Origin of the sequence: Streptomyces sp. NPDC056160, assembly GCF_042268205.1 — a bacterium.
In the GTDB taxonomy this organism is placed as follows: Bacteria; Actinomycetota; Actinomycetes; order Streptomycetales; family Streptomycetaceae; genus Streptomyces.
In genome coordinates, this window is the sequence record NZ_JBHJUW010000058.1 from 1 (window position 1) to 49,245 (window position 49,245).

Annotated in this window: 38 protein-coding genes and 2 pseudogenes; 14 read left to right on the forward strand and 26 right to left on the reverse strand. The window is 72.4% G+C overall.

The features are described 5' to 3' along the window. Nucleotides 1-295: 295 nt before the first annotated feature. The 7 genes from ACFC02_RS22050 to ACFC02_RS22080 all read right to left on the reverse strand — a co-directional run bounded on the left by ACFC02_RS22050 (nt 296) and on the right by ACFC02_RS22080 (nt 8,541). Entirely contained in the window at nt 296-1,267 is a 972-nt protein-coding gene (locus tag ACFC02_RS22050; protein WP_376359808.1) for an N-acetylglucosamine kinase, read from the reverse strand. Continuing rightward, the gene (locus ACFC02_RS22055; protein WP_376359811.1) at nt 1,258-2,574 is read right to left on the reverse strand and encodes a 6-phospho-beta-glucosidase; all 1,317 of its coding nucleotides are present in this window, start codon (nt 2,572-2,574) and stop codon (nt 1,258-1,260) included. Before ACFC02_RS22055 ends, ACFC02_RS22050 begins: the two co-directional genes overlap by 10 nt. Nucleotides 2,575-2,579: 5 nt before the next feature. After that, a complete protein-coding gene (locus ACFC02_RS22060) occupies nt 2,580-3,476 on the reverse strand; it encodes a carbohydrate ABC transporter permease (protein WP_376359813.1) in 897 nt (298 codons plus the stop codon). Between the two features lie 2 nt (nt 3,477-3,478). Next, nucleotides 3,479-4,420: a sugar ABC transporter permease gene (locus tag ACFC02_RS22065; RefSeq protein WP_360975369.1), complete on the reverse strand. Its 942-nt coding sequence runs from the start codon at nt 4,418-4,420 to the stop codon at nt 3,479-3,481. A gap of 7 nt (nt 4,421-4,427) precedes the next feature. Then, nucleotides 4,428-5,765 carry an ABC transporter substrate-binding protein gene (locus tag ACFC02_RS22070; protein ID WP_376359817.1) on the reverse strand — a complete coding sequence of 446 codons (1,338 nt, stop codon included), beginning with the start codon at nt 5,763-5,765 and terminating at the stop codon, nt 4,428-4,430. Nucleotides 5,766-5,918: 153 nt separating this feature from the next. After that, complete coding sequence (locus ACFC02_RS22075; RefSeq protein ID WP_376359820.1) at nt 5,919-7,148, reverse strand: ROK family transcriptional regulator; 1,230 nt, start codon at nt 7,146-7,148, stop codon at nt 5,919-5,921. Between the two features lie 286 nt (nt 7,149-7,434). Further along, entirely contained in the window at nt 7,435-8,541 is a 1,107-nt protein-coding gene (locus ACFC02_RS22080) for a mechanosensitive ion channel family protein (RefSeq protein WP_376359823.1), read from the reverse strand. 361 nt (nt 8,542-8,902) lie between these two features. Between ACFC02_RS22080 and ACFC02_RS22085 the strand changes: the two genes are divergently transcribed. The 4 genes from ACFC02_RS22085 to ACFC02_RS22100 all read left to right on the forward strand — a co-directional run bounded on the left by ACFC02_RS22085 (nt 8,903) and on the right by ACFC02_RS22100 (nt 12,754). Next, nucleotides 8,903-9,439 (forward strand): HNH endonuclease, encoded by a 537-nt coding sequence (locus tag ACFC02_RS22085; protein ID WP_360975357.1) that lies wholly within the window; start codon nt 8,903-8,905, stop codon nt 9,437-9,439. Nucleotides 9,440-9,893: 454 nt separating this feature from the next. Further along, nucleotides 9,894-10,106, forward strand: a complete 213-nt coding sequence (locus tag ACFC02_RS22090) for a hypothetical protein (RefSeq protein ID WP_376359908.1) — start codon at nt 9,894-9,896, stop codon at nt 10,104-10,106. Then, a complete protein-coding gene (malQ, locus tag ACFC02_RS22095; protein ID WP_376359827.1) occupies nt 10,107-12,410 on the forward strand; it encodes a 4-alpha-glucanotransferase in 2,304 nt (767 codons plus the stop codon). Nucleotides 12,411-12,493: 83 nt separating this feature from the next. Further along, the gene (locus ACFC02_RS22100; protein WP_376359830.1) at nt 12,494-12,754 is read left to right on the forward strand and encodes a hypothetical protein; all 261 of its coding nucleotides are present in this window, start codon (nt 12,494-12,496) and stop codon (nt 12,752-12,754) included. Nucleotides 12,755-12,988: 234 nt separating this feature from the next. Here the strand turns inward: ACFC02_RS22100 and ACFC02_RS22105 are convergent, their stop codons facing one another. Continuing rightward, nucleotides 12,989-13,633, reverse strand: coding sequence for a TetR family transcriptional regulator (locus ACFC02_RS22105; RefSeq protein WP_376359832.1), 645 nt, complete (start codon nt 13,631-13,633; stop codon nt 12,989-12,991). A 169-nt stretch (nt 13,634-13,802) separates the two neighbouring features. On the opposite strand from ACFC02_RS22105, the gene ACFC02_RS22110 reads away from it, so the two are divergent. The 3 genes from ACFC02_RS22110 to ACFC02_RS22120 all read left to right on the forward strand — a co-directional run bounded on the left by ACFC02_RS22110 (nt 13,803) and on the right by ACFC02_RS22120 (nt 17,368). Next, nucleotides 13,803-15,239: an FAD-dependent monooxygenase gene (locus tag ACFC02_RS22110; protein WP_376359835.1), complete on the forward strand. Its 1,437-nt coding sequence runs from the start codon at nt 13,803-13,805 to the stop codon at nt 15,237-15,239. A gap of 185 nt (nt 15,240-15,424) precedes the next feature. Then, complete coding sequence (locus tag ACFC02_RS22115; protein ID WP_376359837.1) at nt 15,425-16,354, forward strand: DMT family transporter; 930 nt, start codon at nt 15,425-15,427, stop codon at nt 16,352-16,354. 30 nt (nt 16,355-16,384) lie between these two features. Next, nucleotides 16,385-17,368, forward strand: a complete 984-nt coding sequence (locus ACFC02_RS22120) for a LysR family transcriptional regulator (RefSeq protein ID WP_376359840.1) — start codon at nt 16,385-16,387, stop codon at nt 17,366-17,368. A gap of 88 nt (nt 17,369-17,456) precedes the next feature. Here the strand turns inward: ACFC02_RS22120 and pepN (ACFC02_RS22125) are convergent, their stop codons facing one another. Beyond that, entirely contained in the window at nt 17,457-20,072 is a 2,616-nt protein-coding gene (pepN, locus tag ACFC02_RS22125) for an aminopeptidase N (RefSeq protein WP_376359843.1), read from the reverse strand. Nucleotides 20,073-20,184: 112 nt separating this feature from the next. Between pepN (ACFC02_RS22125) and ACFC02_RS22130 the strand changes: the two genes are divergently transcribed. Next, nucleotides 20,185-20,721, forward strand: a complete 537-nt coding sequence (locus ACFC02_RS22130) for a DUF1203 domain-containing protein (protein ID WP_376359846.1) — start codon at nt 20,185-20,187, stop codon at nt 20,719-20,721. 54 nt (nt 20,722-20,775) lie between these two features. On the opposite strand, the gene ACFC02_RS22135 is transcribed toward ACFC02_RS22130, so the two are convergent. Both ACFC02_RS22135 and ACFC02_RS22140 read right to left on the reverse strand, forming a co-directional pair. Beyond that, nucleotides 20,776-21,792 (reverse strand): aspartate-semialdehyde dehydrogenase, encoded by a 1,017-nt coding sequence (locus tag ACFC02_RS22135; RefSeq protein WP_376359849.1) that lies wholly within the window; start codon nt 21,790-21,792, stop codon nt 20,776-20,778. Nucleotides 21,793-22,273: 481 nt separating this feature from the next. Further along, nucleotides 22,274-25,582 carry a S8 family serine peptidase gene (locus ACFC02_RS22140; protein WP_376359852.1) on the reverse strand — a complete coding sequence of 1,103 codons (3,309 nt, stop codon included), beginning with the start codon at nt 25,580-25,582 and terminating at the stop codon, nt 22,274-22,276. A 378-nt stretch (nt 25,583-25,960) separates the two neighbouring features. Here ACFC02_RS22140 and ACFC02_RS22145 point away from each other — a divergent pair, with 378 nt between their 5' ends. Next, a complete protein-coding gene (locus ACFC02_RS22145) occupies nt 25,961-26,428 on the forward strand; it encodes an NUDIX hydrolase (protein WP_376359855.1) in 468 nt (155 codons plus the stop codon). 134 nt (nt 26,429-26,562) lie between these two features. Here ACFC02_RS22145 and ACFC02_RS22150 read toward each other — a convergent pair. Beyond that, a pseudogene (locus tag ACFC02_RS22150) lies at nt 26,563-26,787 on the reverse strand (leucine zipper domain-containing protein); the annotation flags it as partial. An 18-nt stretch (nt 26,788-26,805) separates the two neighbouring features. Continuing rightward, nucleotides 26,806-27,738: an NADP-dependent oxidoreductase gene (locus ACFC02_RS22155; RefSeq protein ID WP_376359858.1), complete on the reverse strand. Its 933-nt coding sequence runs from the start codon at nt 27,736-27,738 to the stop codon at nt 26,806-26,808. A 117-nt stretch (nt 27,739-27,855) separates the two neighbouring features. On the opposite strand from ACFC02_RS22155, the gene ACFC02_RS22160 reads away from it, so the two are divergent. Continuing rightward, nucleotides 27,856-28,422, forward strand: a complete 567-nt coding sequence (locus tag ACFC02_RS22160) for a TetR family transcriptional regulator (RefSeq protein WP_376359861.1) — start codon at nt 27,856-27,858, stop codon at nt 28,420-28,422. A gap of 97 nt (nt 28,423-28,519) precedes the next feature. Here the strand turns inward: ACFC02_RS22160 and ACFC02_RS22165 are convergent, their stop codons facing one another. The 3 genes from ACFC02_RS22165 to ACFC02_RS22175 form a co-directional block, all read right to left on the reverse strand. Further along, a complete protein-coding gene (locus ACFC02_RS22165; RefSeq protein ID WP_376359864.1) occupies nt 28,520-29,218 on the reverse strand; it encodes a TMEM175 family protein in 699 nt (232 codons plus the stop codon). A 263-nt stretch (nt 29,219-29,481) separates the two neighbouring features. Next, nucleotides 29,482-29,844, reverse strand: coding sequence for a nuclear transport factor 2 family protein (locus ACFC02_RS22170; protein ID WP_376359867.1), 363 nt, complete (start codon nt 29,842-29,844; stop codon nt 29,482-29,484). Next, complete coding sequence (locus ACFC02_RS22175; RefSeq protein ID WP_376359870.1) at nt 29,841-31,259, reverse strand: FAD-dependent oxidoreductase; 1,419 nt, start codon at nt 31,257-31,259, stop codon at nt 29,841-29,843. Before ACFC02_RS22175 ends, ACFC02_RS22170 begins: the two co-directional genes overlap by 4 nt. Nucleotides 31,260-31,532: 273 nt before the next feature. Here ACFC02_RS22175 and ACFC02_RS22180 point away from each other — a divergent pair, with 273 nt between their 5' ends. Both ACFC02_RS22180 and ACFC02_RS22185 read left to right on the forward strand, forming a co-directional pair. After that, nucleotides 31,533-32,504 (forward strand): helix-turn-helix domain-containing protein, encoded by a 972-nt coding sequence (locus tag ACFC02_RS22180; RefSeq protein WP_376359873.1) that lies wholly within the window; start codon nt 31,533-31,535, stop codon nt 32,502-32,504. A 205-nt stretch (nt 32,505-32,709) separates the two neighbouring features. After that, nucleotides 32,710-33,840 (forward strand): serine hydrolase domain-containing protein, encoded by a 1,131-nt coding sequence (locus ACFC02_RS22185; protein WP_376359876.1) that lies wholly within the window; start codon nt 32,710-32,712, stop codon nt 33,838-33,840. A 177-nt stretch (nt 33,841-34,017) separates the two neighbouring features. On the opposite strand, the pseudogene ACFC02_RS22190 reads toward ACFC02_RS22185, so the two are convergent. Together ACFC02_RS22190 and pepN (ACFC02_RS22195) are read right to left on the reverse strand one after the other, a co-directional pair. After that, nucleotides 34,018-35,078: pseudogene (locus tag ACFC02_RS22190) on the reverse strand (hypothetical protein). Nucleotides 35,079-35,284: 206 nt separating this feature from the next. Continuing rightward, a complete protein-coding gene (pepN, locus tag ACFC02_RS22195) occupies nt 35,285-37,870 on the reverse strand; it encodes an aminopeptidase N (RefSeq protein ID WP_376359879.1) in 2,586 nt (861 codons plus the stop codon). 168 nt (nt 37,871-38,038) lie between these two features. On the opposite strand from pepN (ACFC02_RS22195), the gene ACFC02_RS22200 reads away from it, so the two are divergent. Continuing rightward, on the forward strand, nt 38,039-38,710 hold the full coding sequence (locus ACFC02_RS22200) for a DsbA family protein (RefSeq protein WP_376359883.1): 672 nt from the start codon (nt 38,039-38,041) through the stop codon (nt 38,708-38,710). 138 nt (nt 38,711-38,848) lie between these two features. Here ACFC02_RS22200 and ACFC02_RS22205 read toward each other — a convergent pair whose 3' ends face one another. The 8 genes from ACFC02_RS22205 to ACFC02_RS22240 all read right to left on the reverse strand — a co-directional run bounded on the left by ACFC02_RS22205 (nt 38,849) and on the right by ACFC02_RS22240 (nt 47,895). Then, on the reverse strand, nt 38,849-39,490 hold the full coding sequence (locus ACFC02_RS22205; protein WP_360980894.1) for a superoxide dismutase: 642 nt from the start codon (nt 39,488-39,490) through the stop codon (nt 38,849-38,851). 155 nt (nt 39,491-39,645) lie between these two features. Beyond that, the gene (locus ACFC02_RS22210; RefSeq protein ID WP_376359886.1) at nt 39,646-41,043 is read right to left on the reverse strand and encodes an amino acid permease; all 1,398 of its coding nucleotides are present in this window, start codon (nt 41,041-41,043) and stop codon (nt 39,646-39,648) included. A gap of 123 nt (nt 41,044-41,166) precedes the next feature. Further along, the gene (locus tag ACFC02_RS22215) at nt 41,167-42,072 is read right to left on the reverse strand and encodes a TauD/TfdA dioxygenase family protein (protein WP_376359889.1); all 906 of its coding nucleotides are present in this window, start codon (nt 42,070-42,072) and stop codon (nt 41,167-41,169) included. Between the two features lie 133 nt (nt 42,073-42,205). Further along, nucleotides 42,206-43,558: an LLM class flavin-dependent oxidoreductase gene (locus ACFC02_RS22220; RefSeq protein ID WP_376359892.1), complete on the reverse strand. Its 1,353-nt coding sequence runs from the start codon at nt 43,556-43,558 to the stop codon at nt 42,206-42,208. Continuing rightward, nucleotides 43,555-44,289: an ABC transporter ATP-binding protein gene (locus ACFC02_RS22225; RefSeq protein ID WP_376359895.1), complete on the reverse strand. Its 735-nt coding sequence runs from the start codon at nt 44,287-44,289 to the stop codon at nt 43,555-43,557. Before ACFC02_RS22225 ends, ACFC02_RS22220 begins: the two co-directional genes overlap by 4 nt. Further along, nucleotides 44,265-45,251: an ABC transporter permease gene (locus tag ACFC02_RS22230; RefSeq protein ID WP_376359898.1), complete on the reverse strand. Its 987-nt coding sequence runs from the start codon at nt 45,249-45,251 to the stop codon at nt 44,265-44,267. Before ACFC02_RS22230 ends, ACFC02_RS22225 begins: the two co-directional genes overlap by 25 nt. Before the next feature lie 5 nt (nt 45,252-45,256). Beyond that, on the reverse strand, nt 45,257-46,324 hold the full coding sequence (locus ACFC02_RS22235; RefSeq protein ID WP_376359901.1) for an ABC transporter substrate-binding protein: 1,068 nt from the start codon (nt 46,322-46,324) through the stop codon (nt 45,257-45,259). A gap of 383 nt (nt 46,325-46,707) precedes the next feature. Continuing rightward, entirely contained in the window at nt 46,708-47,895 is a 1,188-nt protein-coding gene (locus ACFC02_RS22240) for an ROK family protein (protein ID WP_376359904.1), read from the reverse strand. Nucleotides 47,896-48,616: 721 nt separating this feature from the next. Here ACFC02_RS22240 and ACFC02_RS22245 point away from each other — a divergent pair. Further along, nucleotides 48,617-49,198, forward strand: a complete 582-nt coding sequence (locus tag ACFC02_RS22245; RefSeq protein WP_360980885.1) for a biotin transporter BioY — start codon at nt 48,617-48,619, stop codon at nt 49,196-49,198. The last annotated feature ends 47 nt before the right edge of the window (nt 49,199-49,245 follow it).

The following is a 49,245-nucleotide window of genomic DNA, read 5'->3' on the forward strand; positions in this document are numbered from 1 at the left end:
GGGCCCGGCGGTGCCGCGCTGCTGTTCGGCGAGTGTGTCACTGCTGACCCCCCGTGGTCATCCGTCGCCGCAAGTATCCCTGCCGGAACCGACATCCGCACCGGCCTTCACCGGATCTTGGTCAGGCCGCGACGAGGTCGCCAGGGGGCGCACACGACGAACGCCCCGCACCACCCCCTGCCCATGAATACGCAGGACGGATCGGTTCGGTTCCCCCGCTCGGCGGGCGTGCCCCGTTCGGGGCGCGCGGGGCACGCGACGGGCCGTCCGCCGCGGGGGCCGCGGCCCGTTCCCGTCAGCGCTCGAAGCGGGTCCGCACCCGCTCCCCGGCCGCCGCGGGTGCCCCCGTGCGGTCCAGTCCCAGCAGCGCCGCGCCGAGGACCGGACGGGCCGTGACCACCTGGGGCACGGCCTTGGGCGCCCGCGCGGACAGGCGTTCGCGCAGGGACGTGTCGAGCTGCGGGTGGCGGGCGGCCAGGACGCTGCCGCCCAGCAGGACCGGGGTCTCCTCGCCGAGGAGGTCGAGACGGGACAGCGCGACCACCGCCATGCACACCACCTCCTCCGCCAGACGTTCCACGATGGAACGTGCGATCGGATCGCCTTCGGCGGCCGTGGCGAAGAGCACGGGCGCCAGTTCGTGCCGCCGCTCCGGATCGATGTGTTCCAGGTGCAGCGCCTCGATGAGGGCGTACATGGAGGCCAGCCCGAAGTGGCCCGGCAGCGTGCGCGCCAGCGCGGTCGGCTCGCCGCGGCCGTCCTCCGCGCGGGCGGCGAACCACAGGGCCTCCTCCGCCAGACCCGAACCACCGCCCCAGTCACCGGAGATGCGGCCTATCGCCGGGAAGCGTGCCGTGCGGCCGTCCGGGCGCATGCCGACGCAGTTGATGCCCGCGCCGCAGACCACCGCCACCCCGCGCGGCTCGGCCACGCCCGCGCGCAGGATGGCGAACGTGTCGTTGCGGACCTCCACCGTCGTGCCCCACGCGCGCGCGTGCAGGGCCGACGCCAGCCGTTCCTCCTCCACGGGCAGGTCGGCGTTGGCCAGACACGCCGAGACGTGCGCGACCGAGGTCACCCCGGCCTCGGCGTAGGCGCGCGCGACGGCGTCCGCCAGCACGTCCACCGCCGTCTCCACGCCCACGGCCGGTGGCCGGAACCCGCCGCCGCGGGCCGTGGCGAGGACGCTCCCGTCGGCCGCCACGACCGCGACGTCGGTCTTGCTGTTGCCCGCGTCGATGGCGAGGACGCTTGCGGTCAGGCCCACGCGAGGTGCTCCCGGTTGTGTGCGATGAGCTGGTCGGTGAGGGCCTCGGCGTACGCGTACTGGCCGACCAGGGGGTGGGCGAGGAGGGCGCGGAAGACGCGGTCCCGGCCGCCGTGCAGCGCCGCCCGCAGGGCCAGGTCCTCGTACGCCGTCACGTTCGCGACCAGGCCCGCGTACAGCGGGTCCACGGGGGCCACGGGCAGCGGGGTCGCACCCTTGGGGCCGACCGCCGCCTGCACCTCGATCACGGCGTCGTCCGGCAGGAACGGCAGCGTGCCCCGGTTGTAGGTGTTCACCACCTGGTACGGGCTCCCCGCCCGTCGCCCGCCACCACCCTCGGACGAGGGCCCTGCGGGCCCGCTGCCCTGATCGCCCAGGAGCGCGGCGGCCAGGTCCACCGCGGCCTCCGAGTAGTAGGCGCCGCCGCGCTTGGCGAGCAGGGCCGGCTTCTCGTCCAGGGCCGGGTCGCCGTACATCTCCAGCAGTTCGCGCTCCATGGCGGCCACCTCGGCGGCCCGGGACGGCTTGGTGCGCAGTTCCTCCACCACCTGGTCGTGCGCGTAGTAGTAGCGCAGGTAGTACGAGGGGACCACGCCGAGGCGGTCCAGGAGGGGGCGGGGCAGGCGCAGGTCGGCGGCGACGGCGTCGCCGTGCTCGGCCAGCAGCCGGGGCAGGACGTCCTCGCCCTCCGGGCCGCCCAGGCGCACCCCGGTCTCCCAGGTGAGGTGGTTCAGGCCCACGTGGTCCAGGTGGACGTCGTGGGGTGCCACGTCCAGCAGCGCGGCGAACTTCCGCTGGAGGCCGATCGCCACGTTGCACAGGCCGACCGCCCGGTGCCCGGCCTCCAGCAGGGCACGGGTGACGATCCCGACCGGGTTGGTGAAGTCGATGATCCAGGCGTCCGGATTGGTGCGCCGCACCCGTTCGGCGATGTCCAGGACCACCGGGACCGTGCGCAGCGCCTTGGCCAGGCCGCCCGCGCCGGTCGTCTCCTGGCCGACGCAGCCGCACTCCAGCGGCCAGGTCTCGTCCTGCTGGCGCGCGGCCTGCCCGCCGACGCGCAGCTGGAGCAGGACGGCGTCGGCGCCCTCCACGCCCGCGTCCAGGTCGGAAGTGGTGACGATCCGGCCGGGGTGGCCCTGCTTGGCGAAGATGCGCCGGGCCAGGCCGCCGACCAGTTCGAGCCGGTCGGCCGCCGGGTCCACCAGGACCAGCTCCTCGACCGGGAGGGTGTCCCTGAGCCGGGCGAAGCCGTCGATGAGTTCGGGCGTGTAGGTCGAACCGCCGCCGACCACGGTGAGTTTCATGTCTGTCAACCCTTTACTCCGGTGAGCGTGACACCCTCGACGAACGCCTTCTGGGCGAAGAAGAACACGAGGATCACGGGGGCCATGACCAGCACGGTGGCGGCCATGGTGAGGTTCCAGTCGGTGTGGCGGGCGCCCTTGAAGGACTCCAGGCCGTAGGACAGGGTCCAGGCGGCGGGGTTCTCCGAGGCGTAGATCTGCGGGCCGAAGTAGTCGTTCCAGGCGTAGAAGAACTGGAAGAGGGCCACGGCCGCGATGCCCGGCTTCGCCATGGGCAGCACCACCCGCACCAGGGTGCGAAGGTCGCCGCAGCCGTCGACCTTCGCCGCGTCCAGGTACTCGTTCGGGACGGTCGTCAGGAACTGCCGCAGCAGGAAGACGGAGAACGCGTCGCCGAACGCCATGGGGACGATCAGCGGCCACAGCGTGCCGGACAGGTCCAGCTGCTTCGCCCAGAACAGGTACATCGGGATGATGATCACCTGCGGGGGCAGCATCATCATCGAGATCACCAGCATGAGTGACAGGTTGCGGCCCCGGAAGCGGAACTTGGCCAGCGCGTAGGCCACCGGGATCGAGGACACGACCGTGAGGACCGTGCCGGCGCCGGCGTACAGGAGCGTGTTCTTCCACCAGGTGAGGAAGCCCGGGGTGTCGAAGACCTTCTTGTAGTTGCCCCACTCCCAGGTGTGCGGGATCAGATCGCGGCTGAGGGCCTGGCTGTCGCTCATGAGCGAGGTCAGGAACACGAACACGAAGGGCAGGACGAAGAAGAGGGCGGTGGCCACGCCGAGCGCGTGGACGGCGATCCAGTGCAGGAGCGCCTTGCGGCGGGCGGTGCGTTCGGCGGGCGATGCGGGGGCCTTCTTCAGGGCGGCCGGCTGGTCCAGGACCTGGGTCATCGTCAGTCACCTGCCTGCATGAGACCGCCGCGGCGCCGCATCAGGAGTGCGGTGAACGCCATCGACAGGGCGAACAGCACCAGCGCCACCACGCAGGCCGAGCCGTAGTCGAAACGCTGGAAGCCGAGGTTGTACACGAGCTGGGGGAGGGTCAGCGTGGACTTGTCCGGGTAGCCGGGCTCGAACATCGTGCCCGCGCCCTGGATCACGCCGGAGGCGACCTTCCCGGCGATCAGCGGCTGGGTGTAGTACTGCATCGTCTGGATCACGCCGGTGACCACGGCGAACATCACGATCGGCGAGATGTTCGGCAGGGTGACGTACCGGAAGCGCTGCCAGGGCGAGGCGCCGTCCAGCTCGGCGGCCTCGTACTGCTCGGTGGGCACGTCGAGGAGCGCGGCCATGAAGATGACCATCAGGTCGCCCACGCCCCACAGGGCGAGCAGGGTCAGGGCCGGCTTGGACCAGGTGGGGTCGCCGAACCAGCCGGGCGCCGGGATGCCCGTCTTCTCCAGCAGGGAGTCGACCGGGCCCGTACCGGGGTTGAGCAGGAAGGCGAAAGCCATGGTCGCCGCGACCGGCGGGGCCAGGTAGGGCAGGTAGAACAGGGTGCGGAAGACGCCCGTGCCCGTCTTGATCCTGGTGATCAGCAGGCCGACGCCCAGGCCGAAGGCGACCCGCAGGGTGACCATGACCACCACCAGCCACAGGGTGTTGCGCAGGGCCGGCCAGAACAGCGGGTAGTTCTCGAAGACGTACGTCCAGTTCTTCGCGCCGCTGAACGTCGGCGCGTTGAACCCGTCGTAGTGCGTGAACGAGAAGTAGACGGTGGAGATCAGCGGATACGCGAAGAAGACGGTGAATCCGATCAGCCAGGGCGACATGAAGGCGAGGGTCTTCAGTGCCGCGCGGCGGCGTTTCGACGCCAGGGTGAGGGTGGTCATCGCTTTCCTATTCCGCCTGCGCGATGTCCGTGTCGATCTGGTGCGCCGCCTTCTCCAGGCCGGCCTTCAGGTCCTTCTGCCTGCCGCTCTCGTAGTCGTAGCCGAGCTGCTGGATCGTCACCAGGTACTGGCCGCCGTTGATCGAGGCGGGCGTGGTCGTCGAGTCCGTGTCGCCCGCGATGTCCAGGAACGTCTTGAAGCGCGGGTCGTACTTCAGCTTCGGGGACTTCAGGGCGGCGAGCGTGGAGGGCACGTTGTGGATGCCGTTGGCGAATCCGACCACCGCGTCGGTGTCGGTGGAGATGTACTTCACGAATTCCCAGGCCGCGTTCTGTTTGTGGCTGGTGGCGGCGATGCCGGTGACGGTGCCGGTGATGTAGCCCTTGCCGTACTGGCTCACCTGGTCGTCCGGGACGGGCAGCGGCGCCACGCCGATCTCGAACTTCGGCTTGGCCTCCTCGGCCATGCCCAGCCGCCACTCGCCGTCGAGCTGCATGGCCACCTGACCGGTGTGGAAGGGGTGCTTGGGGCCCCACTCGTCACCGAGGGTGGCCCGGAACCTCTCCAGCTTCTGGAATCCGCCGAGTTCGTCGACGAGTTTCTTCTGGAAGGTGTAACCCTTCGCGAAGGCGGGGTCCTTGGCGACGTTCGACTTGCCGTCCGCGTCGAAGTACTGCGGTGAGAACTGCGCGAAGAGGTGCTCGGTCGTGGATTCCCAGCCGTGGTAGGTCGGCATGAAACCGAGCTGCTTGTAGCCGTCCCCGTCGGGAACCGTCAGCTTCTTGGCGTCCGCCTCGAACTCGGACCAGGTCCTCGGCGCCCGCTCGATCCCCGCCTTCTCGAACGCCGTCTTGTTGTAGTAGAGCCCGTACGCGTCGCCGAGCAGCGGCGCCGTGCACCGTTTCCCGCCGAACTGCGTGTACTCGTTCATCGCCTTCGGGAACGTCTTCTCCGGGTCGATCGCGGCTTTCTCGAAGAAGGGGTTGAGGTCGACCAGCGCGCCCGAGGAGCAGAACTTGCCCACGTTGTTGGTGGTGAAGGAGGAGATCACGTCCGGCGCTTTGTCGCCGCCGGTGCGCAGCGCCTGGTTCATCTTGTCGTCGGTCATGTTGCCGACGACCTTGACGTGGATGTTGGGGTGCGCCTTCTCGAAGCCGGCGATCAGCGACCGGACGGCCTTCACCTCGTTCGGCGCGCTCCAGGCGTGCCAGAAGTTGATCGTCGTGTCTTTCGACGCGTCGTCGTTCGCGCCTGAGGCCGGCTGGCCGGTACACGCGGTGGCGCAGAGCACGACGGAGACGGAGGCGGCGAGCGCGAGAGCCGCTTTCCTGGACACTTCGGGCATGACGGGATCTCCCTGAGGCGGGCGGTGCGGAAAGGGGAGGGCGGGGAACGGCAGGCGACGAAGACGAGGGGTGGTGCGGGCTCGGCGTGAGGTGTCGAAGACGAGGGGTGGTGCGGGCTCGGCGTGAGGTGTCGAAGACGAGGGGGTGCGGGCTCAGCGTGAGGTGTCGAAGACCTCGTCGCGGGTGGCCGCGAGCGCGCTCTCCAGCGCGCCGCGCAGCACGGGCCGCTCCCGTACGCCGCCCACCACCAGGCGCGGCCGGGAGGCGGCCAGTTCCTCCAGTTCGGCCTGGACCAGGGCGCGCAGCACCTCGCCGCCGGCGGTGAGGGCGCTGCCGCTGAGCACCACCAGCTCGGGGTCGAGGACGGACACCAGGGAGGCCAGGCCGGTGGCCAGCCGGGTCGCGTACGCCGTCAGCAGCTCCCGGTGGGGGCCGCCCGCGTGGTCGGCGGCGCGGGCGACGAGCGCGGCGGCGGCCTCGGTGTACGGGCCGGAGGGCAGGTCCTCGATGCCGAGCCCGCGGGCGAGCTTCGGCACCACCTGCGCGCCGGCCAGTTCCTGGAAGCCGCCGCTGTTGGCCCTGGTCACCTGGCGGACCAGGGGGGCGCCGGGCACCGGGAGGAAGCCGACCTCGCCGGCCCCGCCGGTCCATCCGCGGTGCAGTCGGCCGCCCAGGACCAGGGCGGCGCCGAGGCCCTCCTGGTTCCACAGCAGCACGAAGTCCTGGTGGCCGCGGGCCGCGCCGAGGCGCTGCTCGGCGATGGCGACCAGGTTGACGTCGTTCTCGTACTCCACCGGCATCGGCAGGGCCGCGGCCAGCTCGTCGAGGATCGCGGGGGAGTGCCAGCCGGGCAGGTGGGAGGCGTAGCGCAGGCGGCCGGTGCTGGGGTCGAAGGCGCCGGGGGTGCCGATGACGAGGCGGTGGACGTCGGCGCGGGCCAGGCCCGCCGCCTTCACCGCGCCGTCGAGCGCGTCGGTGACCTGCCGTACGACCGGCTGGGAAGGATGCCGGCCGGGGGTCGGCAGGTGGAACTCGCCGACCGTGCGGCCGGTGACGTCGGCGACCGCGGCGCGGATGCGGTACGGGTTGACGTCGAGTCCGGCAGCGTACGCGGCGGCCGGATCGACCGAGTACAGCTGCGCGTTCGGGCCCGGCCGGCCCTCGCTGGTCCCGGTGGCGCGGACCAGCCCGGCGGCCTCCAGCCGGGCCAGCAGCTGGGAGGCGGTCGGCTTGGACAGTCCGGTGAGCTTGCCGATCCGGGTCCGCGACAGCGGCCCGTGCTCCAGCAGCAGATCGAGGGCGGCCCGGTCGTTCATGGCGCGCAGGACCCGCGGGGTGCCCGGTGTGCCCGGCGGACCCGGCGTGCCGGTCGTCCCTGCCATGCTTCTCGCCCCCTGCCCTGGGAGATCACTGTTAGGAAAGTTTCCTGTTCGAGTGGCAGGAACCTAAGCCCGGGACGAAGGGGGCGTCAAGGGTGGGCGGACGGGAGGCAACGGAGTCGTTATCTGCGGCGCAGGGGCAGGGGGCAGGGGGCAGGGGCAGGCGCGGGCGCGGGCGCGGGTGCAGATGCAGGGGCGGGCGTAGTGGCAGCGGCGGGGGAGGGACGGGAGCGGGGGCGGGCGGCCCACGGCTTCCGCGCCGCCCGCCCGCAACCCCCGCCCGCGACGCCTACTTACCGGTCGGCTGCTGCGGCGGTATCGGTGTCGTCGCCCTGGTTTCCGAAGCGCCCGGTTCGGAGTGCGCCGACGGGGCGGCGACCGCGGCCATCGGGTCGGCGGCCGACCCCTCCTCCGGCAGGGCCGTCGCGCCGCCCACGATGCGGATGTCGGCCTCGTCGAAGGCGCGCTTGATGCGCCAGCGCAGCTCGCGCTCGACGGCCGTCGACTTGCCCGGCATCGTCTTGGCCGAGACCCGCACCACCATCGAGTCGATCAGCACGCTGTCCAGGCCCAGCACCTCGATCGGGCTCCAGAGCAGCTCGTTCCAGGGCTCCTCCTTGCTCATCTTCTCCGCGACCCCGGTCAGCGTCTCCTTGAGCCGGTCCAGGTCCTCGCCCGCCTTGACGGTCACGTCCACGCCCGCCGTCGCCCAGCCCTGGGACAGGTTGCCGATGCGCTTGACCTCGCCGTTGCGGACGTACCAGATCTCACCGTTGTCGCCGCGCAGCTTGGTCACGCGCAGACCGACCTCGATCACCTCGCCGGAGGCGACGCCCGCGTCGATCGTGTCCCCGACGCCGTACTGGTCCTCCAGGATCATGAAGACACCGGAGAGGAAGTCCGTGACCAGGTTCCGGGCGCCGAAACCGACCGCCACACCGGCGACACCGGCGGACGCCAGCAGCGGGGCCAGGTTGATCTGGAACGCGGACAGCACCATCAGGGCGGCCGTACCCATGATCAGGAAGCTCGCCACCGACCGCAGCACCGAGCCGATCGCCGCTGAACGCTGCCTGCGCCGCTCCGCGTTGACCAGCAGCCCGCCGAGCGTCGTGCCGGCCCCCTGCTGCGCGGTGCGGTTCATCCGTTCGATCAGCTTGGTGATCGCCCGCCGGACCACCACGCGCAGCACACTCGCTATGACGAGGATCAGCACGACCCGCATGCCGATCGCCAGCCACGTGGACCAGTTCTGCTCGACCCAGCTCGCCGCCTGGTTCGCGCTCTCCTGGGCGTCCTGGAGGGTGGGGACCGAAACGGACGGCGTCTCCGTGGGCGACGGCGACGGCGACGGCGACGGACCGGCGGCGGCCGACAGGACGGCGGACAAGGACACGGCAGGTACCTCCAGGTGCGTCCGCCCGTCGGCGCCGCGATCCGAACGCGGCGGTGGACATCGTCTGGTCGATATCGTCAGGGTCACGAAGAGGTCACCGGACGGGCAGGGCAACCACACTAACGGGGCACGGTGTGCGGGTTCCCGGGAAGTTCCGGGGAGGGCTCCGCGCGCGACGCGCGCATCCCGCTCTGAGCAGGCCGTGTGGGCCGGCCCGGAACCGGGGGATGTATGAGGTGTGGTCGAAAACACTCCCAGCCCGTTACCGGGACATGGTGGCGCGTCCACCAGGCCTGAGGGGAGACTGACTGCAGATCGTCCCGGCGCGAGCCACGCGCCGCCGGCGTACAAGGAGGCCCCCGTGCCGCATGTCCTGGTCCTCAACGCGTCGTACGAGCCCCTCGGCGTCGTACCGCTCCGCCGCGCGCTCGTCCTCGTGCTGGAGAACAAGGCGGTCTGCCTGGAGGAGTCCGGCGCCCATCTGCACAGCGCGACCGTCACCGTCCCCGCACCCAGCGTGGTCCGGCTCAAGCGATTCGTACGGGTTCCCTACCGGGGGCCCGTTCCACTGACCCGAAGGGCGCTGTTCGCGCGGGACGGGGGCCGGTGCATGTACTGCGGCGGCGTCGCCACCAGCGTCGACCACGTCGTCCCGCGCTCGCGCGGCGGCCAGCACGCCTGGGACAACGTGGTGGCCTCCTGCCGCCGCTGCAACCACGTCAAGGCCGACCGGCACCTCGTCGAACTGGGCTGGCGGCTGCACCACAAGCCGGCTCCGCCCACCGGTCTGGCCTGGCGCATCATCGGCACCGGACACAGGGACCCGCGCTGGCTGCCCTACTTGCAGCCGTACGGCGCGGACGACGCCCTGGCCCGGATCGACGGCATCTCCGCTTGACGGCCCGGGCCTTCGCACAGGCGGAGGGCGGGTGGGCCGGGGGGCCGCCGCGGCGGCCGGTCCCGCCCCGGCCGTCCTCCGAACGGTCGGGGTCCCGCCTCGCCGTCCTCCGAATGCCGGGGCGGAAGTGGCCGCCGCTCCCTGCGCAGCGCAACCTGGAGGGAGCGGAAAGTGACCAGGAGCACGTAGTTCGTTCCCGTGCGTCTGCCGTCGCGCGCACTGGGTAGGGCTGCGGTAATCCGCTCGTTGCCGCACTCGACAAGGAGACCCCCCCGTGACCGCACCGGCGCACCTCCTGCTCTCGGCCCTGACCGACACGGCCCTGTCCGACGCAGCGCTCTCCGACGCAGCGCTCTCCGATACGGAAGGGCCGGAGACCGCCCTGCCCAAACCCGGGGCGGAGCCGGCCCTGGAACACCGGCCGCCCGCCGACCCCCGCCCGGACGCACCCCACCTGGACGACCTCCCCTTCGGCGACCCGCACACGCCCGACGCCGCGCACACCGACGTCTTCACCTCCGAGGCCCCCTACGCCGAGGCACCGCTGACCAGCGAGCCGCCGCTGCCCGACGCCGAACCGCTGACCAGCGAACCGCCCTTCGCCGAGGCCGCGCCGCTGACCAGCGAGTCCACCGCCGATCCCGACCCCTGCGGCGCGGAGCGGTAGATGACCGCGCCACGGCCGGCCGAGCCCCCCGGGGAAGACGACCTCACCCGGCTCGCGGCGCTGCACGGCGTCGCCACCTCCTACAGCCCCTCACCAGGGCGGACGGTGGCCGCTTCGGCCGTCGCCGTCGTCGCGGCCCTGGCCGCCCTGGACGTCGACGCCCACACCGCAGGGGCGACCCGCGCCGCGCTCACCGCCCGCGAGCGCGAACTGCGGGAACGGCTGCTGCCCCCCACCGTGGTCCACTGGAGCGACGCCGGCCCCCCGCAGGCCTTGGCGGCGCTGCCGCCCGGCACCCGGCTCCGCGTCGAGACCGAGGCGGGCGAGGCGCGCGCCACCGCCGAAGGCCTCCCGCCCGGTGTGCACCACCTGACCGCCGCCGCCCCCGACGGCCGCAGCGGCGAAGCCCACCTGATCGTCGCCCCGCCCCGCCTCCCCACCCCGCCCAGACGCTCGTACGGGCTGCTCGTCCAGCTCTACTCCCTGCTCTCCCACCACTCCTGGGGCATGGGCGACCTGGGCGACCTCACCGAGCTGAGCGGCTGGGCCGGGCGAACCCTGGGAGCCGGGTTCGTGCAGGTCAACCCGTTGCACGCGGCCGTGCCCGGCGCCCCCACCGACCCCTCGCCCTACCGCCCCTCGTCCCGCCGCTTCCCCGACCCCGTGCACCTGCGGGTGGAGGACGTCCCCGAGTTCCCCTACGCCGCCGAAGACGCGGACCGGGAACGGCTGCGCGCCCTGCGGGAACGGGCCGCGCGGCTGCGCGCCGACGTCCTCGACAAGGGCGCCCTGATCGACCGGGACGCCGTGTGGGACCTCAAACGCCAGGCGCTGGAAGTGCTGCACCGGGTGCCGCTCGGCCCCGGCCGCACCGCCGCCTACGCCGCCTTCCGCGACCGCGAGGGCCAGGCACTGGAGGACCACGCCACCTGGTGCGCGCTGGCCGAGGTGCACGGCCCGGACTGGAGCCGGTGGCCCGAGGGGCTCAGGGACCCGCGTTTGGCCGAGACCGCCCGCGCCCGCGCCGAACTGTCCGACCGCGTCGACTTCCACGCCCGCCTCGCCTGGCTCACCGACGAGCAGCTCACCGCTGCCCAGCGCACCGCCCGCGAGGCGGGCATGCCGGTCGGCATCGTGCACGACCTCGCCGTCGGCGTGCACCCCGGCGGCGCCGACGCCTGGGCCCAGCAGGACCACTTCGCCGCCGGCATGTCCATCGGCGCGCCACCGGACGCCTTCAACGCCCGCGGCCAGGACTGGGGCCTCCCGCCCTGGCGCCCCGACCGCCTCGCCGCCTCCGGGTACGCCCCGTTCCGCCGCCTGCTGCGCGCCCTGTTCCGCTCCGCGGGCGCCCTGCGTATCGACCACGTCATGGGCCTGTTCCGGCTGTGGTGGGTCCCGCAGGGCCGCCCGCCCACCGAGGGCACGTACGTCCGCTACGACGCCGAGGCCATGCTCGCGGTCCTGGTGCTGGAGGCCTCCCGGGCGGGCGCCGTGGTGATCGGGGAGGACCTCGGCACCGTCGAGCCCGGGGTGCGCGAGACGCTGGACCGGCGCGGCGTGCTCGGCACGTCGGTGCTCTGGTTCGAACGGGACTGGGACGGTGACGGCCGCCCCCTGCCGCCCGAACGGTGGCGCGCCGACTGCCTGGCCACCGCCACCACCCACGACCTGCCGCCCACCGCGGCCCGCCTCACCGGCGAGCACGTCGCACTGCGCCACCACCTCGGTCTGCTCACCCGCCCGCTGGCGGAGGAGCGCGCGGAGGCCGCCGCCGACGCCGAGGAGTGGCTGACGCTGCTGGGCGCCCTGGGCCTGCTCCAGGAGCCCGGCGAGGACGGGGAGCAGGCCGGGGGCGGGGCGGGCGTCCGAGTGGGCGAGGCAGCCGGTGACGGGGCGGCTCTCCGAGTGGGCGAGGCGGCCGGTGACGGGGCCGGGGACCAGGGCGGTGCCGGCGCCGGTTCGGGGGCCGGTGGCGGCGCCGGTGTGGATGCCGGTGACGGGGTCGGTGCTGAGGCCCGTATCGAGGCCGGGATCCGGGCGGTCCACCGTTTCCTGCTGCGCACACCCGCCCGCATGGTCGGTCTCTGGCTTCCCGACGCCGTCGGTGACCGCCGCCCGCAGAACCTCCCCGGCACCTGGTACGAGTACCCGAACTGGCGACTGCCCGTCGCCGACGCCGAGGGCCGGCCCGTGTCGCTGGAGGACCTGGCCGCCACGCCCCGCCTGTACGCGCTGACGGACGTGCTGCGGGCCGGGACGACACACGGGGGAGCGCCCGGTACGGCGGGGACGGAGGGGTGAGCGCGAGGGCGCGCGGACGGCGCATGCGCCTCATACGGCACCCCGGACGCGCGCCTCGTTCCGGCGTTCGCTACTTTTGCACCGTGGACAAGAAGAACGCCCTGCGCGCCGGCAGCCTGGCGGCCGGTACGACGCTGATGATGCTGCTCATGTCGTCCCCCGCGCTCGCGGTGACCCGCGACGACGGTGACGACCCCGGCAAGGGTATCGGCGTCGCCGAGACGCTGGGGCTCTTCGTCGGCATCCCGCTCGCCCTGTTCGTGATCATCGCGGGTCTGGTCATGGTCCTGGACAGGTCCCACAAGCAGCAGAGCACCAGCCGGAACGTGGACGTCAAGGCCTGACGCCCCGCCCGGCCACGGTCCGTCCGTCCGGAGAACTCCCACCGAGGGCGCCCGTCCTGCGCCCGCGCACGCATCGCCGTACGCGGGCAGGACGGGCGCCCTCCGTGCGTCGACCGCCGGCGGCTTCGACGGCCTCGGCGGGCCCAATGGCTTTGTCGGGCTCGACGGCTTCGGCGGCCTCGACGGGCCCCCACGGCTTCGCCGGGCTCGACGGCTGCGGCGCCCCGGCGGCCGTCAGGGGCTGGGCGCCGTCAGGTACCGCTGCACGGTGGGCGCCAGCCAGGCCAGCACCTCCTCGCGTGCCAGGGCGACGGCCGCCGGAAGCCGCAGGACATACCGGGTGAGGGCGAGGCCGAGCAGCTGTGACGCGCACAGGGCGGCCCGCGCGGGCACCTGTTCCGGGTCCGGGCACACCGCCCGCGCGACCGGCAGCAACTGTTCCCGGAACACCCGCTGCATCCGCTCGGCCCCGGCCGCGTTGGTGACCCCGACCCGCAGGATCGCCGTCAGTTCGCCGTTCTCCTCCCACAACGCCAGGAAGTGGGAGACGAGCGCGCGGCCGACCTCGTCGCGGGGCAGCGCGGAGGCGTCCGGGAGCCGCAGGTCGATGGAGACGGCCGCCGCGAACAGGCTCTCCTTGTTGCCGTAGTAGCGCATGACCATCGACGGGTCGATCCGCGCGTCCTTGGCGATCGCCCGGATGGTCGCCCGTTCGTACCCGTCCGTCGCGAACCGCGTCCGCGCGGCCGTGAGGATGGCGGCGCGGGTGGCGTCGGAACGGCGGCCGGGCGCGGGCGCGGCGGCGGGGGAGCGGGCGGGGGCGCCGACGGGCGCGCCGGTGGGGTCGGGTGAGGCTTCGGGCGAGGCTTGGCGTGGCATGCCAACAAGCGTAGGTCAACGGCTGTGGGCCAACAAGCATGTGCCTACGGGTGTATGCCAACATTTGTGGGCCAACAACCGTTGACGCACTCCCGCCGTCGGGTCTACGTTGGCAGTGGGACGTTGGCCAACAACTGTTGGCCCGCGCGCAGCCTTCGAGGAGGCCCTCATGACCACCACCCCCGTGATCGTCGTCGGCGCCGGCCCCACCGGGCTCCTGCTCGCCGGTGACCTCGCCGCCGCCGGTGTCCCCGTCACCCTCGTCGAGAAGCGTCCGCACCGGATCAGCAACCTCTCCCGCGCCTTCGTCCTGCACGCCCGGACCCTCGAACAGTTCGACGCGCGCGGCCTCGCCGACGGCCTGGAGGCCCTCGGCCGCCCCTTGGACCGGCTGGAGCTCTTCGGCCGGCTCGCCATCGACCTCACCCGCCTGCCCTCCCGCTTCCGGCACGTCCTCGTCCTGCCGCAGTACGAGGTGGAGAAGGTGCTGGAGCGGCGTGCGGCCGACAACGGGGTGGACTTCCGCCACGAGACCGAGGTGACCGGGCTGTCCCAGGACGCGGACGGCGTGACGGTGGACGTGCGGGGCGCCGACGGGCGGACCGAGGCGCTGCGGGCGGCGTACGTGGTCGGGGCGGACGGGATGCGCAGCGCGGTGCGGGCGGCGGTCGGGCTGCCGTTCCCGGGGCGGTCGGTGATCCGTTCCCTCATCCTGGCGGACGTGCGGCTGGCCGAGCCGCCCGAGACGCTGCTGACCGTCAACGCGGTCGGGGACGCGTTCGCCTTCCTCGCGCCGTTCGGCGACGGCTACCACCGGGTCATCTGCTGGCGCCGCGACCGTGACGTGCCCGAGGACACGCCCGTCGGGCTCGACGAGGTCAGGGAGATCACCCGGCTCGCCCTGGGCCGCGACTTCGGCATGCACGACGCCCGCTGGACGTCCCGCTTCCACAGCGACGAACGCCAGGCGCCCGCCTACCGCGTCGGCCGGGTCCTCCTCGCCGGGGACGCCGCCCACGTGCACAGCCCCGCCGGCGGCCAGGGCATGAACACCGGCCTGCAGGACGCGGCCAACCTCAGCTGGAAGCTCGCCCAGGTCGTCACCGGCCACGCCCCCGAATCGCTCCTGGACACCTACCAGGCCGAACGCCACCCGGTGGGCAGGGCCGTACTGCGCAGCAGCGGTGGCATCGTGCGCCTCGCCATGGCCGGGCGCCCCTGGACCCTGGCGCTGCGCGCCGCGCTCGTCACCGTTCTCGGTGCCGTCGCCCCCGCCCGCCGCCTGGTCGCCGGTCAGGTCACCGGGATCGCCTTCCGGTACCGCGCGCCGCGCGGCTCCCACCGCCTCGTCGGACTCCGGGTCCCGGACGTGGCGCTCGCCGGGGGCGGCCGGCTCCACGAGGCCCTGCGCGGCGGCCGGTTCGTCCTCCTCACGCCGGACGCCCACCAGGTGGGGGAGGACCGCGCCGGCCGGCTGACCGCCGCCCGCTGGGCGAGCGGACGCCGTACGGCCCTGCTGGTACGGCCCGACGGCTACGTGGCCTGGGCGGCGGACACGGCCGACCCGGCCGCGATCGAGGCGGCGCTGGCCGCCCACGTGGGCTGACCGGCAGAGACGGCAAGAACCCCCAAGCCTTCTTTCAGCCCCCTTTCCCGACCTCCCTTCAGTCTTCCTTTCCGGTCTCCTTTCAGATCTGCTGAAAGGAATGCTCGAAAAGATTCGATGGACCTGACAGGTAGGCCGCTGTCACGGTGGGGTCGCCCCTGCCCCCGTACAGCGAGAGGACCCACGTGGCCCAAGCCCTGAGCCAGACCACACCCACATCCACACCGGCCCCCGACCCCCGGGTCCCGAGGCCCGCCGTTCTCGGGCTCGCGCTCGCCGCCCTCGCCACCGTGGTCTGGGCGGGCAGCTTCGTCACCTCCCGCGCTCTGCACGACAGCGTGCCGCCGGTGCAGCACGCCTTCTGGCGCTGGGTGGTGGCGCTCGTCGCCGTGGCCCCCTTCGGCGCCCGCGCTGCCTGGCGGCAGCGGGAGCTGATCCGCCGCCACCTGCGCTACGTGCTGCTGGCCTCGCTGCTCGGTGTCGCCGTCTACAACACGCTGGTCAACCAGGCCGGACTGACCACCCCGGCCGCCAACATGGGCATGATCATGGCCGCCTCCCCGGTGCTGATGGCGGTCCTCGAACGGGCGGGCGGCGTACGCCTCGGCGCGCGCCGGGTCACGGGCCTGCTGATCGCCTGCGCGGGCGTGGTGCTGCTCATCGGCGGCGCGGGGGCGGCGTCGTTCTCCTCCGGCGACCTGTGGATGATCGCCGCGGCCTGCTCCTTCGGTTCCTACAGCGCCCTGCTGCGCCGCCGCCCCGCCGAACTGGAGGGCACCGCCTTCCTGTTCACCACGTTCCTGTTCGGCACCGTCCTGCTGCTGCCCGCCCAGGGGATCAGCCTCGCCGTCCAGGGCGGCTTCGACCCCAGGCCCGGCACGGTCCTGCCCCTGCTCTACGTCGGTGTGCTGTCCTCCGCCGTCGCCTTCTTCGCCTGGAACAAGGCGATCTCCCTCGTCGGACCGACCCGCGCCGGAGTCGTCTACTACCTCCAGCCGGTCTGCGTCGCCCTGCTCTCCTGGGCGCTGCTCGGCGAGGCGGTCGGCCCGCTGCAGGCGCTGTGCATGGCACTGATCCTGGGCGGGGTGGCGTTCGGCGCCACGGGCCGGCGGTAGGGCGCCGGCGGCGCCGTATAGGTTGCCGCCATGGCCGAGTGGGAGATCCGGAAGCTGCGCATCCTGCGGACGCTGGGGGAGCGGGGGACCGTGACCGCGACGGCCGAGGCACTGCACATGACCCCGTCCGCCGTCTCCCAGCAGCTGACCAACCTCGCCGCACAGCTCGGGGTCCCGCTGCTGGAGGCGCAGGGGCGGCGGGTGCGGCTCACGGACGCGGCCCGGCTCGTGCTCCGTCACGCGGAGGCGGTCTTCGAACAGTTGGAGCGGGCGGACGCCGAGCTGTCGGCGTACGCGCGCGGCGAGGCCGGCGAGGTGCGCGTCGGGGCCTTCTCGACCGCCGTGCCCGCCCTGGTCGTACCGGCCGCGCGGGCGCTGCGCGTGACGCATCCGGGGGTGACCGTGCGGGTGCGGGAGACGGAGGCGGGCGAGGCGTACGACCTGCTGGCCGCCGGCGAGGTGGACCTCGCGCTGTCGCTGGCCGCGCACGCGCCGACCGCGGTGGACCCGCGCTTCACCCGGGTGCCGCTGCTCGCCGACCCGCTCGACCTCGCCCTCCCGCCGGGCCACCGGCTGGCCCCGGCGCGGGAGGTGCGCCTCGCCGACCTCGCGGCGGAGCCGTGGATCTTCGGCGGCAGCGGCCCCTGGTCGGACATCACGCGTACGGCGTGCGAGGCGGCCGGGTTCAGCCCGTACCAGGGGCACTCGGCGGCCGGGTGGACGGCGATCCTGGCGATGGTGGAGGCGGGCATGGGCGTGGCGCTCGTGCCGCGCATGGCGGCCGTGCGCCGGGACGGCGTGGTGATGCGTGCCCTGGGCGCGGACCGCCCGCACCGGCACGTGGTCGCGGCCGTACGCAAGGGAGCACGGGACGCGCCCGCGCCGAAGAGGGTCCTGGCGGCCCTGCGCACGGTGGCCGCCGACCTGTCCCACTCACCCGACGTGTCAGACCTGTCCAACCCGTCCAACCCGTCCAACCTGCCCGGCCTGTTCGGCCAGGAGCGGCCCACCTGACCACACCCGTACGACCAAGGGGGCGCCCAGCCGGAACCAGGCGCCCCCCGAGAAGCCGTACCGCGATACCGCTCCTGTCGCGCCGGCGCTACTTCGCCGCCGCGTCCGCCGCCTGGGCCTTCAGGGAGCGTTCGACGCCCGCCCGCGACTCGGAGACCAGCCGGCGCAGGGCCGCGCCCGGGGCGGCGGAGGCCAGCCACTCGTCGGTACGGCGCAGCGTGTCCTCGGTGACCTGGACCGCCGGGTACAGGCCGACCGCGATCTGCTGGGCCATCTCGTGGGAGCGGGAGTCCCAGGTGTCCTTGAGCACCTCGAAGTACCGCTCGGTGTACGGCGCCAGCAGCTCGCGCTGGTCGGTCTGGACGAAGCCCGCGATGACCGCCTCCTGGACGGCGTTCGGGAGCTTGTCGGAGTCGACGACCGACGCCCAGGCCTCCGCCTTGGCCTCCTCGGTCGGCCGGGCCGCGCGGGCGGTGGCCGCGTGCCGCTCACCGGCGGCGGTCTTGTCCCGCTCGTACTCGCCGGCGATCTCCGCCTCGTCGAACCGGCCCACCGCCGCGAGCCGCTGCACGAACGCCCAGCGCAGCTCCGTGTCGACGGCCAGGCCCTCGATCGTCTGCGTGCCCTCCAGCAGGGCGTTCAGCAGGTCGAGCTGCTCGGGGGTGCGGGCCGTCGCCGCGAAGGCGCGCGCCCACGCCAGCTGGTGGTCGCTGCCGGCCTCGGCGGCGCGCAGGTGCGCCAGCGTGGCGTCGGTCCACCGGGTGAGCAGGGCGTCGCGGGCGGACGGGTCGGCGTACAGGTCGACGGCGAGCTTCACCTGGCGGTGCAGCGACTGCACCACGCCGATGTCGGACTCCTTGCCGATCCCGGACAGGACCAGCGACAGGTAGTCGCGGGTGGCCAGTTCGCCGTCGCGGGTCATGTCCCAGGCCGACGCCCAGCACAGGGCGCGCGGCAGCGAGGACGCGAAGTCGCCCAGGTGCTCGGTGACGAACGCCAGCGACTGCTCGTCCAGGCGGACCTTGGCGTAGGAGAGGTCGTCGTCGTTGAGCAGGACGACCGCCGGGCGGCGCCGGCCGGCCAGCTGCGGTACGGCGGTCAGCTCGCCGTCCACGTCCAGCTCGATCCGGCCGTCCTCGGCGCGCACCAGCTTGCCGCTCGCCTCGTCGAGGTCGTACAGGCCGATCGCGATGCGGTGCGGGCGCAGCACGGGCTCGCCCTTGGCGCCCGCCGGGAGGGCGGGGGCCTCCTGGCGGACCGCGAAGGAAGTGATGACACCCTCGGCGTCCGTCTCGATCTCGGGCCGCAGGACGTTGATGCCGGCCGTCTCCAGCCACTTCTTCGACCACGTCTTCAGATCGCGCCCGGAGGTCTCCTCCAGCGCGCCGAGCAGGTCGGACAGGCGCGTGTTGCCGAAGGCGTGCCGCTTGAAGTACGCCTGCACGCCCCGGAAGAACTCGTCCATGCCGACGTAGGCCACCAGCTGCTTGAGGACGCTGGCGCCCTTGGCGTAGGTGATGCCGTCGAAGTTGACGAGGACGTCGTCCAGGTCGTTGATCTCCGCCATGATCGGGTGGGTGGAGGGCAGCTGGTCCTGCCGGTAGGCCCACGTCTTCATGGAGTTGGCGAAGGTCGTCCACGAGTGCGGCCAGCGCGAGCCGGGGGCGTGCGCCTGGCAGGCGATGGAGGTGTAGGTGGCGAACGACTCGTTCAGCCACAGGTCGTTCCACCACTCCATGGTGACCAGGTCGCCGAACCACATGTGGGCCAGCTCGTGCAGGATCGTCTCCGCGCGCACCTCGTACGCCGCGTCGGTCACCTTGGACCGGAAGACGTACTGGTCGCGGATGGTCACCGCGCCCGCGTTCTCCATCGCGCCCGCGTTGAACTCCGGCACGAACAGCTGGTCGTACTTGGCGAACGGGTAGGCGTAGTCGAACTTCTCCTGGAACCAGTCGAAGCCCTGCCGGGTGACCTCGAAGATCGCGTCCGCGTCGAGGAACTCGGCGAGCGAGGGCCGGCAGTAGATGCCGAGCGGCACCGACTGCCCGTCCTTCTCGTACACGCTGTGCACGGCGTGGTACGGGCCGACGATCAGCGCGGTGATGTACGTCGAGATGCGCGGCGTCGGCTCGAACACCCAGACGTCGTCCTGGGGCTCGGGGGTGGGCGAGTTGGACACGACGGTCCAGCCCTCGGGCGCCTTCACGGTGAACTGGAAGGTGGCCTTCAGGTCCGGCTGCTCGAAGGAGGCGAAGACCCGGCGGGCGTCCGGCACCTCGAACTGCGTGTACAGGTAGACCTGGTCGTCGACCGGGTCGACGAAGCGGTGCAGGCCCTCGCCGGTGTTGGTGTAGGCGCAGTCGGCGACGACGCGCAGGACGTTGCGGCCCTTGAGCAGGCCGGGGAGTGCGATCCGGGAGTCCGCGAAGACCTCCGCCGGCTCCAGCGCGTCGCCGTTGAGGGTCACCTCGTGCACGGCCGGGGCGATCAGGTCGATGAAGGAATCGGCGCCGTCCTCGGCGACGTCGAAGCGCACCGTGGTCACGGACCGGTAGGTGCCTCCGCCGCTCTCGGCTTCGTCCGAGCGGGAGGTACCCCCACCCTGAGCGCCGGAGAGGTCGAGATCGATCTCGTACGAGTCAACGGTGAGCAGCTTCGCCCGCTGCTGCGCCTCTTCGCGAGTCAGGTTTGTGCCAGGCACGCGGTCATCTCCTCGTGATGTGTGGATTGCGTCATCCTTCCATGCGACCCGCGCCCGACGCGACGACCGATTTCCGCCGGTGGACGGCGTTCGAACACGCGAGCCTTGAGCCATGACGACAGCGGAGGAAACGCGAGAGAAGACGGGCCGCGGCGCCCGCGCCATCGACCCCGCCGTGCTGGCGGACCTGCGGGAGCGGGACGACGCCGGACGCCCGGCGGAGCCGTTCACCGACGAGGAGGGCGGCGCGCCGCTGCGCTGCTGCCTGCGCAGGAGTGAGCCCGGCGAGCTGATCGCGCTGGTCTCCTACGCGCCGCTGCGGCGCTGGGCGGCCGAGACGGGCGCCGCGCCCGGGGCGTACGACGAGCAGGGGCCCGTCTTCGTCCACGCGCGGGAGTGCGCAGGACCGGAGGACGCGGGACCGGAGGGCGCGGGACCGGAGGGCGCGGGCCTCGCCTTCACCAACGCCCACCGCGTGGTGCGGCGCTACTCCGCCGACGGGCACATCCTGGGCGGGCGGCTGGTGGAGGCGGGCGCCGCGCACTTCGACGCCGCCCTCGCGGAAGCGTTCGACGACCCGGCCGTGGCACTGGTCCACGTCCGGGCCGTCGAGTACGGCTGCTTCCTCTACGAGGTGCGCAGGCCCTGACACGAGGTGCGCAGGCCCTGACCGCCGGGACGAGGAGCGGCGGCCGGCGGGCGGTCAGCCCTTCAGCTCGGCCGCCACCAGCTCCGCGATCTGCACCGCGTTCAGGGCCGCGCCCTTGCGCAGGTTGTCGTTGGAGACGAACAGGGCCAGGCCGTTGTCCGCCGTCTCGTCGCGGCGGATACGGCCGACGTAGGACGGGTCCTGCCCGGCGGCCTGGAGGGGGGTCGGGATGTCGGAGAGGACGACGCCCGGGGCGGCGGCCAGCAGCTCCGTGGCGCGCTCCACGCCGAGCGGACGCGCGAAACGGGCGTTGATCTGGAGGGAGTGCCCGGAGAAGACCGGGACGCGCACGCAGGTGCCGGAGACCTTCAGCCCGGGGATCTCCAGGATCTTGCGGGACTCGTTGCGGAGCTTGTGCTCCTCGTCGGTCTCGTTCAGGCCGTCGTCGACGAGGTTGCCGGCGAAGGGGAGCACGTTGAAGGCGATGGGGCGCTTGTAGACGGCCGGCTCGGGGAAGTCCACGGCCGCGCCGTCGTGGGTGAGCCGGTCGGCGTCCGCGACGACCTTCTGGGTCTGGCCGTGCAGCTCGGCGACGCCCGCGAGACCGGAGCCGGACACCGCCTGGTAGGTGGCGACGACCAGTGCTTCGAGGCCCGCCTCCGCGTGCAGCGGCTTGAGGACCGGCATGGCGGCCATCGTCGTGCAGTTCGGGTTGGCGATGATGCCCTTGGGGCGGTCGAGGATCGCGTGCGGGTTCACCTCGGACACCACCAGCGGCACGTCCGGGTCGCGGCGCCAGGCCGAGGAGTTGTCGATCACCACGGCGCCCTGCGAGGCGACCTTTTCGGCCAGCGCCTTCGAGGTCGCGCCGCCCGCCGAGAACAGCACGATGTCCAGGCCGGTGTAGTCGGCCGTCGCCGCGTCCTCCACCGTCACGCCGTCCAGGACCGTCCCGGCCGAGCGGGCCGAGGCGAACAGGCGCAGTGCGGTGACGGGGAAGTCGCGTTCCGTGAGGATCCTGCGCATGACCGTGCCGACCTGACCGGTGGCTCCGACGATTCCGACCCTCACGGTGTCTCCCTTGGCGTCTGCTGTACGTGCGTGTGCCGTGCGTGTCGCCCGGCCGCGGCCTTTCCATCATGCGGCCGACCCCGGCCCAGGTGTCCAGTTCTTTGCGCCGCGCGCCGGGGAACGTCCCGCCGAAAGGGACGGGTCCGGCCGCCGCGCGGTTGCGGTTCTGCGGTGCGCACCCCGGGTGAGCTGCAGAAATTCGCCCGTCCTGGGGCACGGACCGCAAGCTGTGCTGATCCGTGCCTGCCCGGCCGCCCCGGTCGTATACGACGATGTGACATACGCAACGGCACGGGCGCCGACGCGCCGCACACCCGCACGGCCCGGGAGGGCCTGGGACGGCGAAGGACGGCGAAGGACGGGGACGGGCGGGGAAGGGCAACGAAGGGCGGGGACGGCGAAGGGCGGGCGCCCGCACGCACGGACGCCCGCCCTGTGACCGGTGCCGCCGGCTACGGCAGCCTGCGGCCGGTGCCGCCGGTTACGGCAGGACCTTGCCGATCTTCACGCTGCCGGTGCCCGCGACGGTGCCCCGCGCGTTCACCAGCTGCACCTGCCCGAAGAACTCACGGCCCTGCGGTGCCTGGGCCGCGGCGGTGACCTGGCCGGTCACCGTCGCCGAGGCGCCCGTGCCCAGTTTCACCGGGGCCGACGCGTCCACCGCCACCGTGCCGAGCGCGGCGGAGAAGAACACGTCCCGGTAGTCGTAGGCCGTCGAACCGGACGGCACCGAGTACGCGGCGACCTCCACGGTGTACGTGCCGGCGGCCGGCGACGCGATCGACACCGATTCCTCGGAGTCGCCGTCCGCGGACTTCGCGACCTCCTTGCCGCTCGCGTCGTAGACGACCAGGTCCAGGTCGGCGGACTTGTCGGAGACCCCTCCGATGGCGACGTCGAGCGACTGGGCGCCCTCGGGGACGGTCACGGTCGTGGTCTGCTTCTCCCCGCCCTTCACGGTGGGCCGGTCCGACTTGGCGGAGCCGAGGGGGCCGCCGGTCAGCCGGCCGTCCAGGGCGGCGTGGGTGTTCGTGACCTTCCAGGAGGCGGCGACCGGCGTGCCGGCCTTCGCCTCGGGCACGGTCACGGTCTGCGGGTCGAAGGCCGCGCCCAGCACGGAGACGTCCAGCCGGTACGGGTTGTCGAGCAGCGGCGAGGTGCGGCGCGCCTCGACCTCGACCTCCCACACGCCCGGCTGCGGGTCGGCGTAGGAGCGGACGTCGGGCTTGCAGCCGTTGCCGTCGAGGTAGTTGTTGTAGCAGTACGGGGTCGAGGTGTTGTCGACCGGGACGCCGTAGGGGTGGATGGCGATGAAGCGGGTCTGGCTCTTGTCCTTCAGCCCGCCGATCGCCACCTCCAGCGACTTCGCTCCCTCGGGCACGGTCAGGAAGTAGGAGCGCGTGCTGTTGCGCTCCACCGAGGACGTGTCGGAGTAGGTGTACCGGACCGGGTCCGCGACCACGACGGTGGTGAGGATCTGCCGGTCGACGCCGGGGGTGAAGGGGTCGTCGACCTCCAGGATCGCGCTCTTCAGCCCCGCCGAACGGGGAGCGGCCTGCACCTTGACGGTCACCGGCTCGTTCAGCGGCAGCCGTACGAGGGGCGAGCCGACGATCCGGAAGGTGTGCTCGGGGTTGTTCGCGATGCGCAGCGTGTGCCACACCGCCCGGTCAGGACCGGAGGTGCGCGTGACGGTGACGTCGTAGGTCTTCTTCTGGCCGGCCTTCAGACCGCCCTCGCGGTCGTAGAGGCCGGTGCCGTAGCCGGGGGTCTTCAGCGCGTAGTCGATCGCGGTGTCGACCGGGGCCCGGACCGTGTACTCGTGGGCGTCGGTACCGCGGCGGATCGCCTTCCAGGCGTCCACGACGTCGATGCGGCCGGCGCCCTCCTCGTAGGCCTGGGCGCCCGGGATGTGGTGGGCGGTCGAGGTGAGCGCGGTGCGCAGCTTCGCCGGGGCGAGGTCGATGTGCCGCTGCTTGGCGGCGCTCAGCAGCAGGGCGGAGGCGCCGGTGGCCTGCGGGGAGGCCATCGAGGTGCCCTGGAGCATCGAGTAGCCGGCCGGCAGGGAGTAGCCCGCCTCGGCGACCGGGGAACCCGGCAGCCAGGTCTGGGTGGTGTTGATCGCCGCGCCGGGCGCGACCAGCGTGGGCGTGAAGCCGCCGTCCTCACGCGGGCCGCGCGAGGAGAACGGCATCATCGCGTACCGGGCCCGCACACCGGAGCCGTAGTTCGCGGCCCAGGTCTCCTTGGAGATGCCGGCGCCGACCGAGATGACCTTGTCGGCCAGGCCGGGATCGCCGATGGTGTTGGCGCCGGGGCCGGAGTTGCCCGCGGAGATGACGAGCTGGACGCCGTAGGTGTCGATCAGGCGGGTGTACAGCTCGGCGCGCGCGTTGTTGCCGTCGTTGAGGGCCGGCAGGCCGCCGATGGACATGTTGACGATGTCGACGCCGCGGTCGGCGACGAGGTCGATCATGCCCTCGGTGAGCGCCACGTTGGTGCAGCCGCCGCTCCAGGTGCAGGCACGCGAGGAGACGATCTTGGCGCCCGGGGCCGCGCCGTTCATCTTCCCGCCGAACAGGCCGTTGGCGGCGGTGATGCCGGCGACGTGCGTGCCGTGCTCGGACTCGATGACGCCGATGTTGACGAAGTCGGCCTTCTTGCCGGTCCAGGACCCGCCGTAGGGGTCCATCGGCACGTCCTTGCGGATCTGCACGACGAAGGGCTGCCGCTCGACGACGTCCGTCTTCGGGTCGTCGGTGCCGAAGTACCCGACCTGGAAGCCGTCCTTGTACGGCTTCATCGGCGTGTCGTCGGTGAAGTCGTTGTTGTTGTTCAGGTCGACGCGGACCGTGCCGGCCGCCGGGTCGTACAGCAGGCCCCAGGAGTCGGTGGTGTCGCCGTCGCGGTTCGCGTCGCCCTTGGCGTCGCCGCCCGCGGTCGCGGACTCCTTGAAGGTGCTGATCTGGTACGAGCCCGCCGGGGCCTTCCAGCTCTGGCCGCCGTAGCTGAAGGCGGGCCCGGAGACCGCGTTCACCATCGGGCGCCAGGTGGCGTCGCCGTCGATGATCGGGTCGGTCGCGGTCACCCAGTCGACGATCTTGCGCTCGCCGGTGGTGGTGCGCTGCAGGGCCGGGTGGCCGAGGTCCACGCCGGAGTCGAGGATGCCGATGGTGACGCCCCGGCCGTCCGCCTTCGCGTCGCCGCGCACGAAGTCGACGGCGCCCGTCTCGAAGGACGGGTTGTACGGGTTCGCGGCGGGCGTGTTCTTGCCGGGCGCGGGGTAGGAGGCGCTGTCGCCCTTGCCGCCCTTGCCCTGCGCGCCCTTGGCGGTGCCCGCGTCCGGGGCCGGGTCGTCGAGCGGTATCTCCTGGCGCAGGTCGATGGCGTGCACCGTGGACAGCTTCTCGGCCGCGGCGATCACCGAGTCGGCCGCGGCGGTCGGCACGGTGGCCCGCACGTAGCCGAGCTTGTCGTGGGTGCGGCCGACCGAGCCGCCCCTGACCGCGTCCAGCTGCCGGGCGACCTGCTCGGTCCGGCCCGGTGCGGTCGCGATCATCATCGTGACGTTCTTGGCGCCGTCGGCCTTGGCCGCGGCGAGCAGGTCGGCGTCGTCGGCGCCGAGTTTGGCGCTCGCCGACCTGACGGACACGTCGGCGGGGGCGGGGCCGTCCTGGGCGGCGGCCAGGGGCAGCGGTCCGGCCGCGCAGAGCGCGGCCACCACGCCGGTGGCCGCGGCGATGCGGGCCAGGCGTCTCGCGCCCGGGGCGCGGGGGGAATCAGAGGTCATCGGCATCCCTTGTCGGTGGAGAACCAGGCGGGGCGCGACCGGAAGTGATCGCAGTCGTCCGGATTTCGGAGTCGGACGATCGCTCAGCTTTACTCAAGAGGACAATGTTTGGGGAGTGTTGACCGACGCGGGATGGACGCATGGCGTGATCCCGCCATGCGTCACGGGGCGCACATGCCCCAGAACCCCCACCAATCGGCGCATGTCACAGACGGGTGAACGCGCTTGGTGGCGGCCCGCGTTCGAAGGGTGCCCGCCGTCGGCCGGCCGCATGCCCGTCCGCGTACCTCCTCTTGGCGGTCCGCGGAGGCACGGCCGCCGCCCCCGCGCGCGCCCGAAGCGCCCCCGGCCGCCCCCGCGCTGCCGTAACGTCTCCCCATGCGTGAGGAGTTGCGGGTGGCGGCCTACGCCGTGTGTGTGCGGGACGGACGGATGCTGCTGGCCCGCTGGGTCGCGCGGGACGGCGCACGCCGGTGGACGCTGCCCGGCGGCGGTATGGAGCACGGCGAGGACCCCTACGACACCGTGGTCCGCGAGGCCGAGGAGGAGACCGGCTACGCCGTCGAGCCGGTCGCCCTGCTCGGCGTCGACTCCATCCGGCGCACCTACCCGAGGCCGTTGGGCAGCCACGCCGACTTCCACGGGCTGCGCATCGTCTACGAGGCGCAGGTCACCGGCGGCGACCTGCGCCACGAGACCGGCGGTTCGACGGACATGGCCGCCTGGCACGACCTGGACGCGGTGCCGGAACTCCAGCGGGTCGGCCTGGTCGACGTGGGACTGCGGCTGTGGCGGGAGCGGCCCGCCGCGGGGCGCGTGACTCCGGACGCGGCCGCCGGGGCGTAGGTCGTGTCCGGGGACATGGCAGCCGAAGCCGTAGGCGGTGGAGGGGGATCGCCGAGCGGTCCGGGCTGTGAGGCGCAGGGGTGTGCGGCAACGACCACTTGGATGTGCGGGAGATCCGCTCGCGTGGTTGCGCGGATCCGTTCCTCCACGTCGGCGGGTGTGCCGTGTGGAGTGGCTCGGGGCCGGCTCGTGCGGTCGCACAGGCCCGCATCGCCCTCGGCTCGCCGGTGCCGGACCCACTTGTGGGCCGTGGCCCGCGAGGTGCCCGTCTTGTCAGCGATGTGGGCGTCGGGACGCCCGGCCCGGAGACGGTCGACCAGGAGCCGGCGGCCGTGAACGGTCGGCCGGGCACGGGGATGTGACCGATGCCCCTGCGGTCATCCGGTCGTGATGACGAGCTTGCCGCCCTTGGGCGTGCCGTGGCGTTCGAGCTCTGTCAGTGCCGCGATCGCCTCCGCGAGTGGCACCGTGCGGGCGATCGGCACCCGCAGTGTGCCGCGTCCAGCGGCGCGCGCGACCTCCCCGAGGTCCTCCGTGACGGGCCTGGTGATCAGGACGTTGTACGGGCCCGGCAGTGCGCTCTTCGCGAGGTTCGCCGGGGTGGGGTGGATGCTGACGACGCGTCCGCCTGGCTTCAGCATCTTCTTCGCCGCGTCGGCCCGGAGCGTGCCGGCAGTGTCGACGACGAGGTCGAACCGGCCGCTGAGCGCCGTCGGGTCGAAGTCGAATTCGACGATCGGGTCGAGGCCGAGGTCGCGCGCGTCCTGCGTGGCGGTGGCGCGGCAGCTGCCTCCCACCGAGGCGCCGTGCGCCAGCGCGATCTGGGCGCCGGCTCGGCCGACTCCACCGAGGCAGCCGTTGACGAAGACCGATTGCCCGGGTTGCAGCCTGCCCTTCTTGACCACGGCTTGGAGTGCGGTGAGGCCGACGGTCGGGATGGCCGCGGCCTCCTCGAAGGAGAGTTCCGCGGGCTTCTTCACAACCCCTCTCTCCGCGGCCAGGACCATCTCGGCGAAAGCTCCCGATGCCTTGATCGACGCCCCGCCGAGCACTTCGTCGCCGACGGCGAGCCGAGTGACGCCCTCGCCGACCGCCTCGATGACGCCCGCGAAGTCGTAGCCCAGTGCGCGCGGGAACTTCCGCCCGGTCACCATCTTCATGGCGCCGCTGCGGATGCCCCAGTCCATCGGATTGGCCGCGGCCGCCCGCACGCGGACCAGAACCTCGCCGGAACCAGGACGAGTCGGCTCGAACTCCTCCAGCCGCATGACTTCGGGTCCGCCGTACTGGTGGTACTGGATGCGCTTCATCGGTGCCTCCACGAGTGATGTCATCAGCTGACATGACTCTACCACGGCGATGTCATTGAGTGACATCACGGCGGGAGGAGCGGGGTGTCACGAGGTGTCATCACCTACACTCTCGGCATGGGACGGTGGAAGCCTGGGGCCGGTGACCGACTGCGCGAGGCCGCGCTGTCGCTCTATCTGGAGCGCGGCTTCGAGCAGACGATGGTGGCGGACATCGCCGAGCGGGCGGGCGTCACCGCTCGCACGTTCTTCCGGTACTTCGCCGACAAGCGCGAGGTCCTTTTCGACGGTTCCTCCGTCCTGGAAGAGAAGTCGCTGGCTGCTCTAGAGGAGTTGCCGACCACGACGTCGGCGCTGGATGCTGTCGCGGCCGTACTCGAAACCGTGGCCCGGACCGTGGGCGGCGACCGTGAGCTGGCCCGGAAGCGGCAGGCCGTGATCATGGCCACCGCCGATCTCCGTGAGCGCGAGTTGATCAAGCTCACCTCCCTGTCGGCCGCCCTGGCCGACAGGTTGCGACAGCGGGGCATCGGCGACATCGAGGCCGGCCTGGCCGCCGAGACCGGCATCGCGGTGTTCCGCGTCGCCTTCTCGCGATGGGTCACCGCTGCGGAGGACCAAGACTTGCAAGAGGTCATTCGCGAGACGCTGGACCGACTGCGGGCCCTGGCCGCCGGCGGCTGAACCGCGTTCCGGCTCGCCCACGCCCGTCGATCCCCGAGCCGCGGGGCAGGTGCCCCCAGGGCCCGGACGGGTCCCCGGGCACCGGCCGTCCCAGTGGTCAGCGCGAGCTGCGCCGGCCCGCGAATCGCACCCGCCCAGGCAGGATCAGCAGCAGAAGGCTCCAGTACTGCAGCACCGGTACGGCGAGGGCGATGGCGAACGCGACGACCACGGCGATGACGTTGATGTAACTGTCGGTGTACAGGTGCGCGATCCTCCGGCGGGTCTCTTCGCCATCCCCCTCGACCATGGCCGGGTTGCCCTTGAGGATCTTCAACATGGCCAGTCGGCACACCATGCCGGCCAGGAGCACCGCGTAGTAGAACGCCGCCACGAACCGGTCGCGGCCGAAGGCGCCGATCATCTCCGTCGGGAGCGGGATCACGACGACCGACAGCAGCCACCCCATGTTCCACACCGTCAGGGAGCGGGTGGCCTTGATGAGCGTCGAGAAGGCCCGGTGGTGCTCCCGCCAGATGTTCGCGACGACCGCGAAGCTGAGCAGGAAGCTCCAGACCTGGTCGAGGTGACCGGTGATCACCTCACTGGCGTGCTCGTGCGCGGACGCGGCCTCGGGGACGAGGTCCACCAGCGGCAGGATCAGCAGGGTGATGGAGATCGCCGTCACCGCGTCGGTGAACAGCACCAGCCGCTCCCCCGAGACACCCCCCACGGTCCTGTCCGGCGCGGGAACCGACGGCTCTTCGGGGCCGCCGCGTCCCGTTCCGGTCTCGTCGATGACGCCTTTGGCACTCACGTGTTTGCACCTCTCCCTTGTCACGCCCGCCGCACCTTGCCGTCGCCACCGGAACCTGCTGGTCATGGAGGTTCCGACGAACCGCGCGGACTCCGCCCATGGCGACAGCGAGAAGTCGGCGGAGTCCGCAGCCGCTGCCCCCTGCGCGCAGGGTCGTCCCGTCGACGCGCTGGTGATCGGAGCGTTCGGATTGCCTGCTGGTTGTTCAGGTTCGATCTTCGGTGAGCCTTTGAGGAGCCCGACTCACCGACTGAGACGACGTCTTAACCGGGAAGACGGGTGAACTCATTGCGCAGGTCGGCGATGACGTTGCCGTCGAGCTTAGCGTGCTCTACCCCAGCCACTGTCATGAGTCGGCCGTCCGCCATGCGGGCCGCGGCCGCCCACTCGGCCCGCAGCGTGCCGTCTTCCAGCACCGTCGTGTTCCAGTAGTGCCGGGAGTCGGCGAAGGTCGCGAAGTGGGCACGGTAGAAGGCAGCGATGGCCGCACTGCCACGGACTGGTTCCGGACCGAGTCGGACGATCGCGTCGGGGGCGAACAGAGTCAGCAGTTCATCGAGCGCCGAATCGTCGTGCACCGCCCGGTCCGACAGGCCGATGTACCGGTCGATCGTGGTGTCCGTCATTTCGCGGCAACTCCTTCGGTGGCGGCCGCCGCCTTTTCCAGGAGCTCTGGATCGAACAGCGTGCCGGGGTGACGCAGCATGTAGGAGACGTTGTTGAAGGCCCGCGACACATCGGCGTCGACGAGGGCGGCGCCGACGATCTGCTCCATGGCCCGGCGCTGTCGCCGCACCTCCTCCGGCACCTCGGTACCGTTCTCGGCGTCGATGCGGGCGGCGTCACCCCCCGCGGACACGGCCCAGGCCGCGTCGACGACCACCTGCTGCAGACGGAAGAACTCCGTGGCCGCTTCGTCGAGGTCGGCACCGCTGCCGAGGTAGGAGGCCAAGCAGGAGGCGTGCAGAGCGGCGGAACTCATGCCCTGGCCGTAGACCGGGTTGAACGAGGCCACGGCGTCCCCCATGCTGACCAGGCGCGCCGGCAGGTGGCCTGCTTCGGTGAAGTGCCGGCGCCTGCTGTCCGCCTGGTGGTACGTCACCACCTCACGGGTGACACCGCCACTGGTGATGTCGCTGAAGATCCCGGGCAGTGCGGCACAGCGCGCGCGGAACTCGTCGGTCGTCCTGCCGGGCCGGTTGTCGCCGTAGCCCATCAGCATGACGAGCCACTGCTGCTCTTCGATCGCGGTCGCCGCCGCGACGGACACTCCGTCCGACGGGTACCGCGGGGTGAACAGTTGCAGTACGGTCGCCACTTCCAGCTCCGGGAACTTCACCGGGCGCTCGAACAGCGCGGTCGCGTAGTTGACCGAGGATTCCAGCCGTTCGAGCCGGGGCTGGTCGTAACCGTCCTGCCTGAGCCAGTTCGACAGCCTGCTGGAGCGTCCCATCGCGTCCACGACGAAATCCGCCGCGAGGTACCCCTCCGCCCGCTCTGCCTGATCTCCGTTCCCGGACCCGGCGAAGCGCACGCCGACGACGGCGCCGTCGCCGTATCGCAAACCGGTCGCCCGCGCCCGCAGGACCGAGACATTGGGCAGCGCGGTGACCCGGGCCCGGACGAGGGTCTCCAGCAGAGGACGCCCGACCGCGAGGAACAGGTGGTCCACGCCGTCCGGCGCCTGCCGGACGTCGTCGTAGCCGACGAACTGCTTGTCGGGTCCGACGAGCGACGCGCCCCGGTCCTGCGCCTCCTGCGAAACACCGGGAAGCCACCGCTCGATCCACAGCCGGCCGGCCGGCAGCAGTGTGTGCACCTGCTGGTCCTGGGGCACCCCGGAGCGCGACCCGGACTCCGCCGACGTGTCGTCGGGCTCGACGATGACGACCTTGCGCGCGCGGTCGGAGAGCACCCGTGCCGCGAGGAGCCCCGCTATGCTCCCGCCCATCACGCACGCCGTGTCGAACAGCACGGGTACGTCGTGCGGCGGCTCAGCGCCAACCAGACTCTCGAAGAGAGTCACCGCGGATTCGGACACGAATACTCCAGTTGGTGAGTGAAACAGACCTGGACAGACGGACCGGCGCCCAGGCGGTCGGAGCCAGGACCCCGGAGGTCCGGCGATACCTGCTCGTCCCGGGAGAGAATCCGCTCGTGCCGGGGAGGCGAGGAGGCGCCCGACCAGGATCACAGGGCCCGGACGCCGGCGGCTTGTACCAGTCGGCCCCGTGCGTTGTACTTCCTTGCCACCCAGGGCCGCACGGTGAACCTGGCCGGGGCGGTGACCAGGGGGAGGAGTAGCTTGGTCCAGATGAGCACCGGAGTCAGCGTGCCTCCTTGGCGTATCGGGAACCCTTCCGCACCCGTGGTCGACGTCACCGTGCCGTATGCGAGCGAGAACCGGAACTGTGTGCTGCTCAGGGAGTGGCGGCGCCAGGGGGGCGAGTCGGTGCCGGCTCCGCCCATGCGGCTGCCGCGGCACAGCGAAGGGACGTACCGCGCTCGCATCTGGAAGCAGAACCTGCTCGATCTCTTCCTGGAGGACCAGTACAGCGACGCGGTCGCGGGGGGCACCGGGGGGCCGGACGGGCATCTCGAGGACCGGATCGTGACAAGTGTGACGCTCAGCGGTGAGTGGCGCTTCGCCACGCGAGGTCAGCGAGCCACGGCGGCGGCCGGAATGCTGTGCGTGCGAAGGAACGAGGACCTCTGGGACTTCGAGGTCGCCCGGGGCACTCGGGCGATCACCCTGGTCCTGCCCGCGAGCGAGATCCGCTTCCCGAAGAACACGCGGGCGGTCACCGCGGAGCAGGCGTCACCTGCCGCGGCCCTCCTGCTCGCCCACCTCCGGCTCTGGGCCGAACTGGCCGACGGACTCGGTGCTGCCGCGGCCGGGGCCGCCCGCAACGCGACCCTGGAGCTGTTCAGAGGACTGATGAACGAGCAGGTCATCGACGACGCGGAGTTCGCACCTGCGCTCCTGAGGGCGGCGATGGACCACATAGAGGCCCGGCTGCTCGCCGACCCCGACCTCGACCCCGGGGGGATCGCGGCGGCCCTGAACGTGTCCGTCCGCACCCTCTACCGCGCGTTCGGTCAAGGGGCCGTGTCCTCGGTCATGGGATACGTGCGCGAACGCCGACTCGAACGCGCCAGGGCAGAGCTGCTCTCGACACGCCTCACCGTGGCCGAAATCGCCGCACGCTGGCACTTCGCCGACAGCAGCCATTTCGTCAAGGCGTACAAGAAGCGATTCGCCGAGACTCCCACCGCAGGCCGGTAGCCCGCAGAGGGGGTCCGATCCAGGTGGATCACCCCCCGGACCCGCCTCAGGGCCATGTCGTCGGATTCCCGTCCGCCCCGCGACGCGGCAGGGCCTGGTCGCCCAATGGCCGGTTGTCACTCAACCGGGTGACCGCACGGCAACCGTCCGGGCCGGTCGCCGGTTCTTGTGGGCGAACCGGTCGGACGGCTGAGAGGGGAAGACGATGTCGGTACGAGCGCGCCTGGTGGGCGCGACGGCCCTGGTCCTGGCGGTGGCACTGGCGGGACCCGCGACGGCGCAGGCCGCCGTCCCGGACGGTCCCGGCGGCCACGGGGCGACCCGCGCGGCCCTTGGGGCGGCCGTGGCGGACGGAGTGCCCGGAGCGACGGCGACCGCACGGGAGGGCGCGGACACCTGGAGCGCCGGCGAGGGCGTGGGCGACCTGCGCACCGGCGCGCCGCGCGGGACGCACGACCGCTACCGGGTGGGCAGCATCACCAAGACCTTCACGGCCACGGTGCTGCTCCAACTGGAGGCGGAGGGACGGCTGTCGCTGGACGACACCGTGGACCACTGGCTGCCCGGCCTGGTGCGCGGCCACGGCAACGACGGCCGCACGATCACCCTGCGGCAACTGCTCAACCACACCAGCGGCGTCTACAACTACACGTCCGACAAGGCCTTCGGCCGCGCCTACTTCGACAAGGACGGCTTCTTCCGGCACCGCTACGAGACGGTGCGGCCCGAGGACCTCGTGCGCATCGCCCTGTCCCACGAGCCGGACTTCGCCCCCGGCACCTCCTGGAACTACTCCAACACCAACTACGTCCTGGCCGGCCTGGTGATCGAGCGCGCCACCGGGCACTCCTACGCCCGCGAGATCCGCGACCGCATCCTGCGGCCGCTGCACCTCGCGGCCACGTCGCTGCCCGGCACGCGGGTCACCGTCCCGCACCCCAGCAGCCGCTCCTACTCCAGACTGGGCGCTGCGGCGGGACCGGCGTACGACGTCACCGAACTCAACCCCTCCATCGCCTCCTCGGCGGGCGAGATGATCTCGGACTCCGCCGACCTGACCCGCTTCTACTCGGCCCTGCTGCGCGGCCGGCTGCTGCCGCCCCGGCAGTTGCGGGAGATGAAGACCACGGTGCCCGGGACCGGCTACGGCCTCGGCCTCATGGAGCGGACCCTCTCCTGCGGCGTACACGTGTGGGGACACGACGGCGGCATCCACGGCTCGTCCTCCTCTGCGACGACCACGGCCGACGGCCGCCACGCCCTGGCCTTCAACTACAACGGGGACTGGGCGGACGAGAGCGACGCGGTGCTGAAGGCGGAGTACTGCGGAGGATGAAGCGCCCCACCGGCCGGTGAGCGGCCCTGCCCGGTGCGGCCCACCCGCCGGTGAGTCGCCCTGCCCGGTGCGGCCCACCGGCCGGTGAGCGGCCCCCTGGCAGCAGACTGCCCCGGGACCGCTCACCGGCTCGGGGCGGGTCGCTTCGCGGGGGCCGGCCCCGGGCCGGCCGGCGGCCTACCGGGGCAGCACCACCACGTACGCGGCCGGTTCGCGGTCGGCCGCCGCCATCAGGGCCGTGCGGACCACCGTCGCCTGCTGCTCCATCGCGTCGCGCAGCTTGCGGGGCGTGATGTGGACGACCGTGATGCCCAGGCGCTCCAGGTGCTCGCGCTTGCGGGCGTACTCCGACCAGAGGGTGTCCTCGTCCGGGCGGCCCTGGAGCGGGGCGCGGGTGTCCAGTTCCAGGGCGACCGCCTGGTCGGGCCAGTACGCGTCCAGGCCGCCCAGGTGCGGGCCGCCCGGCAGGCGCAGGTCCACGTTCCACACCGGGTCGGGCAGGCCGTGCTCCTCTCGACCATCCGGTACAGCCGGTCCTCGGCGACCGAGCGGCCCTCGGCGAGCAGCGAGTCCAGCGCGTCCACCACGTGCGGCCTGGTCAGCAGCCTCGCACCGGTCAGGGCCCGGACCACGGCGGCCGGTTCGCAGTGCCCGCCGCGCACCGCCTCCGTCAGCAGCCGCTGCACGGTCACCGCTTCCTGCAACTGCGCCACCGCGTCCGCCAGGGCGCGCGGCACCGGGGCGACCGGGACGCCCGTGACGACCTCGGGGACGGGCGGCTCGGACGCCCGGACCACCCGCGCGCAGCCCGTCGAGCGCAGCCGGCGCAGCCGCGGCACCAGGACGTCGATCTTCTCCAGTGCGAGCAGGGCCGGCGCGGCCGAGAAGCCGTGCAGGGCGAGGGCGGCCAGCCCGGTGATCATCACGTCCGGGCAGGCCGGGCGGTGCGGCTCCTGGGCCGTCGGCTGGGCCGGCACCCCGGGCGCCGGACGCGGCACCTGCCCGCGCGTCGCGTACAGGAGCACGGCGTGCAGCCGCTCCTCGCTGGTCGGCGGTCCCGGATGGAGCAGGAAGACGCCCGGCAGGAACTGCTGCCAGGGGCCGCCTGCCCGGCACTGCTCGGTCGTCTCGGCCGCCGACACGCCGTGGGCGCGCAACTGGGCGGTGGTCAGGACCCGGCGGTGCGCCTCGGCCAGATGGCTCAGGGGGCGGGGGGAGAGCGGGGTGTCGTGGTTCATGTCCCGGGACGTTCCCGTCCCCGGGCCGCCCGCTAACCGCTGTTACACGCCCGTCGAAAAATGGGGACAACCCCGCTCTAAAGGACGGGTGTTCGGATGCCGAAAACCCCTGGTCCGCCCGGGGGCGGGCCAGGGGTTACGGGAACTTTGTAACGGTTACTCCACGCCTGAGCCTTGGCCAGAGCTGCGGCCGTCCGGGTGACGGCTCAGCCGGCGGATCCGGCCGCCGCGTCGCACTCCTGCCCGCGCAGCGCGCGAGCCAGGTCGTCGCGCGCCTCCAGGACGAGGCGGCGCAGCGCGGGCGCGGCCTGCTCGTGCGCGGCGAGCCACGCGTCCGCCGCGTCCAGCGTCCCCCGCGAGTCCCGCAGCGAGGGGAACAGGCCGCGCACCACGTCCATCCCGATCTGGATCGACCGCTCCTGCCACACCCGCTCGATCACCGCGAAGTACTTCTCCGCGTACGGCGCCAGCAGCTCCCGCTGCGAGGGCCGCACGAAGCCCGCGATGGTCGCCTCCACCAGAGCGTTCGACAGGGTGTCCGACTCCACCACCCGCGCCCACGCCTGCTCCTTGACGGCGGCGGTGGGCCGGGCGGCCAGGCAGCGCACCTGGTGCCGCTTGCCGGAGGCGGTGTCGTCCCGGGCCAGCTCGGCGGCGAGGGCCTTCTCGTCCGCCACCCCGTGCGCGGCCAGCGGCTCCAGGAACGCCCAGCGCAGCTCCTGGTCCACGTCGAGGCCGGGGATCTCCTCCGTGCCGTCCCGCAGGCCCTTCAGCAGTTCCAGGTCGGCCGGGGCCGACGCCAGCGACGCGAAGAAGCGCGCCCAGGCCAGCTGGTGCTCGCTGCCCGGCTCGGCCTGCCGCAGCTCGGCCAGCGCGCCCTCGGCCAGCGCCCGCGCGCCCGTCTCGCGCCACTCGGGCGCCACGTAGTGCACCAGCGACGACTCGGCCCACGCGTGCAGCATCTGGAGCACGCCGATGTCCGACTCGCGCCCCGCGAACCGCAGCACCAGGTCGATGAAGCCACGGGCCGGCAGCAGCGCGTCCCGGGTCAGGTTCCACAGCGCCGACCAGCACAGCGCGCGGGCCAGCGGGTCGGTGAGCGCCCCCAGGTGCTCGCGCAGCGTGGCCAGCGAGGTCTCGTCGAAACGGATCTTGCAGTAGGTCAGGTCGTCGTCGTTGACGAGCACCAGCTCCGGCGCGTCCTGCCCGGCCAGCTCCGCCACGACCGTACGGGCGCCGTCGACGTCCACCTCGGCGCGCGCGTACCGCTCCAGCGCACCGACCTCCGAGCGCTGGTACAGGCCCACCGCCACCCGGTGCGGGCGCAGTTCGGGGTGCGACTCGGCGGCCTCCTGAACGATCGCGAGCTCGTCGATCCTGCCCTCGGCGTCCAGCACCACCTGCGGGGTGAGCGAGTTGACGCCGGCCGTCTGCAGCCAGGACCGCGACCAGGCGGTCATGTCCCGGCCGCTGGTCTCCTCCAGCACCGCCAGCAGGTCACCGAGGCGCGTGTTGCCGTACGCGTGCCGCTTGAAGTAGCGGCGGGCGCCCTCCAGGAACGCGTCCCGGCCGACGTACGCCACCAGTTGCTTGAGCACGGAGGCGCCCTTGGCGTAGGTGATGCCGTCGAAGTTCAGCTTGGCGTCCTGGAGATCGCGGATGTCCGCCGTGATCGGATGCGTGGAGGGCAGCTGGTCCGCGCGGTACGCCCACGCCTTGCGGCGGTTGGCGAAGGTGATCCAGCCGTCGGTGAAGCGCGTCGCCCCCACCAGCGAGAACGACCCCATGAAGTCCGCGAAGGACTCCTTCAGCCACAGGTCGTCCCACCACTCCATGGTGACCAGGTCGCCGAACCACATGTGCGCCATCTCGTGCAGGATGACGTTGGCCCGCGCCTCGTAGGAGGCCTGCGTCACCTTGCCGCGGAAGATGTACTCCTCGCGGAAGGTGACAAGACCCGGGTTCTCCATCGCGCCCAGGTTGTACTCCGGCACGAAGGCCTGGTCGTACTTGCCGAACGGGTACGGGTAGTCGAAGTGGTCGTGGAAGAAGTCCAGGCCCTGCTTGGTGACGAGGAAGACGTCGTCGGCGTCGAAGTGCTTGGCGAGCCCCTTGCGGCACAGCGCGCCCAGCGGGATCTCCAGCCGCGTCCCGTCCTCGAACACCCGCTCGTAGGAGTCGGTCACGTAGTGGTACGGCCCGGCCACCACGCACGTGATGTACGTCGAGATCGGCTTCGTCTCCGCGAACCGCCACACGCGGTCCTCGCGCTCGCCCACCCCGTTGCTCCACACCGTCCACTCCTCGGGCGCCCGCACCTCGAAGCGGAACGGGGCCTTGAGGTCCGGCTGCTCGAAGTTGGCGAAGACGCGGCGCGAGTCGGCCGGCTCGTACTGGGTGTAGAGGTAGACCTCGCCGTCCTCCGGGTCGACGAAGCGGTGCAGGCCCTCACCGGTGCGCGAGTAGGCGCACTGGGCGTCGACGACCAGCTCGTTGTCGGCGGCCAGGTCCTCCAGGGCGATCCGCGAGCCGTCGAAGACCTCGCTCGGGTCGAGGTCGCGGCCGTTGAGGGAGACGGCCGTGACGCCGGGTGCGACCAGGTCCGCGAAGCTGGACGCGCCGGGCTCGTTGCAGCGGAACCGGATCGTGGTGACGGACCGGAACGTGCGGGGCCCCGCCTCTTCCCCGTCGCCGACCGCCGAACGCACGTCGAGGAACACCTCGTACCCGTCGACGGACAGCAGGGCGGCCCGCTCCCGGGCCTCGTCGCGGGTCAGATTCTCACCGGGCACAGACGGCACTCCCTCGGATGTGTTCAGGATGCGGACAGCACCGATCCTGCCATGCGGTCCTGATCCGCGACATCAGGGAATGCCCTGCGCGACGATCGATGTTGCCCGTGGCGAGGGTCCCGCCGGGGCCCGTCCGTCCCGTCGCGCACGTCCGTACCGAGGAGAGCCATGTCCGAGACCGCCACCACGGCGACCCCCTCCGGCAAGACCCCCGTCGACTTCTGGTTCGACCCGCTGTGCCCGTGGGCCTGGATGACCTCCCGGTGGGTGCTGGAGGTGCAGAAACAGCGCGACATCGAGGTCCGCTGGCACATCATGAGCCTGGCCGTGCTCAACGAGCCGAAGCTGGACGAGCTGCCCGAGGAGTACCGCGAACTGCTCACCACCAAGGCGTGGGCGCCGATCCGGGTGGTGACCGCGGCCTGGCAGAAGCACGGCGACGACATCCTCGGCCCGCTCTACACCGCGCTCGGCACCCGCTTCCACAACCAGGGCGAGGGTCCCACCCGCGAGGCGATCGCCGCCGCGCTGGCCGAGGTCGGCCTGCCCGCCAACCTGATCGACTACGCCGACCAGGAGGACTTCGAGTTCGACGCCGAGCTGCGCGCCTCCCACAAGGAGGGCATCGACAAGGTCGGCCAGGACGTCGGCACCCCCGTCATCGCGCTGCCCGGCTCCGACGGACGGCAGATCGCCTTCTTCGGCCCGGTCGTCACCCCGGTCCCCACGGGCGAGGACGCGCTGCGCCTGTGGGACGGCACCATCGCGGTCGCCTCGGTCCCCGGCTTCTACGAGATCAAGCGGACCCGGACGGCGGGCCCGGACTTCAGCAACCTGTAGGTTCCCCCGGCCGCGCCCCGACGCCGGTACGTACGGGAAGACCCCCGCGAGTCCTGTCCTCGCGGGGGTCTCCTTCTTTCCGTCCCCCGCGTGAAAGGTGAGAAGACGATCACGAGGAGGGACGATCCGGGGCGCGCGTCAGGGCGCGAGCAGCAGCACGTTCGCGCGCTCCTTGGCGGCGGCGTAGCGCCTGGCGACGTCCTGCCAGTTGACGACCTGCCACATGGCGTCGATGAAGTCGACCTTCTGGTTCTTGTACTGCAGGTAGAAGGCGTGCTCCCAGGCGTCGAAGACGAGGACGGGGGTGGAGCCCTGGCCGACGTTGCCCTGGTGGTCGTAGACCTGCTCGACGACCAGTCGTCCGCTGAGCGGCTCGTAGGCGAGCACGCCCCAGCCCGAGCCCTGGGTGGTGGCCGCCGCCTTGGACAGCTGGGCCTTGAAACCGGCGAAGGAGCCGAAGGACTCGGTGATCGCGTCCGCCAGCTCGCCCACCCCGTCCTTCTCCAGCGGCTCGCCGCCGCCCTCACCCGTCATGTTCTGCCAGTAGATCGAGTGCAGGATGTGCCCGGACAGGTGGAACGCCAGGTTCTTCTCCAGGCCGTTGACCGAACCCCACGACTCCTTGTCCCGCGCCTCCGCGAGCTGCTCCAGGGTGTCGTTGGCGCCCTTGACGTAGGCCGCGTGGTGCTTGTCGTGGTGCAGCTCGATGATCTCGGGGCTGATGACCGGCGCGAGCGCCGAGTAGTCGTACGGAAGCTCCGGGAGCGTGTAGACGGGCATGACAGGTGTCCCCTCCGACCAGTTATTGCAAAGGGCTTGCAACTACAAGCTACCAACAACAGCCGGGGCGTGAGCAACAGGAAGGCCCCCACGTGTCCCGTGGGAGCCTTCTGTCGCTCGTGCGGGAAACCCGGCCCGCGGCCGGATCCGCCGTGTCAGCTCCGGGCGCGCGACCGCTGCCAGAGGTATCCGACCGCCGCCAGGAACAGCGTCATCCCGCCGGTCGAGTACAGCTGCACCCGCGTGCCCGGCTCCCGCGCCATCAGTACGAAGACCGCCGCCATGCCGGCCAGGGCCACCCAGGTCAGCACCGGGAACCCCCACATGCGCACCACCAGCTTCTGCGGCGCCTCGCGCTCCAGTGCGCGCCGCAGCCGCAGCTGCGAGGCGGCGATGAAGATCCAGACGACCAGGATCACCGCGCCGATCATGTTCAGCAGCCACGGGAAGACGTCGTCGGGCCGCCAGTAGCTGAGCAGCACGCACAGGAAACCGAAGAGGCTCGACACCAGCACCGCGATCCGCGGGACGCCCCCGGACACCCGGGCCAGCGCCCGCGGGCCCAGACCGCGCTCCACCAGCGAGTACGCGATGCGCGAGGAACCGTAGACGTTGGCGTTCATCGCGCTCAGCAGCGCGACCAGCACCACCACGTTCATCAGCTGACCCGCGCCCGGGATGCCGAGGTGGTCCAGGGCGGCGACGTAGGGGCCCTTGTCGACGACCTCGGCCGCGTTCCACGGGACGAGCGTGACGATGACCGCCATCGAACCGACGTAGAACAGCGCGATGCGCCACATCGCCGTGCGCACCGCGCTCGCCACGCCGCGCACCGGGTCCTCCGACTCGGCCGCCGCGATGGTGACCGTCTCCAGGCCGCCGTAGGCGAACACCGAGGCGAGCAGGCCGACGATCAGGCCCTGGCCGCCGTGCGGGAGGAAGTGGCCCAGGTGCGAGGCGCCGGGGGAGTCGGTGCCGGGCAGGACCCCGGCGATCGCCAGCACGCCCAGCACCAGGAACAGGGTGATCGCGCCGACCTTCAGCGCCGCGAACCAGAACTCGAACTCGCCGAAGTTCTTCACCGCGGCCAGGTTGCTGCCGCAGAACACCACCATGAACAGCGCCACCCACATCCACTGCGGCGTGCCCGGCAGCCAGCCCGTGACGATCTTCGCGGCGCCCATGCCCTCCAGGCCGACCGCCGTGCACAGCAGCACCCAGAACGACCAGCCGGCGGTGAATCCGGCCCACGGCCCGAACGCCCGCTCGGCATGCGCCGAGAACGAGCCCGAGGACGGATAGGCCGCCGACATCTCGCCGAGCATCCGCATCACCAGCATCACGAGGAGGCCGGAGAGGGCGTAGGCGACGACGATCGAGGGTCCGGCGGCGGCGATGCCCGCGCCGGACCCGACGAACAGCCCGGCGCCGATCACACCCCCGAGGGCGATCATCGACAGGTGGCGCTGCTTGAGGCCGTGGGACAGGGAGACCGCGTCCGCCGCCGGGGACGACCCGGCGGCGGCGTCGGTGCGGGTGCTGCTGCTTGGCATGGGGCGCGCTCGTCCAGTGGGGGGAGGAGGGGCAAAAGTGCCCACAGTCTGGGCAGCCCGTCCGCTCCGGGGAAGCGGCTGCCCACTATCCGGACACGTACCCTACCCAGCGTGCACGGTGCGCTACGCGGCGACGGGCACCGGCGCGAGGGGGGAGTAGTGCGAGGCGTCCCCCTCCAGGGAGTGGCTCTCCTCGCCCTCGACGCCGACCGGGACGTCCCCGGCCACCGTCACCCGGTTCAGCCGCCGCGGCAGGCCGTCGTAGTTGTCGATGGCGTAGTGCTGCGTGATCCGGTTGTCGAACAGCACCAGCTGGTGTTCCGACCAGCGCCAGCGCAGCACGTTCTCCGGGCGGGTGACGTACGCCTGGAGCAGGTCAAGGATCTTGCGGGACTCCGGCACCGAGAGCCCCACGATCCGCTGCGCGAACCCGCCGATGAACAGCCCGCGCTCGCCGGTCAGCGGGTGGACGCGGACCACCGGGTGCGCGGTGCGGTACCGGATCGAGGTGAACTGCGCGCGCCGGTCCGCCTCGTCCGCGTCGACCGCCTCGTCCGGGACCGCGTAGTCGTAGTCGTTGGTGTGCTCGGCCCACAGCGTGTCGGCCAGGCGCCGCAGCGGCTCGGGCAGGTCCCGGTAGGCCGCGGCGGCGTTCGCGATCAGTGTCTCGCCCCCGTACGGCGGCACGGTGATGCTGCGCAGCGTGCTGGCCTGCGGCGGGTTCAGCACGAACGTCACATCGGTGTGCCAGTGGTTGGCGCGGCCCCGCTCGCTGTCCACGGGGAGCACGTTCGGGGCGCCCTCGACGGCCGGCACGGTCGGGTGGGCGGTGGTCAGGTCGCCGAAGTGGCGGGCGAAGGCCTCCTGGCCCGCGTCGTCCAGCCGCACGTCGTCGAAGACGAGCGCCTTGTGGACGTTCAGCGCCTCCCGGAGCGCGGCGACGGTCTCTGCGCCGAGCGGCCGGGACAGGTCGGCGCCGGTGACCTGGGCGCCGATGCGCGCGGTGACCTTGCGGATCTCGATGGACATGGTGGGTCCTTTCAGACGGACGGACGGGCGGGCCGATGGATGGGTGGGCGGGAAGTCGGACGGATGGGTGGGTGGGCGGACGGACGGACGGGCGGACGGACAGACGGGCGGGCGAACGGACGGACGCGCGCGGTCAGACGGTGGCGAGCGCGGAGGGGCCGCCGGGGGTGACGTACTGGTTGGCGGGCCGCGGCAGGCCGTAGCGCTCCCGCAGGGTCCGGCGGGGCCCGTACTCCGTGCGCAGCAGGCCGCGGGCGCGCAGCAGCGGGACGACGTGCTCGACGAAGGCCTCCAGACCGGAGGGCAGCACCGCGGGCATGATGTTGAACCCGTCGGCCGCCCCCTCGGCGAACCACGTCCCGATCGTGTCCGCGACCTGCTCGGGCGTCCCCGCGAAGGTCAGGTGCCCGCGCCCGCCGCCGAGCCGCCCGATCAGCTGCCGCACGGTGAGCCGCTCGCTGCGGGCCAGCTCCACCACGAGCGTGTAACGGCTCTTGGCGCCCTCGATCGCCGACTCGGGCGGCAGGTCGGCCGGCAGCTCGCGGTCCAGGTGGAGCGTGCCGGGCTCCAGGCGCAGCAGGCCCTCCAGCCGGGCCCGGCCGTGCTCGGGCACGATGTGCTCCTCCAGGACCCGCTCGGCCGCCCGCGCCCCCGCCTGCGTCGACCCCAGCACCGGGACGATGCCGGGCAGCACCTTGACGCGGCCCGGGTCCCGGCCCGCCCGCCGCGTACGGGCCTTGAGATCGGCGTAGAACGCCTGCGCGCCGGCGAGGGTCTGCTGCGCGGTGAACACCGCCTCCGCGTACCGCGCGGCGAACGCCTTGCCGTCCTCGGAGGACCCCGCCTGCACGAGCAGCGGATGCCCCTGCGGGGTGCGCGGCACGTTCAGCGCGCCCGCCACACCGAAGTACGTCCCCCGGTGCCGAGCCGGATGGATCTTCGCGTCGTCGCCCCACACCCCGGCCGCCTTGTCGGCGACGATCGTGTCGTCCTCCCAGCTGTCCCACAGCTTGCGGGCCACGTCCACGAACTCGGCGGCCCGCGCGTACCGCTCGGCGTGCGGGGGCTCGGCGTCGAGACCGAAGTTGCGGGCCGCCTCCGCACCCGCGGTGGTGACGATGTTCCAGCCCGCCCGGCCGCCGCTGACGATGTCCAGCGAGGCGAACGTGCGGGCCAGGTTGTAGGGCGAGTGGTACGACGTCGACGCGGTGGCGATCAGGCCGATGTGCTCGGTGACGGTCGCCAGCGCGGTCAGCAGCGTGAGCGGCTCCAGGGCGCCGGCCGGCCGCTGGGCGACGGTGTTCCACAGCTGGGGGCCGTCCGCGAGGAAGAGCGAGTCGAAGGTGCCGCGCTCGGCGACCCGGGCCAGGCCGGCGTAGTGCGCGAGGTCGACGTGCGCGTACGGGTCGCTCTCCGGCAGCCGCCACGACGCCTCGTGATGGCCGGTGTTCATCAGGAACGCGTTGAGGTGCAGGGTGCGGGTCATGCGGGGTCCTCCGTGACGCCCAGGGCGGCGAGCAGCCGTTCCCGGTACTCGCCGAGCAGCGGGTCCCGGTGCGCGCGCGGGTGGGGGCGGTCGATGGTCAGGTCGAGGCCGACGCGGCCCCGGTCGAGGACGAGGACCCGGTCGGCGAGCACGATCGCCTCGTCCACGTCGTGGGTGACGAGCAGCACCGACGGCCGGTGGTGCTGCCAGAGCCGGCGCAGCAGGCCGTGCATCCGGATCCGGGTCAGGGCGTCCAGCGCGCCGAACGGCTCGTCGGCCAGCAGGAGACCGGGCTCACGCACCAGGGAGCGGGCCAGCGCCGCGCGCTGCGCCTCACCGCCGGACAGCTCGCTCGGCCAGGCCCGTTCCCGGCCGGCGAGGCCCACCTCGGCGAGGGCGGCCCGGCCGCGCTCGGCGGCGTCCTTGCCGTCCGCGCCCAGCAGGACGTTGTCCAGCACGCGGCGCCAGGGCAGCAGCCGGGAGTCCTGGAAGACCACGGACACCCGCTCCGGCGCCCTCAGCTCACCGCTGCCCGCCACCGCGTGGTCCAGGCCCGCGATCGCGCGCAGCAGGGTGCTCTTGCCCGAGCCGCTGTGCCCGAGCAGGGCCGTGAACTGCCCGGCCGGCAGGCTCAGGTCGAGGGAGTCGAGGACCGTACGGCCCTGGAAGGACCGGGTCAGGCCGCGCAGTTCCACCGCGGGCCGGGTCAGCTGCTCAGTGTGCGGCGCCACGACAGCACCCTCCGTTCGATCAGGCGGACCACGCTGTCGGAGACCAGGCCGAAGACGCCGTAGACCAGCAGGCCGACGAGGATCACGTCCGTCTGGCCGTAGTTCTGCGCCTGGAACATCAGGTAGCCGAGGCCGCTGGTGGCGTTGATCTGCTCCAGCACCACCAGGCCCAGCCAGGACCCGGTCACCCCCAGCCGCAGGCCGACGAAGAAACCGGGCAGTGCGCCGGGCACGACGACCTGCCGGACGAACCGCCACCGCGACAGGCCCTGCACCTCGGCCAGTTCGACGAAGCGGCTGTCGATGCCGGACAGCGCGGCGTGCGTGTTCAGGTAGACCGGGACGTAGACGACGATCGCGATGATCGCGATCTTGAAGGTCTCGCCGATGCCCAGCCAGAGGATGAACAGCGGGATGAGGCCCAGGGTCGGGATCGCCCGGTTGAGGTTCACGGTCCCGTCGATCAGCGCCTCGCCGGTCCGGGTCAGCCCGGAGGCGAGCGCGAGCAGCACACCCGCGCCCAGGCCGATCGAGAAGCCGTAGCCGGCCCGGCGCAGCGAGGTCACCACGTCGGTGGGCAGCGTCCCCTCGGTCCACAGGTGGCCGGCGGTCCTCAGCACCGTCCATGGCGCCGGGATCGCACCCGGGTCGAGTTGCCCGGCGGCGGAGGCGGCGGCCCACAGGACAAGGACGAGCAGGGGTCCGGCCAGCCGGGCGGCGGGCAGCCGCCGGCCGGGGGTGAGGGACCGCCGGGGCCGTGAGGACCGCTGGGACCGCTGGGATCGCTGGGACCGTCGGGGCCGCCAGGCGCGGGGCGGTGGGGCGGTGGCGGTCGCCGTGCCCGGGGGAGCGGCGTCCGCGGCAGCCGCAGACGTTTCCGAAGCCGTCGGACTCGTCGGGGTCGTCGGGGGCGTCGGAGTCGCAGGAGTCGTCGGGGTCGTCGAAGGCGTCGAGGTCGTCATGGGGGTCACCTCCGGTACCCGGCCGGGACGGCCTTCGCCGCCAGGGACTCGAAGCGCCGGTCGAACAGCGCGTCGACCGTGAACTTCTTCACGAAGCCGCCCTCGGCGAGCAGGTCGGCCGTCTCCTGCTCCCACGCGATCGCCTCGTCCCAGCGCGGCGGGAACAGCGGCTTGTTGGCGAGCCGGGTGACGGCCTCGGCCTGGGCCGGGGACAGGTTCTGCGTCCTGACGTAGAACTCCCGGTTCCACTCGTCCGGGTGCTCCCACTGCCACACCTGGCCCCTGGCCCACTGCGGGATGTACGCGGCGATCGCGGCGGCCTTGGCCCGGTCGGCCAGCACCGAGGCCGGCGCCCACAGCAGGTTGAGCAGGTCGACGACGTCGGTGGGGATGGTGTGCGCGCCCTTCGCCCCGTACTGCTTCAGATACGCCGGCGCCTGGCTGTTGCCGAGCGGGGCCACGTCCACCTGGCCCGACTGCAGGGCGGTGAGGAACTGGTTGCTGGTCAGCGGGACCAGACGCACGTCGCCGTATCCCAGGCCCGCCTCCTTCAGCGCGCGCAGCAGGACGACGCCCTGCGCCTGGCCCTGGGAGAAGGCGAGTCGGCGCCCCTTGAAGTCCGCCGTCGTACGGATGTCGCTGCCCGGGCTGGTGGCGAAGAGGTAATTGGGTCTGCGGGTGAGACCGACGGCGACGATCCGCGCGTCGTAGCCCTGGTAGTGCGCCTGGATCGGCGGAATGCCCGCGTTGGTGGACACGTCCAGGGAACGCGCGCGGAAGGCGTTGATGACGTCCGGTCCGGCGCCGATGTTCAGCCAGTCCGACACGGTGAACGGCAGCTTCGGGAACTTCCCCAGTCTGAACTGGAGTTGCTGGGCGTTCTGATAGGAGGCGATCTTCAGGCTCGTGCCCGGCGGCACCTTGCCGGCGAGCGGGGCGGACAGGTCGGCGGGCGACCCGGAGGCGGCGGCACTGGAACCGGCGCAGCCGCTCAACCCCGCCGCCGCGGCGGCACCGAGCAGGGAGGAGAGGAACAGGCGCCGGTCGGGTCCGGACACCGGTGCGGAAGGCATGGCAGAACTCCAGGGTTCACAGGGGCGGCAGACGTGCGGAATTCCGGGCGGTGAAATCGCCGAAGGCAAGCGGGAAGGCATGCGGGACGGCAGGTGGGAAGGCATGCGGGAAGGCATGCGGGAAGGCAGGTGGGAAGGCATGCAGCAGGCAAGCCGGAAGAAGTGCGGCAGACAAGCGGGCGGGCAGGCAGGCAGGAACAGCCGACGCGAAGGGAATTCACGCACGAGGTGATCGGCGCGGAGCACGCGAGGAGAACCGGAGGAAAGGCGCTCCGGGGCGCGTCAACGGGTCAGCAACAAAGAGTGCGACAGCTCGTGAGCGGGCTCATGAGAAGAATGCTCCCGGTCCCGCGCAACCCCTGTCAACATTCGGAGATTCTGAATCAATGAACGTCATGTGACACGCCCAGCGGATCCCGGTAGAGCACGTCCAGGGCCACCGCCCCGCCCGCCACCGCGAGCACGGAATCCGTGAAACCGGTCGGCACCACCGCCTGCGCCCGAAGCCCCCCGACGGAGCTTCTGAGCGCCGCCAGGCAGTCCTGCCGGTACATCGCGCCGACCTCGGTGACCACCACCGTCTCCGGATTGAGTACGTCCAGCAGCAGTCCCACCGCGCGGCCGGTCAGCCGGGAGCGCTCCACCAGCAGCCGTACGGCCGCCGGGTCCCCGGCGCCGGCCGCGGCCACCACGCGCATCGGGTCCACGCCGTCGGCCACGCCCGCCGCCCGCGCCCGCCGGCACAGCGTCCGCTCGCTCAACTCCGCCTCCAGGCAGCCGGTCCGTCCGCAACCGCAGGGCTCCGTGCCGCCCGGCAGCGGCAGATGCGCGATCGTGCCCGCCTGCGACCGGGGCCCGTGGTGCACCTCGTCGTTCGTGGCGAAGGCCGCGTCGACCACGTTGCCGACGAACAGTTCCAGCACACTCCGGCTGTCCCGCGCCCGCCCGAACAGGCGCTCCGCGTTCACCAGCGCCCGCGCATGCCCGTCCACGTGCACCGGCAGTCCCGTACGGGCACCGATCACGTCCCGCACGGGCACGTCCCGCCAGCCCGGCAAGGGGTGTTCGACGACGGTGCCGCCGTCGCGGTCCACCCAGCCGCCGGCCGCGAACCCGATCCTGAGGGGCGTGGCACCCCCGGCCCCGGACAGCAGCGCCCCGAGTCCGTCCACGGCGCGTTCGAGCACCTGGGCAGGTCCGGCCCCGGCGTGCGCGAACCGCCGCTGAGTCACCACCCGGCCGCGCAGGTCGAGCAGCGAGACCGTGGTGTACGGCACCGCCAGGTGCACCCCGCCGACCACGAACCGGCGGTCGTCCAGTTCGACGGGCACGTGCGGGCGGCCCGCCCCCTTGGCGCGTGGCGCCACCGTGGCCTCGCGGATCAGCCCGAGCCCGGTGAGCCGGGCGCAGTGCTCCGAGACGGAGGCCGGGGACAGGCCGGTCAGCCGGGCGATGGTGCTGCGGGCGACCGGCCCGTGCTCCAGCACCGAACGCAGCACACCGCTGGCGTTGGTCCGCCGCCGGTCGGGATCGGCGACGCGGGTGACGGAGGGCGTCGGGGTGGATGCCATTGCACGGGGCACGGGGAGCCTCCCGGGGCTGAACGGGGAAAAGGGTCCGGCACTGCGCCGTAGGGGAACGGGGCGCGCCGGAACCCGCCCCTACCCGGAGCGGCGACAGGTGGCCGTGCCCTGGCGTCGCAGGTCGACATAGCGACGCGAGGAGAAGTACCGGGCCTGGGCAACCATGCGCTCGAAGCTAGCAAAACGTCCCACGGCTGCCCAGACGGCGACCGACGGGCGAGACGGAACCGCCGGGCCCCACCGCACGTTTGAAGGCAGGCAGCCCCACCGGCTCGAAGGGGACCGCCCCGGCTCGAAGGGGCCGCCCCTGGCTGGGAGGGGCCGCCCCTGGCTGGGAGGGGCTGCCGTGGCTGGGAGGGGCCGTCCCCGGCTGGGAGGGACCGTCCCTGATCAGCGGGCCGCGCCGGATCAGCGGGCCGCGCCGCCGGGTCGGGCGGGAGCACGGGCGGGAGCCCCCGGACCGGCAGGTCCCACCGCCGGTTTGGCGGGACCTTACAGAAGTGCGGCGCCCCCGACCGCCGTTCCGATGCCGGGAAGACCACTCCACCTCAGTGACCGGCGTCACGCCGGCCCAGGTGTAAGCAGCGATCTTTGTACGGAGCCGACCAAGCTCGCGTTCCAGCCTTTGTCGAGCGCAGACGGTGATCGGCTCAAGGGCGCTGGGATAGCGTCGCGGTGTTCCCGACTGCCCTCACCCCGCGGAGTCCCCATGAGCACCGCTGCCGTCCCTACTCGCACCGGCCAGGTCCTCGCCGACCTCCTGCCCTCCTCCCGCGTCCGGGACGCCGCCCTCGTGCTCGGCGGCGCCGCGCTCACCGGGATCGCCGCCCAGATCGCCGTCCCCGTGCCCGGCTCCCCGGTGCCGGTGACCGGCCAGACCTTCGCCGCGCTGCTGGTCGGCACTGCGCTCGGCGCCCGCCGCGGTCTGCTCTCCCTCATGCTGTACGCGCTCGCCGGCGTCGCGGGTGTCCCGTGGTTCGCGGAGGGCGGCTCGGGGGCCGGCGCCCCCTCCTTCGGCTACGTCCTCGGCATGCTGCTCGCCTCCGCCGTCGTCGGCGAGTTGGCCCGTCGCGGCGCCGACCGCAGGGCCTGGCGCATGGCGGGCACCATGCTCCTCGGCGAGGCGATCATCTACGCCGTCGGCGTCCCCTACCTGGCCCTGTCGACCGGGATGTCCGCCTCCGCCGCGATCGCGGCGGGCCTGACCCCGTTCCTGCTCGGTGACGCCCTCAAGGCCGCCCTGGCGATGGGCGCGCTGCCGGCCGCCTGGAAGTTCGCCGGCCGGCGCTGACGCCTGGCGGAGAAAGCAGAAGGTGGGGGGAGCCTCGGAACGAGGCG

What these genes read in the sequence shown, in the direction of transcription:
- ACFC02_RS22200 (WP_376359883.1), top strand. Translation starts at nt 38,039, where the DNA reads ATGTCCGAGACCGCCACCACGGCGACCCCCTCCGGCAAGACCCCCGTC.
- ACFC02_RS22210 (WP_376359886.1), bottom strand. Translation starts at nt 41,043, where the DNA reads ATGCCAAGCAGCAGCACCCGCACCGACGCCGCCGCCGGGTCGTCCCCG.
- ACFC02_RS22120 (WP_376359840.1), top strand. Translation starts at nt 16,385, where the DNA reads ATGGCCGAGTGGGAGATCCGGAAGCTGCGCATCCTGCGGACGCTGGGG.
- ACFC02_RS22110 (WP_376359835.1), top strand. Translation starts at nt 13,803, where the DNA reads ATGACCACCACCCCCGTGATCGTCGTCGGCGCCGGCCCCACCGGGCTC.
- ACFC02_RS22215 (WP_376359889.1), bottom strand. Translation starts at nt 42,072, where the DNA reads ATGTCCATCGAGATCCGCAAGGTCACCGCGCGCATCGGCGCCCAGGTC.
- ACFC02_RS22240 (WP_376359904.1), bottom strand. Translation starts at nt 47,895, where the DNA reads ATGGCATCCACCCCGACGCCCTCCGTCACCCGCGTCGCCGATCCCGAC.
- ACFC02_RS22065 (WP_360975369.1), bottom strand. Translation starts at nt 4,420, where the DNA reads ATGACCACCCTCACCCTGGCGTCGAAACGCCGCCGCGCGGCACTGAAG.
- ACFC02_RS22140 (WP_376359852.1), bottom strand. Translation starts at nt 25,582, where the DNA reads ATGACCTCTGATTCCCCCCGCGCCCCGGGCGCGAGACGCCTGGCCCGC.
- ACFC02_RS22160 (WP_376359861.1), top strand. Translation starts at nt 27,856, where the DNA reads ATGGGACGGTGGAAGCCTGGGGCCGGTGACCGACTGCGCGAGGCCGCG.
- ACFC02_RS22075 (WP_376359820.1), bottom strand. Translation starts at nt 7,148, where the DNA reads ATGGCAGGGACGACCGGCACGCCGGGTCCGCCGGGCACACCGGGCACC.
- malQ (WP_376359827.1), top strand. Translation starts at nt 10,107, where the DNA reads ATGACCGCGCCACGGCCGGCCGAGCCCCCCGGGGAAGACGACCTCACC.
- ACFC02_RS22130 (WP_376359846.1), top strand. Translation starts at nt 20,185, where the DNA reads ATGACGACAGCGGAGGAAACGCGAGAGAAGACGGGCCGCGGCGCCCGC.
- ACFC02_RS22055 (WP_376359811.1), bottom strand. Translation starts at nt 2,574, where the DNA reads ATGAAACTCACCGTGGTCGGCGGCGGTTCGACCTACACGCCCGAACTC.
- ACFC02_RS22180 (WP_376359873.1), top strand. Translation starts at nt 31,533, where the DNA reads ATGAGCACCGGAGTCAGCGTGCCTCCTTGGCGTATCGGGAACCCTTCC.
- ACFC02_RS22245 (WP_360980885.1), top strand. Translation starts at nt 48,617, where the DNA reads ATGAGCACCGCTGCCGTCCCTACTCGCACCGGCCAGGTCCTCGCCGAC.
- ACFC02_RS22105 (WP_376359832.1), bottom strand. Translation starts at nt 13,633, where the DNA reads ATGCCACGCCAAGCCTCGCCCGAAGCCTCACCCGACCCCACCGGCGCG.
- ACFC02_RS22185 (WP_376359876.1), top strand. Translation starts at nt 32,710, where the DNA reads ATGTCGGTACGAGCGCGCCTGGTGGGCGCGACGGCCCTGGTCCTGGCG.
- ACFC02_RS22145 (WP_376359855.1), top strand. Translation starts at nt 25,961, where the DNA reads ATGCGTGAGGAGTTGCGGGTGGCGGCCTACGCCGTGTGTGTGCGGGAC.
- ACFC02_RS22060 (WP_376359813.1), bottom strand. Translation starts at nt 3,476, where the DNA reads ATGACCCAGGTCCTGGACCAGCCGGCCGCCCTGAAGAAGGCCCCCGCA.
- ACFC02_RS22220 (WP_376359892.1), bottom strand. Translation starts at nt 43,558, where the DNA reads ATGACCCGCACCCTGCACCTCAACGCGTTCCTGATGAACACCGGCCAT.
- ACFC02_RS22070 (WP_376359817.1), bottom strand. Translation starts at nt 5,765, where the DNA reads ATGCCCGAAGTGTCCAGGAAAGCGGCTCTCGCGCTCGCCGCCTCCGTC.
- ACFC02_RS22230 (WP_376359898.1), bottom strand. Translation starts at nt 45,251, where the DNA reads ATGACGACCTCGACGCCTTCGACGACCCCGACGACTCCTGCGACTCCG.
- ACFC02_RS22235 (WP_376359901.1), bottom strand. Translation starts at nt 46,324, where the DNA reads ATGCCTTCCGCACCGGTGTCCGGACCCGACCGGCGCCTGTTCCTCTCC.
- ACFC02_RS22170 (WP_376359867.1), bottom strand. Translation starts at nt 29,844, where the DNA reads ATGACGGACACCACGATCGACCGGTACATCGGCCTGTCGGACCGGGCG.
- ACFC02_RS22205 (WP_360980894.1), bottom strand. Translation starts at nt 39,490, where the DNA reads ATGCCCGTCTACACGCTCCCGGAGCTTCCGTACGACTACTCGGCGCTC.
- ACFC02_RS22155 (WP_376359858.1), bottom strand. Translation starts at nt 27,738, where the DNA reads ATGAAGCGCATCCAGTACCACCAGTACGGCGGACCCGAAGTCATGCGG.